The organism is Virgibacillus sp. M23 (assembly GCF_034190895.1).
In the GTDB taxonomy this organism is placed as follows: domain Bacteria; phylum Bacillota; class Bacilli; order Bacillales; family Amphibacillaceae; genus Virgibacillus; species Virgibacillus salarius.
In genome coordinates this window covers 1-52,285 of the sequence record NZ_JAWDHA010000026.1, presented here as the reverse complement: position 1 = coordinate 52,285, position 52,285 = coordinate 1, and the positions used below count along the sequence as shown (strand labels likewise).

Annotated in this window: 56 protein-coding genes, 1 tRNA gene, 5 pseudogenes and 1 riboswitch; of the genes and pseudogenes, 22 read left to right on the top strand and 40 right to left on the bottom strand. The window is 37.5% G+C overall.

All coding sequences use genetic code 11. The annotated features are described in order from the left end of the window. Window positions 1-512: 512 nt before the first annotated feature. The 3 genes from RVS70_RS11830 to RVS70_RS11820 form a co-directional block, all read right to left on the bottom strand. Entirely contained in the window at window positions 513-1,274 is a 762-nt protein-coding gene (locus RVS70_RS11830; protein ID WP_026681913.1) for an AAA family ATPase, read from the bottom strand. A 249-nt stretch (window positions 1,275-1,523) separates the two neighbouring features. Next, entirely contained in the window at window positions 1,524-3,062 is a 1,539-nt protein-coding gene (gene dacB, locus RVS70_RS11825) for a D-alanyl-D-alanine carboxypeptidase/D-alanyl-D-alanine-endopeptidase (RefSeq protein ID WP_321133412.1), read from the bottom strand. A 667-nt stretch (window positions 3,063-3,729) separates the two neighbouring features. Continuing rightward, complete coding sequence (locus RVS70_RS11820; protein WP_121604176.1) at window positions 3,730-4,158, bottom strand: CHRD domain-containing protein; 429 nt, start codon at window positions 4,156-4,158, stop codon at window positions 3,730-3,732. 551 nt (window positions 4,159-4,709) lie between these two features. Here RVS70_RS11820 and RVS70_RS11815 point away from each other — a divergent pair. The 4 genes from RVS70_RS11815 (at window position 4,710) to RVS70_RS11800 (ending at window position 6,690) form a co-directional block, all read left to right on the top strand. Then, window positions 4,710-4,808, top strand: coding sequence for a YjcZ family sporulation protein (locus tag RVS70_RS11815; RefSeq protein ID WP_166530617.1), 99 nt, complete (start codon window positions 4,710-4,712; stop codon window positions 4,806-4,808). Window positions 4,809-5,084: 276 nt separating this feature from the next. Next, complete coding sequence (locus RVS70_RS11810; RefSeq protein WP_080668705.1) at window positions 5,085-5,237, top strand: YjcZ family sporulation protein; 153 nt, start codon at window positions 5,085-5,087, stop codon at window positions 5,235-5,237. Between the two features lie 158 nt (window positions 5,238-5,395). Then, complete coding sequence (locus RVS70_RS11805) at window positions 5,396-5,872, top strand: hypothetical protein (protein WP_371413987.1); 477 nt, start codon at window positions 5,396-5,398, stop codon at window positions 5,870-5,872. Between the two features lie 416 nt (window positions 5,873-6,288). Continuing rightward, window positions 6,289-6,690, top strand: a complete 402-nt coding sequence (locus RVS70_RS11800; RefSeq protein ID WP_321133409.1) for a hypothetical protein — start codon at window positions 6,289-6,291, stop codon at window positions 6,688-6,690. 142 nt (window positions 6,691-6,832) lie between these two features. On the opposite strand, the gene RVS70_RS11795 is transcribed toward RVS70_RS11800, so the two are convergent. After that, complete coding sequence (locus RVS70_RS11795; RefSeq protein WP_034679890.1) at window positions 6,833-7,039, bottom strand: DUF2642 domain-containing protein; 207 nt, start codon at window positions 7,037-7,039, stop codon at window positions 6,833-6,835. Window positions 7,040-7,799: 760 nt separating this feature from the next. On the opposite strand from RVS70_RS11795, the gene RVS70_RS11790 reads away from it, so the two are divergent. Further along, entirely contained in the window at window positions 7,800-8,171 is a 372-nt protein-coding gene (locus tag RVS70_RS11790) for a VOC family protein (RefSeq protein ID WP_121604178.1), read from the top strand. Window positions 8,172-8,321: 150 nt separating this feature from the next. On the opposite strand, the gene RVS70_RS11785 is transcribed toward RVS70_RS11790, so the two are convergent. Continuing rightward, the gene (locus tag RVS70_RS11785) at window positions 8,322-8,810 is read right to left on the bottom strand and encodes a GyrI-like domain-containing protein (protein WP_121604179.1); all 489 of its coding nucleotides are present in this window, start codon (window positions 8,808-8,810) and stop codon (window positions 8,322-8,324) included. A gap of 225 nt (window positions 8,811-9,035) precedes the next feature. Between RVS70_RS11785 and RVS70_RS11780 the strand changes: the two genes are divergently transcribed. The 4 genes from RVS70_RS11780 (at window position 9,036) to RVS70_RS11760 (ending at window position 11,886) form a co-directional block, all read left to right on the top strand. Continuing rightward, window positions 9,036-9,416, top strand: coding sequence for a nucleoside 2-deoxyribosyltransferase (locus RVS70_RS11780; RefSeq protein WP_281949818.1), 381 nt, complete (start codon window positions 9,036-9,038; stop codon window positions 9,414-9,416). Window positions 9,417-9,420: 4 nt separating this feature from the next. Then, on the top strand, window positions 9,421-9,882 hold the full coding sequence (locus RVS70_RS11775) for a DinB family protein (RefSeq protein WP_281949817.1): 462 nt from the start codon (window positions 9,421-9,423) through the stop codon (window positions 9,880-9,882). A 584-nt stretch (window positions 9,883-10,466) separates the two neighbouring features. Beyond that, entirely contained in the window at window positions 10,467-11,267 is an 801-nt protein-coding gene (locus RVS70_RS11765) for a GNAT family N-acetyltransferase (protein WP_321133403.1), read from the top strand. 79 nt (window positions 11,268-11,346) lie between these two features. Next, window positions 11,347-11,886, top strand: a complete 540-nt coding sequence (locus RVS70_RS11760) for a hypothetical protein (protein ID WP_281949815.1) — start codon at window positions 11,347-11,349, stop codon at window positions 11,884-11,886. Window positions 11,887-12,017: 131 nt separating this feature from the next. On the opposite strand, the gene RVS70_RS11755 is transcribed toward RVS70_RS11760, so the two are convergent. Next, window positions 12,018-13,613 (bottom strand): M4 family metallopeptidase, encoded by a 1,596-nt coding sequence (locus tag RVS70_RS11755; protein WP_321133400.1) that lies wholly within the window; start codon window positions 13,611-13,613, stop codon window positions 12,018-12,020. A gap of 614 nt (window positions 13,614-14,227) precedes the next feature. Between RVS70_RS11755 and RVS70_RS11750 the strand changes: the two are divergent. Continuing rightward, window positions 14,228-14,770: pseudogene (locus tag RVS70_RS11750) on the top strand (GNAT family N-acetyltransferase). 38 nt (window positions 14,771-14,808) lie between these two features. On the opposite strand, the gene RVS70_RS11745 reads toward RVS70_RS11750, so the two are convergent. After that, window positions 14,809-15,153, bottom strand: a complete 345-nt coding sequence (locus RVS70_RS11745; RefSeq protein WP_205389343.1) for a DUF3889 domain-containing protein — start codon at window positions 15,151-15,153, stop codon at window positions 14,809-14,811. Window positions 15,154-15,306: 153 nt separating this feature from the next. On the opposite strand from RVS70_RS11745, the gene RVS70_RS11740 reads away from it, so the two are divergent. After that, the gene (locus RVS70_RS11740; RefSeq protein ID WP_026683043.1) at window positions 15,307-15,876 is read left to right on the top strand and encodes a histidine phosphatase family protein; all 570 of its coding nucleotides are present in this window, start codon (window positions 15,307-15,309) and stop codon (window positions 15,874-15,876) included. 147 nt (window positions 15,877-16,023) lie between these two features. Here RVS70_RS11740 and RVS70_RS11735 read toward each other — a convergent pair whose 3' ends face one another. From RVS70_RS11735 to RVS70_RS23390, 4 genes are all read right to left on the bottom strand, one after another. Further along, window positions 16,024-16,398, bottom strand: a complete 375-nt coding sequence (locus RVS70_RS11735) for a DUF3139 domain-containing protein (RefSeq protein WP_228089175.1) — start codon at window positions 16,396-16,398, stop codon at window positions 16,024-16,026. 276 nt (window positions 16,399-16,674) lie between these two features. Continuing rightward, window positions 16,675-16,824, bottom strand: coding sequence for a transposase (locus tag RVS70_RS11730; protein ID WP_228089176.1), 150 nt, complete (start codon window positions 16,822-16,824; stop codon window positions 16,675-16,677). Window positions 16,825-16,832: 8 nt separating this feature from the next. Next, window positions 16,833-16,979 (bottom strand): hypothetical protein, encoded by a 147-nt coding sequence (locus RVS70_RS11725; protein WP_228089177.1) that lies wholly within the window; start codon window positions 16,977-16,979, stop codon window positions 16,833-16,835. Window positions 16,980-17,129: 150 nt separating this feature from the next. Next, on the bottom strand, window positions 17,130-17,315 hold the full coding sequence (locus RVS70_RS23390) for a transposase family protein (RefSeq protein ID WP_414617177.1): 186 nt from the start codon (window positions 17,313-17,315) through the stop codon (window positions 17,130-17,132). A gap of 860 nt (window positions 17,316-18,175) precedes the next feature. On the opposite strand from RVS70_RS23390, the gene RVS70_RS11720 reads away from it, so the two are divergent. Beyond that, window positions 18,176-18,328, top strand: coding sequence for a hypothetical protein (locus RVS70_RS11720; RefSeq protein WP_228089254.1), 153 nt, complete (start codon window positions 18,176-18,178; stop codon window positions 18,326-18,328). 93 nt (window positions 18,329-18,421) lie between these two features. Here the strand turns inward: RVS70_RS11720 and RVS70_RS11715 are convergent. From RVS70_RS11715 to RVS70_RS11705, 3 genes and pseudogenes are all read right to left on the bottom strand, one after another. Beyond that, window positions 18,422-19,686 (bottom strand): annotated as a pseudogene (locus RVS70_RS11715) (IS1182 family transposase); the annotation flags it as partial. 133 nt (window positions 19,687-19,819) lie between these two features. Next, on the bottom strand, window positions 19,820-20,290 hold the full coding sequence (gene tnpA / locus RVS70_RS11710) for an IS200/IS605 family transposase (protein ID WP_321133392.1): 471 nt from the start codon (window positions 20,288-20,290) through the stop codon (window positions 19,820-19,822). Window positions 20,291-20,682: 392 nt separating this feature from the next. Continuing rightward, a complete protein-coding gene (locus tag RVS70_RS11705; RefSeq protein ID WP_255637860.1) occupies window positions 20,683-20,817 on the bottom strand; it encodes a hypothetical protein in 135 nt (44 codons plus the stop codon). Between the two features lie 182 nt (window positions 20,818-20,999). On the opposite strand from RVS70_RS11705, the gene RVS70_RS11700 reads away from it, so the two are divergent. Continuing rightward, window positions 21,000-21,740: a hypothetical protein gene (locus RVS70_RS11700; RefSeq protein WP_321133390.1), complete on the top strand. Its 741-nt coding sequence runs from the start codon at window positions 21,000-21,002 to the stop codon at window positions 21,738-21,740. Window positions 21,741-21,830: 90 nt separating this feature from the next. On the opposite strand, the pseudogene RVS70_RS11695 reads toward RVS70_RS11700, so the two are convergent. From RVS70_RS11695 to RVS70_RS11685, 3 genes and pseudogenes are all read right to left on the bottom strand, one after another. Continuing rightward, window positions 21,831-23,033, bottom strand: a pseudogene (locus RVS70_RS11695) (ISL3 family transposase). An 87-nt stretch (window positions 23,034-23,120) separates the two neighbouring features. Beyond that, a pseudogene (locus tag RVS70_RS11690) lies at window positions 23,121-24,790 on the bottom strand (IS1182 family transposase). Window positions 24,791-24,987: 197 nt separating this feature from the next. Continuing rightward, window positions 24,988-25,731: a hypothetical protein gene (locus RVS70_RS11685; RefSeq protein ID WP_228089042.1), complete on the bottom strand. Its 744-nt coding sequence runs from the start codon at window positions 25,729-25,731 to the stop codon at window positions 24,988-24,990. A 150-nt stretch (window positions 25,732-25,881) separates the two neighbouring features. Here RVS70_RS11685 and RVS70_RS11680 point away from each other — a divergent pair, with 150 nt between their 5' ends. Continuing rightward, the gene (locus tag RVS70_RS11680) at window positions 25,882-26,388 is read left to right on the top strand and encodes an RNA polymerase sigma factor (protein ID WP_228089041.1); all 507 of its coding nucleotides are present in this window, start codon (window positions 25,882-25,884) and stop codon (window positions 26,386-26,388) included. Window positions 26,389-26,503: 115 nt separating this feature from the next. Here the strand turns inward: RVS70_RS11680 and RVS70_RS11675 are convergent. Further along, window positions 26,504-27,573 (bottom strand): annotated as a pseudogene (locus tag RVS70_RS11675) (IS110 family transposase); the annotation flags it as partial. 345 nt (window positions 27,574-27,918) lie between these two features. Between RVS70_RS11675 and RVS70_RS11670 the strand changes: the two are divergent. The 6 genes from RVS70_RS11670 (at window position 27,919) to RVS70_RS11645 (ending at window position 30,566) form a co-directional block, all read left to right on the top strand. Continuing rightward, the gene (locus tag RVS70_RS11670; protein ID WP_228089040.1) at window positions 27,919-28,896 is read left to right on the top strand and encodes an anti-sigma factor C-terminal domain-containing protein; all 978 of its coding nucleotides are present in this window, start codon (window positions 27,919-27,921) and stop codon (window positions 28,894-28,896) included. Further along, complete coding sequence (locus tag RVS70_RS11665) at window positions 28,897-29,172, top strand: hypothetical protein (RefSeq protein WP_228089039.1); 276 nt, start codon at window positions 28,897-28,899, stop codon at window positions 29,170-29,172. A gap of 143 nt (window positions 29,173-29,315) precedes the next feature. Further along, window positions 29,316-29,388, top strand: a tRNA-Cys gene (locus RVS70_RS11660). 139 nt (window positions 29,389-29,527) lie between these two features. Then, entirely contained in the window at window positions 29,528-30,106 is a 579-nt protein-coding gene (locus RVS70_RS11655; RefSeq protein WP_321133386.1) for a sigma-70 family RNA polymerase sigma factor, read from the top strand. Between the two features lie 53 nt (window positions 30,107-30,159). Next, a complete protein-coding gene (locus RVS70_RS11650; protein WP_228089037.1) occupies window positions 30,160-30,381 on the top strand; it encodes a helix-turn-helix domain-containing protein in 222 nt (73 codons plus the stop codon). Between the two features lie 26 nt (window positions 30,382-30,407). Further along, window positions 30,408-30,566: a YvrJ family protein gene (locus RVS70_RS11645; protein ID WP_228089036.1), complete on the top strand. Its 159-nt coding sequence runs from the start codon at window positions 30,408-30,410 to the stop codon at window positions 30,564-30,566. Window positions 30,567-30,833: 267 nt separating this feature from the next. On the opposite strand, the gene RVS70_RS11640 is transcribed toward RVS70_RS11645, so the two are convergent. The 5 genes from RVS70_RS11640 to RVS70_RS11620 form a co-directional block, all read right to left on the bottom strand. Next, complete coding sequence (locus RVS70_RS11640) at window positions 30,834-31,043, bottom strand: LysM peptidoglycan-binding domain-containing protein (RefSeq protein ID WP_414617175.1); 210 nt, start codon at window positions 31,041-31,043, stop codon at window positions 30,834-30,836. Window positions 31,044-31,202: 159 nt separating this feature from the next. After that, window positions 31,203-31,769, bottom strand: a complete 567-nt coding sequence (locus tag RVS70_RS11635; protein WP_228089035.1) for a glycoside hydrolase domain-containing protein — start codon at window positions 31,767-31,769, stop codon at window positions 31,203-31,205. 71 nt (window positions 31,770-31,840) lie between these two features. Continuing rightward, entirely contained in the window at window positions 31,841-32,080 is a 240-nt protein-coding gene (locus RVS70_RS11630) for a glutaredoxin family protein (protein ID WP_228089034.1), read from the bottom strand. A gap of 105 nt (window positions 32,081-32,185) precedes the next feature. Continuing rightward, the gene (locus tag RVS70_RS11625) at window positions 32,186-32,386 is read right to left on the bottom strand and encodes a hypothetical protein (RefSeq protein WP_228089033.1); all 201 of its coding nucleotides are present in this window, start codon (window positions 32,384-32,386) and stop codon (window positions 32,186-32,188) included. Window positions 32,387-32,758: 372 nt separating this feature from the next. Further along, window positions 32,759-33,313 (bottom strand): hypothetical protein, encoded by a 555-nt coding sequence (locus RVS70_RS11620; RefSeq protein ID WP_051388470.1) that lies wholly within the window; start codon window positions 33,311-33,313, stop codon window positions 32,759-32,761. 155 nt (window positions 33,314-33,468) lie between these two features. Between RVS70_RS11620 and RVS70_RS11615 the strand changes: the two genes are divergently transcribed. After that, window positions 33,469-33,834, top strand: coding sequence for a YybH family protein (locus RVS70_RS11615; protein ID WP_026683042.1), 366 nt, complete (start codon window positions 33,469-33,471; stop codon window positions 33,832-33,834). A gap of 431 nt (window positions 33,835-34,265) precedes the next feature. Here RVS70_RS11615 and RVS70_RS11610 read toward each other — a convergent pair whose 3' ends face one another. Continuing rightward, window positions 34,266-35,027: an SDR family oxidoreductase gene (locus tag RVS70_RS11610; RefSeq protein ID WP_321133385.1), complete on the bottom strand. Its 762-nt coding sequence runs from the start codon at window positions 35,025-35,027 to the stop codon at window positions 34,266-34,268. A 135-nt stretch (window positions 35,028-35,162) separates the two neighbouring features. Here RVS70_RS11610 and RVS70_RS11605 point away from each other — a divergent pair, with 135 nt between their 5' ends. Continuing rightward, window positions 35,163-35,729, top strand: a complete 567-nt coding sequence (locus RVS70_RS11605) for a TetR-like C-terminal domain-containing protein (protein ID WP_321133384.1) — start codon at window positions 35,163-35,165, stop codon at window positions 35,727-35,729. Window positions 35,730-36,062: 333 nt separating this feature from the next. On the opposite strand, the gene cysC is transcribed toward RVS70_RS11605, so the two are convergent. The 16 genes from cysC to RVS70_RS11525 all read right to left on the bottom strand — a co-directional run bounded on the left by cysC (window position 36,063) and on the right by RVS70_RS11525 (window position 51,855). Beyond that, a complete protein-coding gene (cysC, locus tag RVS70_RS11600) occupies window positions 36,063-36,665 on the bottom strand; it encodes an adenylyl-sulfate kinase (protein ID WP_026683040.1) in 603 nt (200 codons plus the stop codon). Window positions 36,666-36,676: 11 nt separating this feature from the next. Further along, a complete protein-coding gene (locus RVS70_RS11595) occupies window positions 36,677-38,455 on the bottom strand; it encodes an SLC13 family permease (protein ID WP_321133383.1) in 1,779 nt (592 codons plus the stop codon). Window positions 38,456-38,473: 18 nt separating this feature from the next. After that, window positions 38,474-39,643, bottom strand: a complete 1,170-nt coding sequence (gene sat, locus RVS70_RS11590; RefSeq protein ID WP_414617176.1) for a sulfate adenylyltransferase — start codon at window positions 39,641-39,643, stop codon at window positions 38,474-38,476. Window positions 39,644-39,683: 40 nt separating this feature from the next. Continuing rightward, the gene (locus tag RVS70_RS11585) at window positions 39,684-40,499 is read right to left on the bottom strand and encodes a uroporphyrinogen-III synthase (RefSeq protein ID WP_321133381.1); all 816 of its coding nucleotides are present in this window, start codon (window positions 40,497-40,499) and stop codon (window positions 39,684-39,686) included. Continuing rightward, window positions 40,483-41,124 (bottom strand): NAD(P)-binding protein, encoded by a 642-nt coding sequence (locus RVS70_RS11580; RefSeq protein WP_321133380.1) that lies wholly within the window; start codon window positions 41,122-41,124, stop codon window positions 40,483-40,485. The genes RVS70_RS11585 and RVS70_RS11580 overlap by 17 nt, the downstream gene beginning before the upstream one ends. A gap of 30 nt (window positions 41,125-41,154) precedes the next feature. Next, complete coding sequence (locus RVS70_RS11575; RefSeq protein WP_026683035.1) at window positions 41,155-41,886, bottom strand: sirohydrochlorin chelatase; 732 nt, start codon at window positions 41,884-41,886, stop codon at window positions 41,155-41,157. 17 nt (window positions 41,887-41,903) lie between these two features. Further along, window positions 41,904-42,683, bottom strand: a complete 780-nt coding sequence (gene cobA, locus RVS70_RS11570; RefSeq protein ID WP_026683034.1) for a uroporphyrinogen-III C-methyltransferase — start codon at window positions 42,681-42,683, stop codon at window positions 41,904-41,906. A gap of 42 nt (window positions 42,684-42,725) precedes the next feature. Next, on the bottom strand, window positions 42,726-44,441 hold the full coding sequence (gene cysI / locus RVS70_RS11565; RefSeq protein ID WP_026683033.1) for an assimilatory sulfite reductase (NADPH) hemoprotein subunit: 1,716 nt from the start codon (window positions 44,439-44,441) through the stop codon (window positions 42,726-42,728). 90 nt (window positions 44,442-44,531) lie between these two features. Beyond that, window positions 44,532-46,364 carry an assimilatory sulfite reductase (NADPH) flavoprotein subunit gene (locus RVS70_RS11560; protein WP_321133377.1) on the bottom strand — a complete coding sequence of 611 codons (1,833 nt, stop codon included), beginning with the start codon at window positions 46,362-46,364 and terminating at the stop codon, window positions 44,532-44,534. Between the two features lie 112 nt (window positions 46,365-46,476). Further along, window positions 46,477-47,202, bottom strand: a complete 726-nt coding sequence (locus tag RVS70_RS11555; protein ID WP_034679895.1) for a phosphoadenylyl-sulfate reductase — start codon at window positions 47,200-47,202, stop codon at window positions 46,477-46,479. Window positions 47,203-47,369: 167 nt separating this feature from the next. After that, a riboswitch (SAM riboswitch) is annotated at window positions 47,370-47,472 on the bottom strand. 205 nt (window positions 47,473-47,677) lie between these two features. Beyond that, complete coding sequence (locus tag RVS70_RS11550; protein WP_026683030.1) at window positions 47,678-47,992, bottom strand: DMT family transporter; 315 nt, start codon at window positions 47,990-47,992, stop codon at window positions 47,678-47,680. Further along, a complete protein-coding gene (locus RVS70_RS11545) occupies window positions 47,992-48,342 on the bottom strand; it encodes a DMT family transporter (protein WP_026683029.1) in 351 nt (116 codons plus the stop codon). The genes RVS70_RS11550 and RVS70_RS11545 overlap by 1 nt, the downstream gene beginning before the upstream one ends. Window positions 48,343-48,463: 121 nt before the next feature. Beyond that, window positions 48,464-48,679 (bottom strand): hypothetical protein, encoded by a 216-nt coding sequence (locus tag RVS70_RS11540; RefSeq protein WP_121603973.1) that lies wholly within the window; start codon window positions 48,677-48,679, stop codon window positions 48,464-48,466. A 314-nt stretch (window positions 48,680-48,993) separates the two neighbouring features. Then, complete coding sequence (locus RVS70_RS11535) at window positions 48,994-49,566, bottom strand: TetR family transcriptional regulator (RefSeq protein ID WP_205389350.1); 573 nt, start codon at window positions 49,564-49,566, stop codon at window positions 48,994-48,996. A gap of 128 nt (window positions 49,567-49,694) precedes the next feature. Further along, window positions 49,695-51,104: an MBL fold metallo-hydrolase gene (locus RVS70_RS11530; RefSeq protein WP_205389351.1), complete on the bottom strand. Its 1,410-nt coding sequence runs from the start codon at window positions 51,102-51,104 to the stop codon at window positions 49,695-49,697. 88 nt (window positions 51,105-51,192) lie between these two features. After that, a complete protein-coding gene (locus RVS70_RS11525) occupies window positions 51,193-51,855 on the bottom strand; it encodes a peroxiredoxin (RefSeq protein WP_121604192.1) in 663 nt (220 codons plus the stop codon). Between the last annotated feature and the right edge of the window lie 430 nt (window positions 51,856-52,285).

Here is a 52,285-nt window from a genome sequence, read left to right as displayed (position 1 = left end):
TTAGTTGAGGCCGTGCCCGCGGAAAGCGAAGTAATTAGTCGGAGCATTGCCAATATACATCTAACATTTCAAAATAACTACTTGGCTTAACGCAGTCATTGCACTGATTTTATACTTTCTTAACTTTGAACAAAAGGGAGCAATACGCTCTCCCTTTTTGGTTATTAAATAAAACAAATGAATTGCTTTATTTAAATAAAACATTTGTAGATACAAATGAAAAAATCGCTAATATCACCAGAATCACAACTAACGTATAAATTGTTTTTTTAACTCTTGACATATCCACTTACCTTTCCCTTGTTGGTTACACTTACACACGACATTTTCCATCCTTATACATCCAAGCCCCTTTAAAAACAAATGAGATAGCCATATTTGCCTGAGAATACGCACTTGTTTTTGAATGACCTTCTATTTTTCCAAGAAAACTAAAGGGCTTATACCGTTATCGATAGTCTCCTCTTTCCTTCCAATGGATATATGACGTTTACCAGACAAATCAAACAGCTCTACTCGTAAAACAAATGATGGAGCATTCGATCCTTATTCTCAAAAAACTGCCGCATCATAGCATAATGACTTGTCTCTTCTAACGTCGTTTCCCGTATACCCGAATCCGATAATTCAAATAATAGAGACTGTGGATACGCCATAAGAATTGGTGAGTGGGTGGATATAATAAATTGTGAGCCATTTTCTACTAATTCATGAATGCGCGTAAGCATGGACATTTGTCGTAACGGTGATAAAGCCGCTTCTGGTTCATCTAATATATAAAGACCATTCCCTTGAAAACGATGAATAAAAGTTGCGAAAAAGGCCTCTCCATGAGATTGCTCATGTAAAGATTTACCTCCAAAGGAGTCAATAATACGTGGCCCAGCCATTGGCTGACTATCCATCACTTCAATATTCGTTGCTACATTGTAAAACGACTCTGCACGAAAGAAAAAATGATCGATCGGGCGCTGGACACCTTTACTAATCCGAATATAGTTATCTAAAGGTGAATGCGAATCATAGCTGGAAAAGTTAAAATTCCGCGTACCTCCCTCTGGATTAAAGCCTAATTCTACAGCAATTGCCTCTAACAGTGTTGATTTACCCATGCCATTTTCACCGATGATATACGTAACATTTGGATGAAAATCTAACACTCCCAAATGACGAATAACGGGTAGATCGAATGGAAATGTATCAAAGGAAGGCACTTGCTCCTGTTTTAACTGTAAGCTTTTTAAAAAAGTATTTTCAGATGTTAATCTAGGCATAGGGAATCACCTCTGCATAACGAGCCCTTTTTCTTTTCATTTTAGCATCCCAAGCTACATTTAGCGATAGCCATCTTCAACGTAAAAAGAGCTGCCCAAAAAGCAGCTCTCCTCCGACATAACTGAATATACAATTCAACATTCTTCTAAGTAAACCTCTTTCACACACAAATTCTTCTCCCGAAGAGGTTTCCAAATAGGTTAGTTACTGTATTTACATAATGCCTCAGCCATCCTCCATGGCATTCATTATTCTTCCGTAAATTCATGTGCTGCTAACGTGGTAGCCAGTTGATCTTCCACTTCTCTAATCGTTGCACTAGAACCCACGTAATTATTTACCATGATGGAGAAAATAAGTGGCTCCCCATCCTTCGTTGTAACATAGCCAGAAAGGGTGGATACCCCCGTTAACGATCCTGTTTTTGCTGTCACATTTCCTTTTGCCGGCTCTGATGTCATTCGATACCGAAGTGTACCTCCAACTAACCTTTCTGCTTCACCTGCAACCGGTAATGACTCCTTATAAGCAGCGAACCAGTCCTCATCCTGTACGTTGTAAAGCAATTCAGCAAGATCATTTGCTGGAATCATATTCTTATGCGACATTCCAGAACCATCCCGAAGTAGTATCGTGTCTTCATCTACACCAAAATCGGTAATAACGTCTCCGATCACCTGCAGCCCCTCATCCCAGCTGCCTTCATCGTTTATTACTTTTCCCATTTCCTTTGTCAGCACTTCACCATGCCCGTTATTGCTTAGTTTCATAAACGGAATGAGTAAATCCTTTAATGGCATTGACTGTTTAGATGTTAGGAGCTGGGCATCTGCCGGTGTTGCTGCAAACGTATCCTTGGAGTTGCCAATAAAAGAGATCCCCTGTGCTTTTAATGATTTTTTAAATACATCGAGCGCATATCCAGTTGGCTCCCATACCGATACCCACGACCTAGACGCTGCACCTTCTACTGGCATCGTCCCCTCAACAACTACCGTATTCGATCCATGCTCTCGCTCAATCGAAATATCCCTCGGCTCTCCGGCATCCACCATTTTCGTGTTATTTTTAATCGTTATATAATCTGTCTCTGGCGTAACACGTATTTCCGCTTTTCCTTTGGCAGTATCTTTCGCAGTTGCTTCTACAATTACCGTACCAGCATCGTAGTCTTCATTTGGTGACAGGGTTAATGCCGAGACCTGTGCACCTGTATAAAATGGCTCATCAGACCAATTCAGATCCTGCGAAAGACGAACGTCATCATACCATGTATCATCACCTACAAGATCTCCCTTAATTTTCCGAATTCCTTGCTTCTTTAAATCCTTAGCAAATTGAACAAAATCCGTTTGGAGGAGGGTGGGATCACCCTTTCCTTTTAAGTATAGATTTCCATGTAGTACCTTCCCTCTTCGCTTACCATCCGTTAATATCTCTGTCGCAAATTGGTAGTCCTTCCCAAGTGTTTCTAAAGCTGCTGCTGCCGTTAGTAATTTCATGTTAGAAGCCGGATGTAGTCGAATGTCACCGTTCTGTTGATAAAGTAGTTCACCAGTATCTGCACGCTTAATGCTAACACCCGTAACCGTCCCTTCCAGATGCTCATTCGCTAGTATAGCGGAAAGCTTTTCATCCAACGGAGCATCTTCATCCATTTCTGCCGCTGTTATATCTTCGGATGCTTTTACAAATAAGGGCTCCTCCTGTTTCAAAAATGGGATTATCGTAATAAATAAGAACAAGAGGAGCAAAAATCCTTTCTTCATGTGATTCTTCCAATCCATGAGCTTGTCCACATCCCCTCATTTTATTTGAATATTTTAATTATACAGTAAAATAGTGCATTTATTAGAAATTTTATAAAAAAAGCTTCCATAGACCTAGATAAATAGGACCTTATTTATCCCTTCTACAGTCGCTAAGAGCTCCGCATACGCTTTTTCCATCAACGATACGAACCCGATCGATTCAACAATGATACCTTTGAAAGAATGCAAAGGTAAGTTTCACTGTATCACACTAATCGGGCTTTACGAGCAATTGACCGCTCATTTATCTTTCATGATTCCATCGAGAAGCTTAAAATGTGGACCTTTCTTCCCGATAATTCGGCTTAAAAAACGTGTCTTAGAAAGAAAAGGAATGTCATGTAATTTATGTTTCATTACCATATCATCTGAGACAGGTTTCATAAGATAAAAGGTTATAACATGACAAACAAAGGAAAAGCCCATTGGTTTCTACTAGATTTTTATATACAGAAGATTGTCGTTTTATAACCTATTACCCTATCATATACATAAGCTTATGGAACGACGGACCACAATACTTTAATTGGAATTTATTTTATTTTATAGGTTAGCATCGTTACAATACATAAACAATTAAATTTCTTACATAATCGGTTATAACTATCCTAGTGCGAATATCATTAGCGATTAATCGCGGAAACTAAAGTGGTACAATTTGACCTCTAATCTCCCCTGCAGGATTTTGTTCAGTATGAGCATTTACATACGTTAGTTCTCGTTCCATAGAATTTATTAAATCCTCTACAGTCCTTATTCCTACCTCATTTGGTACAATGTCATCATCAGTAATAATGCCAGTAACAACCCCTCTTTGCGTCGTAATGCCATTTTGTTCCTCAAGCGTTTCTAGGTTAGCCCCAAATAGGAAAACTACTACTGGTCCATTTTCTCCACGTTCACCAAAGTGAATATGAGCCTGAATGAAATTTCGAATGTTCCGAACATCTAGCGAAAACTTTACTTTAGTTCTTCTTTTATTTACTACAAATTTTGCACTACCAAAAGCGTTAGTCTTTACCGGGGGGACTTCGTTATCTCCCTTCAATCTAGCTTTAAACGTTTTTAGCATGTTTTCACCTTCCTTCCATATAATTGCTATAGTTTATGTATGGATATATGGTCTGTATAGTTTTAAAACCTAATTGTTGGATGTATAGTAACGAGCCAGGTCACGCGGACATTAACTGTCAATGAAGGAACCAAAAGGCTAGCTTCTCAATTTTAATACTTGGGAATTAGAAATTCTGTAAAATCCGCATTTTCCTAATACATCATGTTGTCAAAGGAAATGTTAAAATTAGTTGCTTACATAATTTTATTTTGTTTAAAAGCCCGTAGGTTTAGCTTCCCTACAATAGGTGTCACTGAATATGGGTTTTCATCATGTTTACTTATTAACATATTTTCCATCAATGCGCCCATTGTAGGGTCCATAAGCCATAACATCATTTTTCAATCATGAATATCCCTCCTCTTGATATACGTTTAAAATGCCTCACGTAGTGAGGTTATGCAGTTCTAGACGGAAAAATCTTATCATTATCAGCGTATAACCAATCATAATAAAGCCTTCATTCATAGGTTATAAGAGAAGTCTATTTATTAGGGTCCAATCTAAAAATGTCACAGTATGGTGGTGGATTTGCGCTAGTTGTTGTGTTGTTTGTCGTTCTAATTATTGTTGGTGCTGGATCATTCGGCTATGGTAGTTACGGCTAATAAACGTAAATAAGAATTAAGACGAAATAAAGTAACCCAATTTAACGAATAATGATAGCCATGTTTGTCACTCCTACTATGTAGAGAGTGTTGATATAAATTTAATTTTGTTTATCCCCCACGGATGGTTAGTACCACAAGTATGACCTAAAGACTTTTGAACCAATCGGACATTTACTGGCAGTCGATCCACCACTTACCAATTTTGATTTCATTCTATTGCTTGAGGTGGGGGTCTTACTGTCAGTTATATGCAGGATAAAAGGAGGGATATGAATGTCATTCGGATATGGCGGTCAAGGCTATGGTGGCGGTTACGGCTGCGGCTATGGTGGTGGCTACGGATACGGTGGTGGATTTGCACTTATTGTTGTATTATTCATTCTATTAATCATTGTAGGAGCTGCAGCATTTGGACACAGTTATTAGAAAGTTTTAACGTAATAAATCGACAATTGAAGAAATGATGATGCTGACTTACATTTTATTTTTGTCAGCATCTTTTTTATGAAAACTTTCCAATCAATTACACCTACTTGGATATGTGATCATACCCTAAAAGATAATTCTTTTATCAAATAAGGGAGATGGTTTTTTTGTATCCATTTTATAATTACAGAGTAAGCAATTGGGAAGCTGTTTTATCTTTGTTGTACCATAGTTTGTATGCTGAAGAAATGGTATGTGCTATGAGTAGCGAGTTATTCCATATACCGGAAACAAAGGATTTAAAAGGGAACAACGAAATGCATAGTCACCTAGTCCCTGCATCCTATCATCGTATAACCGCAGTGGGATCATCTCAAAGACTTACGAATGGTGAGCAACGGCAATCTATTATTGACACATTAATAGCTTGTATAATTAATGCGGAGACGCAAGATAAAAAAGTACGTGAGGGCTTAGATACGATGGCTGAAAATGCGCCAACTGAATATAAATCCTTTATGGAAACAATTATCATATGGCAAGAGCAGGCAGAAGCGTATTTAAATGAAACAAAAGAAGCTTTACAATCAATGGGAATTTCTGTTCCATCAGAAAGCGAACAGTATAGTTCATGAGGTTGGTCTTAGTGACTAACCTTTTTGTTTATATATAAAAATAATTGCGGAGATACAAGGGGTAGTATTTATTTAAAACAAAAGGAGCCTATACTTTTCCTTCTATACTCTAAATATAGAAGGAACAAAAGCGGAAGCTCCCGAATGGAAACGTAGCGACTGGAGTGAGTCAACGGAGATAAAAGAATGAAAGGTGATTTTAATCCGTTTTGGAGTATTACGTTGATTAATTTGCATTTTATAATTTTGAAATTCCCTTTATTTTAGCTGCATCATTTAATGTGGAGAATTGGGCATGTACCACTATTAAATTGCCAACAATAAGATGATATTTTAAATTTATTAGTTATATTTTGTAACATTTGCCTATGGGATGAATATTTTAGGAGTGAGGTAATATAGGAAGGAATGATACAATGCACTATCAACATGAAATGGATCACCCATATCAACACTATGAATCACCATATGAACCAGGCTATGATTCTCCATACATGGATCATAATACACACAAAAAACAAATGTATGAATTATGTAATAAATTTCATTTATATTTTGTGCAAATTCAAGCAATAGATGGGCAAATGTATGATGGCATTATTGAAGATGTAGATGACGACAATGTAACATTGCTCATGCCATATGGTGATATGGACAGAGAAGAAGGAACGGAACGCCAATACGGCTTTGGGTATGGTGGATATGGCGGATATGGCGGATATGGTGGATTCGGTTTTCCTAGAAGGTTTCGTCGTTTTAGACGGTTCCGATTTCCATTTTTCCGACTACGTCGTTTATTTTTCCCATACTATTATTAATATTTCCCTCCGAATTGTTAATCCTTTCGAAAAAGATGCCTCTTTCATAAGTTGATAAGAGGCATCTTTTGATGATTAAAATCCTTCGATGTGTACTAGTAATCATTATTCATACTCGACTTTTTAGAAGGGTTCTTTTATTTTAAATAAAGAATAATGATGTCAACAATACAAGGGAAACAATAGCAAAGAAGGGAAAAAAGAACCCTGATACACCTGAATCAAGATAAATTCCTTTAGGAGTAACATCCTTTAGAACACCACGATAACATTTCCCATAGTGATCTACGACCTTAACTGGCTTTCCATAGTATTTACAGGCTTTTTGATAAAAGTAATCAGCTTTCATCGAATTCCTCCTTTCTTACCAATACAGTATTATCATATTCTAAAAGATTCTAACTGTATGGATAAGTGAAGGAGGGGTTAAGTACAAATAAGTATCCGCTCATCAAACGGGCTGTTTAAGTTTCGCCATATGAAGGACACTTTACCAACGAGAAGCTGGGACAAAACACAACTTCTTTACTCAAAATACGAATAATCATGTTATCAATAGGAGTATCATCGCCGCACCGTGAAACTATACGCGCTTTTCGCGGGCACGGCATCAGCTAACTTAGTAAAGAAAAACACGTTACCAAGTGGATCTTTGGACTCGTGCTGTTCCCTCCGGAGTCTCGCTTATTTCAGGTGCTAAATGAATGATTCTAATTAGAAAACGAATTGTTTCTTCATTCTTTTGTCTCAGCCTCTAATTTTATAATTTCCTCACTAGCGATCATTACATTTTGAAACTAAAGCCAAGCAACATACATTTCCTCAAGATTGCGAATATTGGTAATTCCAACTATAAAAATTCATGAAAAAACCTTATAATTAGGGTATGGTAGTCCTGTCCAAATCCCTAACTATAAGGAGTTCACATAAACAATCCTACCATTAGATTCAAAAATTATACAAAAAATGATTGAACACGCACAACTCGATACAGACTTGGCTGGGAATACATTGAGTTTTGTAGTCCTCATTCAAAAAAATACCTAATGTGTAAGAATTAGCTCCCAGCTTGCGTTACTTAAAGTGAAATCAAAAAAGGAGGAATAGAGATGATAAAAATTGGCGCTGTATTTATCCCTGTAACCAATATGGAAAAATCTGCTCAATGGTATCAGGAGAAGCTTGGGTTAAATCCTATTGGCGCTTGGCCAGATGGTAATGGAGCAGATTTTTATTTTACAGAGGAAAAGCAATATGTAACACTTATAAAGGTGAAAAAAATGCCACCAACCACTTTCCCTGACATTACGGATTTTCAGAATTCCTACTTCAATTTTACAACTGCTGATGTGCATGCATTACATACTGAATTAAAGCAAAAAGGTGTGCATGTTTCCGAGGTAGAGGATCATGGAGCAATTACTGGCTTTGACTTTTATGATCTAGATGGCAACACGTTTAGTGTCATTATAGATAGCTAGTATGAAAAGGGACAAACCAAACGAAATATAGATAAGGAAACTCTGAACTCCATTCGATATACGAAGTTATGTTCGAATAATAGTTCAGAGTTTTATCGTTTATTCTTTGGAAATGATATTTGTTTGTCTTAATTGAGCCCTTCTGTAAATCTAGCTTTTCTTTACGGGTATTAATATCGTAAATTCTGGCTCCTCTTCGATTTTATCCATCTTGTATAGCTCAACATGGGTTAAATGACCGACAGGGTTCTCCTCATACCCTTGGCTTTGAATCCATTCATAGATATTTTGGTAGGAGCGATCTATTGCCTGTCCTTTTTCATGATCACACGTTGCATATGTTAGCTCAGGTAGGGTTACAATCTCCATACCCGATGGAATCTTTTCCACGTCAGTCACTTCCACGACAGCATAATGGATGAAACCATTCGAAGCTGGATTTGCATGATAAGATAATCCAAAGAAACGATCTGGCTCCAATGCATCGACTATTTCATGTACTCGCCTTCGCAATTCTCTTTGCAGATTTCGAATTTCTCCAGCGGCCGCTCCAACAAATGTACCTTCCCATTTTAGACCAATTGCTGTAAACCCAGCTTTTGTCAATAGCTTCGCCTCATTAGCCTGCTTATCCCTCAAAATTATCAACCCTTTCCTAATTTTCTAACTAATTATATACTAATAGTGTGACAGGTCTAGTCTATATTTCCAACTATTTTCGGGAGAAGGGGGGCTACATTCTAACAAGCATGCTTACAGCTTAGTGATGTTTAAATACACTTCCTTCGATCAACCCTTGATGGGGCTAGCAGTCTTACTTTATTTCACGAACAAATGCTTAAGCTGGAAAGGAAAATCGCATCTATGAAATTCTACATAGCTTCTAGTTTTAAAAACAAAGAGCACGTACGTTACTTAGCAGAAGGGCTCGTCCATAACGGGCATCTACAAACATACGACTGGACACAGAATACCCGAGCAACCACAGAAAAGGAGCTACAATTCATTGGCAGCAAAGAGAAGCAAGCAGTTGTAGACTGTGATGTATTTATTATGCTAGTACCTGCAGGAAAAGGGAGTCATATAGAATTAGGCATTGCGGCGGCTTTGGAAAAAACAATCTATATCTTTTCAGAAACAACCATACTCCCAGAAAAAGCAAGTACCTTCTACTATTTACCTTTTATCCATAGAAGACAGGGACTACTGAAAGATTTTCGGAACGAGCTAATAAAAAGGAGCTGATCGTTTGCTAACATTCTTCCGCTATAATTGGCAGGTTCGCGATGAATGGTTTGATTGGTGTACGCAAATTTCTCACGATGAACTGGTAAAGCAACGAATTGGTGGTGTAAGAAGTATTTTGGGTACGCTCTTTCACATCATAGATGTGGAGCAAGCGTGGATAAACGGATTAGCTGGTAAAGAAGAATACCATTATGACAAAGAAGAATTTACCACCTTAGAGGATATAGTAACATTTTCCCAAACTTGTAGGAGACAAATTTTACCTTATATCGAATCGTATCATGCTGGTAAAGATTATAAGCCTTGTTTTGGAATGTTTACCCACGGGGAAATCATGCGTCATGTCATTGCTCACGAAATCCACCACGTGGGACAATTATCTATCTGGTCGCGCGAGCTAAATAGGGAACCCATCACTGCCAATTTAATACGAAGAGGACTTTATAACACAGATAAGCAGTAATACTATTGTTTATCGTAATTGTAGAAGGCGCCATTTATAAAGACAACAAATAGTTAAAGTGAAAAAGAAGATCATGCCGCTAATACATTATCACTAATTGGCGGAAAAGTAGAGCAAGAAGGCAATACGGATACCATACTTGAAACGACATTACGTAGAGAAATTACCGAGGAGGTAGGAATTTCTGTTAAGCACCCTATATAAATAACAAGCGCCTCCTTTGTAACCGATACAGGTATCCATGTTGTAAATATAGTATATCTATGTGAACATCAATCTGGTGAAGCAATTGCGAAAGATCCTAACGAGATAGCTGCTGTTTATTGGATGACAACCGAGAAGATCATCCACGAGTCCACGATCCCAGGTTATGTGAAAGCTTATATTAAGCAAGCAGATCGCTTAAAGCAAAAGGTGATAACCAAAACAGAAAAGACATTCGAAACGTAACTACTTTTGTAATCGATTATCTCACGTATAAGATTTGAAGCAGCTGTAAGGGGATTGCTACACAACTTTCCCTTAAGCTTTCATTATTTATAAGAGAATAGTCATATACGAGCTATAGAAGGGATTGTGTGTACGTGATACTAACAAACGAAATGGCTTTGCGGATCGAACAAGCTGAGATTGATACACTCCAATCTAGATTAACTGCTATTTCCCACATCCAAGGAAATCCAATGGATGCTGACGTAAAAACATTTGGAAATGCTACTGCATTTACTGCTACCAAAATTCCTGGCCCTTCCTTTAATACAGTGAAAGGACTGACTGATAATGATAGCGACCATTTAGAGAAGATAATTGACTTTTACCAGCAAAAGAACATTCCGTTACAATTCGAACTAACTCCAGCCCATGTGTCAAATGTTGTATTTGATGCACTTGCTTCCAGAGGCTTTTACCAAAAAGGATTTCATACCGTTCTTTATGGAGAAACGGCGAAGCTTAAACGCAGACAGTTTCCTGATATTACTATCAAACCAATACATATAGACAATTTTAATACATTTGCACATATTTATACAAAAGGATTCGCAATGCCTGATTTTTTAAACCCCTTTATTGCAGAAAATAACGCTGTTTTGCACAAGGTGCCTGGCTGGACGTTTCTACTTGCTAATAGCAGCAATACACCGGCAGGAGTTGGTGTACTATTTACAAAGAATACGATTGCGAACTTAGCTGCCGCAGCAACGCTTCCTACCGACCAAAATAAAGGTGTGCATCAAGCCTTACTTCAACGACGTATCCAGCTTGCAAGAGAGGCAAACTGTAAAATCATCGTTGGTCAAGCCACATTTGGTAGTGTGAGCCAGCAGAACATGCAAAAAGTAGGAATGACCATCGCATACACCAAGTCAATTTGGCGGAAGAAATAATCTCCTTATAGAAATAGGGATCATTTAACAGAATCCAGCATACTTTCAGTTAATAAGATTGTTGAGAGGTGTGATATCGTTGCATAAAACGGTTGTATTGGTTTATCTAATGCTTTTCTTAATAGTGTTTGCCGCGTGTGAAACGGACAGTAAAGTGAAAGAAGACAGCGTAAAAGCTATAAAAGGGAATGATGAAAATTCAACAACTGCATTAAATGAAGCATATAATGATTGGGAGCTTACTCCAATCTTTGAGTATCATACGAAAAGTAAGGATGGTGAAGATTTAACTTATGAAGTTATCGGAAAAAAGGATGCATTTGGTATAACTGGTCCTTTCCCAATCGTATCTAGTAAATCACAAAAATATTTTTGGTTTTATTGGGGGCAAGAAAATATTAAAAATCAACCAGTAGAAATAATGGCATTAAAAAAAGGAGCAAAAGATTTAATTAAGGTGTTTTCTGGAGAATTCTACAGCGGAGCACAAATTAATAAAAACGAAGTTAATATGCCATCAAATTTATTATTCCCATCTCCCGGAGTTTGGAATGTACTCATTTTTATAGATGATGAGCTTACTGGGAACATTGTCGTAGAAGTAGTATCAACTGATTAATTACGATGAACTGTAACATATTTATTTAAATACATATTTAAGACAGCTTACTATCCCCACGGAAAGAATCGATCTATTACATAACCTAGCTACCTTCCAACAACAGATAGCTAGGTATTGATTTTTTTCAACTAATAGACTCCAACAGCATTATAGGCTTGTTCGACAGCTGCCACCGCCTCTGATTCGTCTCCATATAGATCCGTCGCCGCTTGTATAGCAGCTTGACGCATCATGCTAAAATCGGAATTACTTGTTAAATAAAGGGATAGGGCGCGATAATAAATTTGTTCTGTTACATCACGGCCAACTCCATTCACTTCAACATCGTAATGCTCTCCTCCCTCTGAAACTAAATAAGCTGCTTTATTATTAATACTGCTGTTTATATGAACGCCACCATTATCTAATGGTCCTGTATATCTTCTATCCCAATGATCTGGATAGGGCTCCTGTGTGCGTCTTTCAATCAATGCCGTCGGATCTTCCATTGATCGCAAGGCCATCGTTCCATCTGCCATAATTGCATCACCGATTAGCCAATCATCCCGATCAACCATTGCCCCAAATATATCTGCAAACGATTCATTCAAGGCGCCAGACTGATTACGATAAATTAATCCGGCTGTATGCTGAACAACACCATGGCTCATTTCATGAGCAGCAACATCAAGTCCTCCTGCTAACGGATGAAAACGAATGCCATCTCCATCCCCATAGGACATCTGCCTCCCATTCCACGATGCATTATTCCAGTTATGTCCGACATGAACCGCTGATATTAAAATTTGACCATTGTCATCTACAGAATTACGATTAAAGGTATCCAAATAATAATCATATGTTTTTTGTGCATTTGCATGAGCATCGACGGCTGATCCATCCCGGAACATCTTATTTAGACTTGTTATGTCTACATTTGTACCTGTTGTATGATCATACGTTACTACCCCATCACCACGAGTAACATCAAATAGCCTGTACATCCCATTAAATGCCTGAGCCTCAAACATCTGTTTATCACCAAACACGCCTCTTCCAAAAGCAGTAACATGATGAGCAGCATTATATGAATCGATAATGCTACCATTTGACGCGTCAACAAAATAATGCCAAAACCCTACGGAAGGCTGTGTAGTAGAAGCCGTAACAAGATACGTGTCATAAAATTTTTCCTTATATTCATATAAATATCGTTTTGCATCTACTTCACCATCATAATCCTTTACTTCCCCAATTTTCTTTTCAATATGTGCTTTAGCAATTTCTTTTGCTTTCGCTGCTGATACCGTCGTTTTTTCTGTCACATTTTTCGTTTCTATTTCAGGAATAACCTTACCGAAATACGCAGTAACGTCTTTATTTTCATCTAATGTAATTGTCTGATCCGCGCCAAATATAGGTATGCCTTTATACAACTGCTCTAGCTTAAAGTGGGTGGTGCCTGTTTCCCGATCTATTTGTTCATTTGTTATGTTAAAATTAATATGCGAACGATCTGTTAATCGAAAGTGTTCTTGATTGGATTCCAAATATGAAAGGACAACCTCTTTTTTAGATAGACCACTTGGTGCCTGCCATTTTTCAATAATATACGAGGGGGTATCGTAGGAGTTATCTATGTTTATTTTTGTTTCTTGCGCATGAATCATAGTGCTATGGGTAATCATTCCAAATGACAATGGAACCGCCAGTGTCAAAGCCATCCATTTTTTCTTTAATTTCATACCTACCATCCTTTCCATCTTTCATAAATTAGCCGCTGCCCGGAGCAAGCGGAGCGGTTCATCCTTCACTCCCTTTCTGCTATTAATTATGAAGTCTACACCCTCTTAACTCTAGTAAATTTTAAAAATGAATTGCTAGAATCTTAAGTGTAGAAACTATTATAGATTAATAGACTCGATAAATTTGTCGAAACCCGTAGCTATGTTTATGAATAATAAAAAATGATTAATATGTACTGATTTCTGTTTACTTATACATAGGAGTTAGGAATGAAATCCATTAGAAAAGAAGCTGATTTCGTTACTTTTTTCGAGGCTAAATAACTACCCTTATCGGTCAACGAAAAGAAACCTCTGTTAAAAACGATTCAAACCTCCTAATAAAGCTACGGTTATTATAAATAATAGCTAAAATGTTATAACTTATTCACTATAAATCCGAGAAAAATTAGCGATTATACTCCATCATTCGTCTTGACCCTTCATTTGTTTGCACCTTTTTCCTCAGTTTATTTGGAAAGCAAAACAGAAATAGTTTTTATTTTTTCAGCAATAAAATAGAAGGAAATTCTGCAAAATAACTCGAAATAGATAGATGGAAGGAAGTGAAAGCGATGTTAAAAGGAAAACATTTCTATCTAAGGCCGTTTACCGAAGACGATGTGACCGAATGCCTGAATCTCGAAAAACGGAACCGCTCCTTTTTTGCAGCCTATTCCATAGAAAGAGAAGAGGATTTTTATACAGAAGAGGCTCAGCTTAAAAGAATTCGGCAAGCGATAAGTAGACAAGCGAAAGAAGAGGAGTACCATTTTGGGATGTTTCTAAACGAAGAGGACAAGCTAATTGGTACGATTAATTTGTTTCAAGTAAAGCGGGGACCAGTACAGTGTGCACTTATCGGCTACGTTCTTGATAAATCTCATAATGGCAAAGGATACATGACCGAGGCGGCTAAGCTTGTAGTAGATTTCTGATTTAACGAGCTGAAGCTCCATCGGATTGAAGCAGGAGTTATGCCACATAATATCGGATCGATTCGTGTATTAGAGAAGGCAGGATTTCATAAAGAAGGTATTGCCAAAAAGAATGTGAAAATAAACGGAAAGTGGGAAGACCATCAAGTATTAGCTATCATCAATCCAGAAGATATGTAGGAACAAAAGCGCAGATCGATTATCGTCATGCGCTTTTGTCAATTCGACGTTTCCTCAAAGGAAATTCCTTCTACTTTTTCTGACGATACATGATGCTTTATATGAATTCGCACACCAAATTCCTTATCTCCTTCTCGTAGCCACAGCTTAAATTTTTCTATTTTTGAGTCATCCTGTTCTTCATTGCCACTGTATAAATAATCAACAATCTCGGCATCTGGATATTTAGCCATCGTTGCTTTGACAGCCATTTTACCCCACTTTGCATAGGCAGGAACTTCTTCAACAACAGCTGCAGCAGCTTGTTCTGTAGGAATTAGAGAAGTCGCCCCTGTAATAAGCATCAACCCACTCAAGCTAACTGCCATAAAAAATGTATGCATCGGTCCATCCTCCTTTATACATTTAGAATGTGAAGAATTTGTGAATTTATACGTATCTTGATTTGTGAACTTCGAACACGTTTACTGTGAACTTCAACGAATTTTATTTAGTATAATAAATGAATAGGTGATGAAGGGGAGGGAGCAATGAACATGACAACTATTTGTTTAATTAGACACGGGGAAACCGATTGGAATGCCGCGGGAAAGCTCCAAGGCAAAACGGATATTCCATTAAATGATACTGGTAGAAAGCAAGCTATGAAATGTGCTACATATTTAAATAGCGAAGATTATGATGAACTGATATGTAGTCCATTACGAAGGGCGAAGGAAACTGCAGAAATTATAAATAAGCAACTACAATTACCATTTAAAATAATGGAAGCGTTCAAGGAACGATCTTTTGGAAAAGCAGAAGGAATGACCATCGCAGAAAGGAATGAAGCTTATCCTGATCGCAACTTCCCTAATCAGGAAGAGCGGGAGGATTTTCAAGCACGAGTAATGGGTGGTATTGCAAAAGTGAAGGAGCAATACCCTAACAAACGGATTTTATTAGTTGCACATGGCGCTGTAATTAATGCGATACTCTCCGAGCTATCTGACGGGGAAATTGGTTCTGGTAAAACAAAGCTTATGAATGGATGTATTAGTAATATTCATGTTCAGCAAGATGATTGGAAGGTTCGTGACTATAATCAAACAGAACATCTCTCCTAAGAAAAAAGCGCAAGCGCTCGATTAGAAACGTAGCGACTGGAGTGAGTCAATAGAGATAAAGGCTTCAAGTTGAAGCTTGCGAGCCAATGATGACTTATCGTAGGGGGTGCCCGCCATGGCGGCACCCCCTATATTTGTGTATGTTAATCAATTATCAATGTATCTTCCTTCATTTTTGTTTGTTATTTCAACGTTTGTATTGTTGTTATATCCAAATACATATACATTGTCTGAATTTCCATTGACATAGATTTCATAATAATTTTCAGGCTCATCTTCAAATGTGACTTTTCCATAATATGTTCCTTGTTTCCAGTCGTATAAAATTTCTTTTTCTTGAATGTGACTTTCATAATTATTTTCATTAATATATGAATCTATTGTTTCAGATACTTCTTTTTTCTTAATAAAGAGGTTCATGAAAATCACTCCTACTATAAGTAGTAACAAAACCATAACAACTATAATAATATATTTAGTTATTTTGTTTTTTTTAGTTTTCTTACTTTTCTCTATTGACATAATATACCTATCCTTATATTTAATATGATTTACAAAAAATGGAGGTGTTTATTTTGTTAAAAAAATTGGGGGTATTGCTTGGTTTTGTTTTGTTTGCATCTTTTTTTGTTTATTCTAACACATCTTTTGCAAAAGATGTGAATGATGAAGGTACTGATTTGTCTAAAGAGAATTTTGATGAATTAATTAAGGTTTTGTGCTTCTTATTAAATATGTGCTTCATTCACTTACACTTTTTACGGTTCTAGTCGCTAAATTGCTTTTGTTCTTTTCTCCTTAACGTTCAAGTGCCCAATAAATATGCCGGCAAAAATGAAAACGGTCAGCTACTACAATTGGTTTTCCTAATGCTTGGTCCACGGCTGCTTTAAATGAAGGGCTCGTATCCATAACCACCACTTCTACTCTTTGCCCATGCTCTTTCAAGTAAGTCTCTACTGTTTCTTTTTCCTATCCGGCAATATCTCCAGGGGTTTCCGATCCACCGGATCGGCAATAATGGTTTGGTATTTTTCTCCGTCTGAATCTCCCTTATATTCATCAATAGCGATTACAGAAGGTAACTCTTTTGTTTCCTTCAAAAACTAGATCCCACTTCATTAACCTACGCATTACAGTAATTGCGGAAATGTTAAATGGATAGGCAATAGCTTTAAAGTTTTTTCCACATGAATTAGCTCCAATGCAATAGCTTGTTTTAGTTCTTTAGACTACCGCTGATAGTGGTCTACTTATGAGTTATTCTCATAGTAACGTTTTTCATAATCCGATTGTTCACATTTATAGCGACGCTTACGGTAAAAAATAAGTGTTTCTCTTACAAACAGTTTTGAATGCCGGATCTTTTGAGTACGGTAATCATGCACCTTTTTTGTAAGCACATTACATACCGGACAACGATGGGGCTTAGCATCCAGTTCCGCATGGAGCTGAAAAACTCCACCATTTTCAACTGTTTTTTTAATACGAAAGGCTTTTCAACCGGGTGAAGACATGTTAAAGTTCACTTACACGCAACTCCTTTTGTGTTTGTTTTGTGGGTAAAACAAGTCTAACAAAATTCGGAGTTTGCGTGTTTTTATTCAGCTGAATTTTCTCAGTATCCCAACATATATTTTAGAGCCAAAAAAATAACCACCCAGCCGGTCAGCTCCTTTGAACAAAACCGACTTCTTTGACCAGCTGTTGGAGAACTTTTGGAGACAAGGATCGTTGTAGTTCCTGTGAAAAGAGAGTCAGTTCATCTGAAATTTCACGACTCATAAAAAAACACCATCCTTTTCCATATATTACTGAAAGGATAGCGCGTTTTCCGTTTTGGGGGTAGTCATTTGAATTAACTTGATGGGCATGTGGTAGGACCCCAAAAACAACATTTTAATCTGCTTGTAACAACACTATAAATCACCATTGTTTTAAATATTTAAAAACTAAGAATTGTATAATTAAAAAGAATCAGTACCCATTCTTTTAGGCAAGGCAAACTAATCTGTTTTTACACTAACGGTCATATGGTAAAATAACCATAAATAGAGTTGTACTCGCTAGGGTGGAGTTGTTTGGCGACTTTTTCGACTCGCCGTTTAACAGCGTGATTACTGATTCCTAAGCGCTTGGCGATATTTGTCGTCAGACTTTTCTAGTAAATCTGGAAAATGTGAAAGAACCGAAACTTCATAAACTGCCCTGTTCACAAATAATAACTAATAAATTTTTATTTTTTCATGAAAGATACTCTTTTATATATATAAGTCATTATATAAAGGAGGAAAATACAATGAAAACAGAAAAAAAAGAAACTTTGCAACACATTGATCCTCGAGTGGAATTAGTGTGTTATAAACATGAAAACTGCTGTTTTGAGAAAGGTTGCCCGGGTGAACATAAAATCATTAATAATAAACTTATCTTTAATGGTCGATGTTGCTAAATTATTAAAAACACTTCTTAATCTGAGAAGTGTTTTTTGCGGCGTTAAGACAGAAAGGCAATGCTCTTCTCCTGACATATAAGAGCATTTTAGCTAGGGATTTAAACAAAGGGGCTGGGACATAACTAGCCTGGAGAAGTAAAAAAAGAGATTCCAGTTATCAAAAATAGATAGCTGGAATCTTTTTCATTCTCATAAATACATGAATTTTGTGTTATGGCGGTGTACTTTCTTAAGTTCACCGCCATAAAGGCAAATCCTAATTCATTTTCCACTTTCGAATTGCCTCTCACCGACATTCGAGTGAAACGCAAATTGGCCTTCAAAAATCCGAAGACAGGTTCTACATCTATTTTTCGTTTACCATAGATTTTTCCTGTTTCTTCTTTTGAAAGCTGCTCTCTTATATATGCTTTTTGCTGTTCCCATTGCGCATTGTAATAAATCTTTCGATTCCCTTTTGCTTTGGTACATTGGTCGCGTAATGGGCATCTAGAACAATGTTCACATTCATAAACATGAAAGGTTCGTTTGAACCTGGCCTTATCCTTTCTGTTTGATAGGTAATGAAAGGATACTTTCTTTCCATTTGGACAAGTAAAAAAGTCTCCGTCTGAATCGTAGTCCCAGTTGGATACATGGAAAGGATTTGTTTTATATTTCTTTTTCTTTTCCATCCGATAGGAATTATAAGTAATCAGTGGCGTTCTTTTTCTATGAAGTACATTACTGTAATTTTGTTCACTACCGTAACCTGCGTCGGCGACAATATGCTCGGGCAATTGAAAGTACCTATCTTCAATACTATCGAGAAAAGGAATAAACGTGCGAGTATCCGTAGGATTTGGAAATACATCGTAGGCTAATGTGTATTGACCTTCGGTCGCAATTTGTACATTATAACCTGCTTTAAGTTGACCATTTTTCATATAGTCATCTTTCATTCGCATAAAAGTGGCATCATGATCTGTCTTAGAATAACTATTGCGATCGCCTAAGATTGCCATATCTTTTTGATATTTGTGTTTACGAGCTTCAAAATCTTGGAATTGTTTACGGTATTGCTTGGGTTCTTTTCGTTCGGAACGAAGTTGTTTGCGTTCTTTTGCTTCTTTGCTTTCTTCGATTGCTTTATCATATTTTTCTACTTTTTCATCTAGCTTATTAACCACTTCACTGAGTTCTTCCTTTGAAAGTTCATCGGAACTTTCCCTTTCTATTTCAGGGATAATTTCTTTTTCCAGTAATTCCTCATACATTTGATTCGACTTCTCTATTAAATCGGTGCTGTATTTTTCAATGGATTTTTTCCATACAAAGGTAAACTTATTGGTATTTGCCTCTATTTTCGTACCATCAAATCAAAACCACCAGTGTGAACTGGTGGTTTGCTCTGCGGCTGAAAGCCTTTGTTACCGGCCTCGGCCTTAAAGGCCCACCGAACGGGTCTCCCATTTGCACCACATTCACTCACTGATTCTAAAGAATCTTCTATTTCTTCTTATTTTTTTGGCCTGTAAACGGGTCGTACTCTTCGAATAATGTTAATTGATCACCCATGAAGTCTTCTCTAAGCTGATTTCTAATGTATTCTTGTATTTGCCTTCTATTTCTACCCACTGTATCAGCATAGAAACCTCGGCACCAAAACTTTCTATTGCCATATTTGTATTTTAAATTGGCATGACCATCAAAAATCATCAAACTACTTTTACCTTTTAAATATCCCATAAATTGAGACACACTTATCTTTGGTGGAATACTTACCAACATGTGTATGTGATCTGGACAGTCGTTAGCTTCATGAATGGTTACACCTTTCCTTTCACATAAATCTCGAATAATTTGACCTATACTCTTTTTATACTTTCCATAAATAATTTGCCTTCTGTATTTTGGAGCGAAAACTATATGATACTTACAATTCCACATTGTGTGTGCTAAACTATTCTTGTCCTTCATTGGACACGCCTCCTTCTTAGGTGAGATTTAGTGGTCGGGAAACCAACTTTATCTTACCATGAAGAGAGGCTTTTTTTGACCCCACGCTTAAAGCTTTCCGGAACCCCTGGCACAGCCAGGGGTTTTCAAAAACATTAAAAAAAGTGATACGCCCTAAATTGGCGTACCACTTAGTTACTGGGTTTTTTCCCAGCCCCATTATCGTACATTAAGGAATTAATATGAGCAAAAAAGTAACAAATTAACAGATATTATGGTTAGGGAGAAATCGTTAAGATTTTAACAAGTAATGTTTGATTTAAGCATCCTTACGATTATGTCCGTTAACACACTATTTTAAGCTCCATTTCTAACATTTTCTAACATCCTAGATTTTTAAGTATAGTATTCAATTATTTAAAATAATTGAATACTATACTACCTATTATTACTAACAAAGCAACTATAATCATAAAACCAGGACTACCAAACAATGCTCTGTCAAATACATCTTGATTGTTATCTTTATCGTTTCTATTTCTTCCCATAAAAAAACACTCCTTCTAATTAATCTTTTCTAATCATTCAATCTTAATATATTTCTTCCAAAATGTTAAATATATTTGTCAATTATAATTATAAATTTTATTTTAATTTATCTAAATTTATTACATTATTATTACTTTTTTGTTACTATTAAGTTAATTAAAAATTAGGAGGTTAATAGAATATGAAGAAAAGTTTGTTAAGTTTGGTTATTATAACCAGTTTGTTTTTTGTTTTTGGTTTTAGTCACTCGTCTAGTGCTGAAAAAGCCACCGGCAAGGAATATGAAGAAAAAAGCATTGAAGAGTCTTATCGTGACGCTGTAAAAGGTATAAGTGATATTGATACTAGCAAGTTTGATATATCTTCAGAAGTCTCAACTATTAGCGCAAATTCAACAAATTCATTGTCTGCCAACCCTTTAGATGTTGAAAAATATAGCACTGCACAAATCTTATCTGAAACTGTAAACACTCAGGGTGATAAAGAACAGTTAATAGCTGTAACCGTTTTTAACGATATAGGAGTAGAAGATGAAAGTGGAGAATCAGAAATCGGCATATTTGGTGATAAAGGAAATTCCACAGGAGATCTCTTTGCAAGAGCATATAGTAGAATTTATTACATTAGTTCAAGCAGTCGTGGTGTTAGTTACGCTAAACTAACAAGAGTCACTGGAGGATGGGAAGTTATGAATCCCTTAACAACTTTAGGGAACAAAACTGTTAGATACGGATCTTCAGGTTGGCCGAATGGTACACAAGCTGGTACTAAGTACCCATCTCTAAATAGTTATTCATATACTATGCCTTCGTCTTGGGGGAAAACTGCATTGACGGGCAGTTATGCTATAGGTACTACGTCAACAGTGACAGTTTATAGATCAGGTGCGTCTTACACTATAAAATTAAATAATAATTTATAAAAGATAGATGGGGCTGGGACATAACTAGCCTGGAGAAGTAAAAAAGGGTTCTAAGTCAAATGTTGGGGTGAGCTAACGCTCACTCCTTCTTTATGCGACTCGTCCATTTATATTTTTATATTGATGATGTAATAATACTCTCATTCGAAACCGATTAAAACGCCGATAACCAAAAGCGTTTCTTTTTATTACTTTCGTTTGGTTGTTAATCCCCTCCACATAGCCATTATGTAAGTTAAATGCAAAGCTATTCATAATCTCTTTTTGCCAGTTTTGGAAGGTTTCCATAGCCTTCTTAAATTCTTCAATTCCAGATGCTTTTACTAAGTTGTAAAACTCACCTTTGACTGCCGTTAAGTTAGAAGGCCCTAGGGCCTTTGCTTCTTCAAACCAAAGCCGATATGCTTCTTTTAATTGGTATGCTATTTGCAATGTATCCGACATTTTTAAGTAACGTTCCAGATACCAGCGTTGCTTCTCAGTTAAGGTTTCGTGCTTCTTATTAAATACGTGCTTCATTCGCTTACACTTTTTACGGTCGTAGTCGCTAAATTGCTTTTATTCTTTTCTCCTTACACGTTCAAGAGCCCAATAAATATGCCGGCAAAAATGAAAACGGTCAGCTACTACAATTGGTCTCCCTAATGCTTGGTCCACGGCTGCTTTAAATGAAGGGCTCATATCCATAACCACCATTTCTACTCTTTGCCCATGTTCTTTCAAGTAAGTCTCTACCGTTTCCTTTTTCCTATCCGGCAATATCTCCAGGGGTTTCCGATCCACCGGATCGGCAATAATGGTTTGGTATTTTTCTCCGTCTGAATCTCCCTTATATTCATCAATGGCGATTACAGAAGGCAACTCTTCTGTTTCCTTCAAAAAACTAGATCCCACTTCATCAAACCTACGCATTACAGTAGTTGAGGAAATGTTAAATCGAGAGGCAACAGATTTAAAGTTTTTTCCATGAATTAGCTCCAATGCAATAGCTTGCTTTAGTTCTTTAGACTGCCGTTGATAGCGTTCTACTAATGAGTTATTCTCATAAAACCGTTTTTCACAATTCGGTTGTTCACATTTATAGTGACGCTAACGGTAAAAAATAAGTGTTTCTCTTACAAACAGTTTTGAATGCTGGATCTTTTGCGTACGGTAATCATGCACCTTTTTTGTAAGCACATTACATACTGGACAACGATGGGGTTTAACATCTAGTTCCACATGGAGCTGAAAAACTCCACCATTTTCAACTGTTTTTTTAATACGAAAGGCTTCTAAACCTGGTAAAGACATGTTAAAATTCACTTACACGCAACTCCTTTTGTTTTTGTTTTGTGGGTAAAACAAGTCTAACAAAATTTGGAGTTTGCGTGTTTTTATTTAGCTGATTTTTCTCAGTACCCCAACATATATTTTAGAGCCTAAAAAAGAGATTCCAGTTATCAAAAATAGATAGCTGGAATCTTTTTCATTATCATAAATACATGAATTTTGTGTTATGGCGGTGTACTTTCTTAAGTTCACCGCCATAAAGGCAAATCCTAATTCATTTTCCACTTTCGAATTGCCTCTCACCGACATTCGAGTGAAACGCAAATTGGCCTTCAAAAATCCGAAAACAGGTTCTACATCTCTTTTTCGTTTACCATAGATTTTTCCTGTTTCTTCTTTTGAAAGCTGCTCTCTTATATATGCTTTTTGCTGTTTCATTGAGCATTGTAATAAATCTTTCGATTCCCTTTTGCTTTGGTACATTGGTCGCGTAATGGGCATCTAGAACAATGTTCACATTCATAAACATGAAAGGTTCGTTTGAACCCGGCCTTATCCTTTCTGTTTGATAGGTAATGAAAGGATACTTTCTTTCCATTTGGACAAGTAAAAAAGTCTCCGTCTGAATCGTAGTCCCAGTTGGTTACATGGAAAGGATTTGTTTTATATTTCTTTTTCTTTTCCATCCGATAGTAATTATAAGTAATCAGTGGCGTTCTTTTTCTATGAAGTACATTACTGTAATTTTGTTCACTACCGTAACCTGCGTCGGCGACAATATGCTCGGGCAATTGAAAGTACCTATCTTCAATACTATCGAGAAAAGGAATAAACGTGCGAGTATCCGTAGGATTTGGAAATACATCGTAGGCTAATGTGTATTGACCTTCGGTCGCAATTTGTACATTATAACCTGCTTTAAGTTGACCATTTTTCATATAGTCATCTTTCATTCGCATAAAAGTGGCATCATGATCTGTCTTAGAATAACTATTGCGATCGCCTAAGATTGCCATATCTTTTTGATATTTGTGTTTACGAGCTTCAAAATCTTGGAATTGTTTACGGTATTGCTTGGGTTCTTTTCGTTCGGAACGAAGTTGTTTGCGTTCTTTTGCTTCTTTGCTTTCTTCGATTGCTTTATCATATTTTTCTACTTTTTCATCTAGCTTTTTAACCACTTCACTGAGTTCTTCCTTTGAAAGTTCATCGGAACTTTCCCTTTCTATTTCAGGGATAATTTCTTTTTCCAGTAATTCTTCATACATTTGATTCGACTTCTCTATTGAATCGGTGCTGTATTTTTCAATGGATTTTTTCCATACAAAGGTAAACTTATTGGCATTTGCCTCTATTTTCGTACCATCAATAAAAATAGCCTCTTCTTCAATCGCCTTCTCTTCAACAAGTTGACAACGAAATAAGACAAAACACTGACGTAATAATTCTTTTACTTCGGAATGAACACGAAAACGATTAATGGTACGATAACTTGGTTCATAGCCTTGTGCTAACCACATCATACGTACACTGTCTTTGATTAATCCCTCTATTTTTCTGCCAGAAAAAACAGACTGTGTATAGGCACATAAGATAATCTTCATCATCATGCGTGGATGGTATGCAGGACAACCTGTTTCACGCAAAAATCCCACAAATGATTCCTCTGGGATATGTTCTACAATATGGTTAACCGCATAGGCGATATCATTTTCTTGTAATTTCATTTCAAAATCTAAAGGCAAAACGACTTGATTCATGGTATAATGTTTAAACATAAAGGATACCTCTTTTCTAAGTTTTTGTGTAGTTACTTTAACTTTATCAGAAGGTATCCTTTTTGCGTATATAAATATTGAAAAAAGTAAAAAAAGTGATACGCCCTAAATTGGCGTACCACTTTTTTAAATTACTGGGTTTTGTCCCAGACCCTTTATACATATAGTTAGTTATTTTTATGAAACCTAAGCAAAAATCATGTAATAATGAGGTTACATTTGCCATAAAAGTAAGAATAAATAGCACTCTTCGCTACATTGTTACCCTTTTGTCTCAGAACACAGTCAATCAGAGGTCTGTCACATTTTGAACAACGGTTTGTTTTAAAAGCCCCATAACAATTATCATGAGTTCGGCAGCATCTGTCTACCCCATTAATTGGTTTACCACCACCGGTTTGATAGCCACAACCTTTACCGCACCATTTGTATCCTCCCGGCAAACAAAAATCGAATAAACCTTTAGGTTGAATTTTTTCTGCTGCTGTTCCAGGTACATATGATGTTTGATCTGGCAATAACTTATCTTCCGCAATAGCATCCTGGACTTCTTTTTCTAGCTGATTGGTATACGGTGTTTCCTCAGTGATTACAACATCGTTATCAACAAATCCATATTCTTTAAATAATACTTCTCCATTTTCTTTTGCTACTTTGTCACCCAATACAACTTCAACTTTCTCCCCTTCATAGATGCCTTCTGTAACTACAATATTAAATTTATTTTCAATAAATAATTTTGTAGTATTAGCAATGAAGATTTCATTTCCAGTGCCAACAAAATCATAAGAGTAAGATTGAATTTTGAGATCATCATATGTCACGTTTAAGTCCTTAGAAAACTCATCAAAAAGGGATTTTACCTTCTCTTTATTTAACGTTTTTTCCTTGACTTGACTTAATTCCATACCACTTAGGTACTTACCATTTAAAAAATTCATATATACATCCTCCTTAATAATATTTCAGGATCAATCCTGTTATTATTTAAAGAGGTTTATCTTATAAAATATCAAAATTAAAATTATTTTTATAAAAGATTTTGAAACGGTTTTTTCTTATTATTCGTTTATAAGGAAAGAGGAGGGAATATGAATTCAATTGAAGAATTATTCAAGCTGTATGCAAACGATGTTTATAGGTTCCTTTTAACAATGACAAGGGATGAACACATGGCAGAGGACCTTCTTCAAGATACGTTTTACAAAGCCTTCATTAATATGGATGCTTACAAAGAAGGTAATACAAAGGCTTGGCTATTTACCATTGCTAAAAATAAGTTTATTGATGATTTCAGAAAGAATAAACGAATAATAGTAACACCCGAAGTTTTCAAAGAGGATAACTCCGTGTCCTTGGTGTTAGAAGATATTATTGTAACTAATGATATTGTTGACGATATTACGGAAATTATAAATAACCTTCCCCTAAATCAGAGAAAAGCAATCATTTTAAAAGATTTTAGAGATTTAACCTATGAGGAAGGGGCGCAGATTATGGGAATCAAAACTGCAACCTTTAAGACCCTTGTTCATCGTGGGAGAAAAACCATTAGATTGAAGTATAAGACCTGCGGTGATATGTCAAAAGAAAAATAATTAATTATTTGATTATCAAGGTACAATTTATCTAAAAAAAGCAACACTAAACTAATCCAGTAAATTCATGTAAAATACTAGGAGTTTGAAAAGGAATTTAGAAGCTATTTATGCTTCATGTATAAACGCTCCTTTCGGGCGTATAAATTTGGTTTTTACGTAGTAGCGCATCCACCAAACGCACAAATTTTCTTGCGGTTAAGACGAGGGTTCTTTTGTGTTGATGCTTCGGGACTTCTTGATACTTTTTCGTGTAATACTCTTGTATTCAGGAATCTGCCTTCTTACCGAGTTGGGGGCTTCAACTAGATAATATCAGAGATACTGATTTCCATTACTCGATAATGATGTATCATCTGCTGTGAAACGACCTGATTGGTGCTTACGCCAATAAAGGCCTGCATATGGCAATCTTCGTTTCGTCTCCGAAACGTTCAATTTGTCCAATTTCAGCAATAATGCCGGCGGCAAATACTGAACCAATGCCAGGCACAGTTTGTAGTGTTTGCGGTACGCCTTTCATGATTCGCTCAATTGATTTATCAAGTTCTTTGATCTGTTTTTCAAATGTACGAATCAACGTAATAGAAGTGCCAAGTATCGTATCAATGGAATCTTCAACTACTTTGTCAAACGGTAGGAAGAACGAACAGCCTGTTTAATAGATTTCGCAACATATTCTGGATCAGGGAATCTATTTTTGCCTTTAGTCCGTAGATAATTAGCTAAGTCCTCTAAGGACATGTTGGATAACTCGTCCAAACTATAGTTTTCAAGGAAAAGATCCATCATCGCTTTTCCAAATATCGAAGACTCTACTTCTTCACGGACAATATTATAACGGGAACGTGTCAATTGTTGAAGAGCAACGTATTGTTCACCTTTCACAACCGACATCGGCAAACGATCAAAACGTAAATAATCGTCAATGACAAATGCATCAATTTCGTCTGTCTTATTCATATCGCTATAGCTTTTCTTGAAATTGGCTATCTGTTTAGGATTCATGACCAGCACTTGTCCGCCAAGTGCACGAATGGATTCGTCATTGTGTAAAAACATAGATGGATGAAAGCTATAAACACTAGTCGATTCAAGACCGATACGTAATTCACTAACAGATTTACCTTGAACAACGTTCAAGATTTGATCTCTTAACAGGGTGGCACCAGGTAAATCATTGGAACAAAATCTTGGACGCTCTGGTATATCCCTAGTGTGAACGCCGATCAGCTTCCTTGTGTATGAGTACTATCCTTGCATCGATAGCAACCCTAAAGCTACTAACATTTAGGTTCGAACCTCAAGGTGTACAGCCTGCGTGTATGAAGGTCGAAGCGAACACTGGGAAACAGTCTTACAATGCGGTTAAGCCCGCAGGAGTGAAAAGAATTGTCTCAAATGATCCTAAGACCATTATCTAGGGACATCACGTAACGTCTAAGATATTTGATTTATTAAAGGTTAGCTAGTAAGGAAATAATGGGCGTAAAATAAACGCCTAAACATAATATACGAGGAGGGAGCTTCATGAACCGATTTAAAGATAAAGAGTTAACAGAAAAAAAACAGATGGATATTATTAAGGCATCTAAATTAAAAGCAAGGTGGAATACCATTCTAACGATTTTAACAATTATTTTAATTATTGTTCCGGCTACCTTTTTCTTGAGTGTTGCTTATTATAGTGTCAGCAGTAAGGCAAATAATGAAATTATTGCTGCGGAAACAATTTATTCATTAACAAGGCCGAATCTTCAAATTGGAGATATGGAAATGGAATCAGAAATCACACCATTTTTTGGATTACATCTATCTGCTCCATTATACAAACAAGTTGGGGGAGTAATATTCAATGCAGGCGATTATCATACAGAAATAACGCCCGGTAACAATCAAGATGTCACCGAGAAACTATTAATTAACGATATACCAATGTCTGCAATGGATCAGGAATACGTCTTTCAATATCCTAGTAATAATCCTTTACGGAATCATTTAACTCTAGGGTGGGAACAGCTGGAGAATGTATCAGAAGGAACTGTAAGTGAAGCGTACTTATCTTTAGATAAGGCTTATGCGTCGGAAGAAATTAAAGACTTGATAGCTGAATATGATATTGATTTAGTTTGGAATGCGGTAGACACTGGTGTAGAAAAAGAGATGGTAGATGAGGAGGGACGATTTGTTTCACCGATTGGCTATCCTGAAAATAATGAAGCACCGGCTAATTCTAATTTTGAATCTGAAGATAATCAAGAGCTTTTTATGGAACAGCTTCAATTTTTAGATCAACATGAAGCAATGGTAAATAGTATCCGACCAGATATATCTATGGCGGCACAGGAACGATTAAAATATTTAAAAGAAAATGATATAAGGATCTATGGGATTGTTGTAACAGGACCATCAAAGGAAATCTTAAAGATGGAACGACAAGAAGCATTTAAAGGTATCTATATCGGAGAAACAGAGAATTGGAATTGGAATAAGCGGGAGGGATATTAAATGATAACCAAAAATCGATTTTTCTATACAACGGGATATATATCAGTAGCAATGGGATTATTTAGTCTTTTGGTTATAAATATAAGTATATTGTACAATAACTTTTTCTTCTTATATTTTATACCGCAAGGGATAGGAATTCTAACGGGAATTGTAGGGAGTTTTGACAAGCAAAGCAAAGTCTACGGCCTATGGGGAATTGCTTTGAACGCCTCTACGTTATTGTATATATTAGTTGTTATGATTCTAGGAACAACAATTAACCCTCAGCCTTAATACCCTAGCTTGCTAAATATTTCAAGAGAGAAACGTACTTCTTAATGGAGTGCGTTTTTTTCTTGAAACATGATAAAAAATATTTTTCATTTTGATAATTTAAAAGCTGGCTCCTCTTTAGACAATAACAAGTAAATATTCATGGTGGTATAGCCAAGATGGAAAGGCGAAGGTCTGCAAAACCTTTATACATCGGTTCGATTCCGATTACCACCTTAAAACTATTAGCTCTTATTCAAAAAATGAATAAGAGTTTTTATATAGATAAAAAAACTTGCAAATGATAAAATAAGAACATACGTTCTTTTTTATAAATGATATACTTTTTTCTCTTTATTTAATAGGGGGTAATTATATGGACAAAACAGAATTGATAAAAAGATGCAAATCTAAAATGAATCAACCTATTGTTAATAATTTTTTGAAAGATAAAAAGAATTATGCTATTTTTCAGAAAGCACTAAATAATTCCCAAGATAAGGACAATGTAAAGAAACTAGATGATGCATTCCGAAATTATTATAAATCAGTAAAAGTTTTAAGCTATATATCGAAATTAATTTATTTTTATTCTATTGACTATGACAAAAAAATAAGTAGCTACAAAAATAAAGAAGTTTATGCTCCCGATACAGAATCAAATTCCAATGATCAGCAAGATGGTCAACAGCTATTGGAGGTTTATTTTTCCTCTCAAAAAGATTTAACATTTGCTGATTTTCAGCAACACCAAACTTTTTTGGACCAAATAGAGGATGAAGGCCTTTATCAAAGTCTTAAATCACTAAAAGAAATTCAGTTAAGGATTTTAGAACTAATTTATGTGCATGGACTAAATAATAAAGAGGTTGCATCTGCGTTAGATAAATCTGAACAAACAATTTCATATAACCATAAAACAGCGCTGAAAAAATTAAAAAGTCATATAAGTTAGATGATTTATTTTCACTAATTTTATAAGTACAGTGAAAGGAATGATACTTCATTATGGATAACCAGAGCTTATTGTCAGCTTTAGAGGAAGGAAACTTATTAAGAATTATTTCATTTTTTGAGCCATCAATTAGAAAAAACTTACGAAATACTCCCTATCAAGAAAGGTCGGATTTGGAACAAGAAATAACCATAAAGATTTTAGAAAAAATAGAAAAGCTACAATTGCTAGAGGTTCCTACATTTTTTGAGTTTATTGATTGTGGCGATGGATAAATATTTTTAGAGAGGAAGGTTTGCTGATGGAAAACGACTATGCTGCATTAATTAATATATTGGGTAATTTTGGTTTTCCTGTCATGATAACAATTTATTTATTTGTGCGATTTGAAAAGAAAATAGAAAACTTAGCTTCGGTTATTTCAGAACTGAAAAATGCAGTCAAAGAGCTAAAAAAGTGAGGGATAAGTAATGGATAATTCTAAATTATTTGAGTGCTATTGTAAATCTAGGGAGGTACAAGCCTCATTTACAAAATGTTTAGTCGAAAACGAACTTACACCTGAAGAGGAAAAAATGTTAGTTAATGCAATTACTGATCAACTAAAAATTTCTAATAATATAAAGCATTATATTTGTAACATTAAGTGAACATTACTTGTAAGGCGATACTCTAGAAATAAGCGAGCTTCTTAATATTAAGAAGCCCGCTTATTTCTGATGGGATATTATTTAACTAAAATATTTTCGGTAATTTTTATCTTTTGGCCAGCAAATATTTTATGCGGACTTTTAATGTTATTTAAATGTTGCAGCTGTTTTATTGTTGTACCATATTTAGCAGCAATCCCGCTAAGTGTGTCGCCATCTTTAATGGTGTAGGTATTTATATTATTGGTCGCTTGGGAAGGATCTTTGAGTATAAGATTTTGTCCCACTTGTATAATGTCTGGATTACGGATATCATTAAGATTTTGCAAGGATTTTATAGTAGTACCGGCTCTGTTTGCGATGCCAGATAAAGTGTCTCCCGGTGCAACTCTATATATGTTTCCAGATATTTTAGATGATTTATTACTTAGGCTCCCTTTCCCCCACTAACCAATACCGGGCTTATATGCCTCATTTTTATCAACTTTGATACCCTCGACTGTTACATTGTTTTGATATTGTCTTAAATGAACATGACTAGATATTATTCCATTTGACCAGGCATCCGTCTGCCAGTAGTAATCTATGAATCCTTTTAATGCTTCCATTACCGCATAGGATCCATAAGCTCCTACTTTAAAGTCTTTGTTGGTTGACTTTACACCTTCAAAGTAGGATTTGACATTATTTAGTTGTGATCTTCCATCCGCTGCATAATCGACAGCAAAATAAATAACACTACCTTTTGGCTGCCCTACATTGTTTGCCCATGTTGTTGCTTGCCTACCGTCTTTCTTCCCCTGATCTTTACTAAAATAAGAAGAATTATTCGCAGAAGTTTGATAGATAGAGCATAAATCTAATCCTGCTTTCTGAATGATCATTACTTCTGCTTTATCAAAAGACTTCCAGCTGTTACCTAGATAACGTAATGCAAAGTTAAACCCAGCGTTTTTTAACTTTACTGCACTGGCACTTGTTAGCTTTGTAGCACAATCAAAACCTTGTATCAAAAAACGTCCCCCCTATTTTTGTACTAAAAATAAAAAGAGCAGCTGTAGCTACTCTATATGTAAGTGTTCAATCAACTAACCATTATTTTTTTGATTTTTTCAGGATTGAACCCTTCAACTGTATGGGTTGATTTATTATCATTAATAATTACAAACGGAATTCCCTGAACCTCAAGCGTATCGAATTCTTTATTATTTTCCTCATTGTCTATATCTTTAAATTCGTACCCATAGTTATTCTCTTTTAGCCATTTTTTTAACTTAACACAATAAGAACACCATTCAGTTCCATACACAATTATATTTTTCAAATGCATTCTCTCCTTTCAATAACCATTTATTTATATAAAAGAGATAAAAAAAGAGGGAAAATCAAAAAATCGCATACTTTTTCTAAAAAAGTCAAATCTTTTCTGTTAATCGCCTCTTTTCATCTTAAATAATTTAGCAAAGAAACCTTTGCTTTCAACGGAAGCGTTATTTTCAATGCGTGCTTGCTGCATGTTTTTAATTTGATTTAAAAGGTGCTCGTCTCTTTTTTTAATTGAATTATCTATATACTGTTGTTGTTCATCCAGTTTCGTCAATAACGCTTTATTAAATTTCTGCTGCAGCAAACTTCCCTCCATACTTTTTAATTTTTGCAATATTTAGTTTTTTAATTCAGGATTAATGCACTCCATTTTTATTGGATCTTCGCCAGTCGCAAAATAAAATTCAACACCCGCTTATTTATCCACGTGGGTAAATTTTATAATTTTCTGTGATTTCTTAGACTATGACAAAGGAGCAATCACCTGGTTACTGACATAGCGCCTACTCGAATCACTTGGCATGAGCTAAAGGCAACACAGTGAAGTGTAAGCATTTTGATGTTGACTTATCGCAAGGATCCGTAGTCGCGGAAGATGGATGTCGCTAAACGGGCAACTCTGTTATGCGCAAATCAAAAAAGGGGACATAGACATCTGTCATCCTTTTTTTGATGATCATTCCTTTACTTCAATAATAAAGCTAGCCTCGGCTTCCTGTATACGTACTTCTACATTTCCTGATTCCGTAAATGTATAGGGGGAAAGCTCATATATACTTTGCACATCATGCGCTTCTGCCAAACCATTGATTACTTGGTCATTTAATTCGGTTATATTTGCCTCCCACGTTTCCGTTGCACCTGATGGATAGGTAAGCTCTACTACCGTGTTGCCCTCTAAATTCCAATCTTCCCATGTGACAAGATGAAGATTGGCTTCTTTATCTTTAGTTACAAGTCCATCACCATAATATCCGACATCACCAATTTCACCAAAAACTGTATGTTCATTCCCATTCACCTGTATATCTAAATAGGGTGGTTGATAGGTCACTTCATAATAAATTCCATAAGCGAGCGATACAACGCCTGCAACGGAAAGCCCAATCATTAACTTTTCAAATGTCCCTTTTTTAAAACCACTCATAAACTCCGAAAACGCTGCAAATTTAGCTATTGAAAATAAAACAATAACAACAGCAATTATACCAATTCCTAAGATAATATACATTTTCTCCCTCCCCATCCCTAATCTAATTTTATAAATTTCTGAATTAAAATGTCAACAGCATAAATAAACGAACGTATATTCTTGTTTTTGTGCGTAAACAAAGCTATACTTTTAACAGGTACAATTAAAACGAAACATAAGAGGAGTGACTAATCATGAACTATAAAAATGCACTTACACAGTATATAGATGCAACGAACTCACATGATTTCCAACAGGTTGAAAAGATGTTACATAAGGATGCACATTATTGGTTTACCGATAAAACCTGTGCTTCCATCCCTGAAATAAAAATGTATTTCGAGCACGCGTGGAGGACAATTGAGGATGAAATTTACCAAGCAAAAAACATTCAGTGGATCGCTGTCGATGAACATACAGCAACCTGTATCTACAACTACCATTATAAAGGGTACTATGAAGGGCGGCTTGTTTCAGGAAGCGGACGTGCAACGAATGTTTTTGTACAAACGGAGGATGGGAAGTGGAGGCTTATTCACGAGCATTTAAGTAGTTTGTGAGTTCATCACATAACGTTTAGCAAGAAAAATTCTACATAATAGTTAAACAATTAAGGACACAACCTTTGTATACGAGCAAGTTATCTTCATTTTTTATATAATGGAAAAGGGAAGGATAGGATCTAACTAAAACAGTCCATTCTAAAGATGCACAATAGCAAATATTCGTAGATTGTTGAAAAAAGAAGATCGCTTTTCCTGCGTGCGATGTACTGCTGTCGAAGCCTTCCTTATCCTGCGAGAGTACAAGATAAAAGGCTTCGAGCAGACACCGTAGTACGACATTTCACCAGCAAGAGGAGGGGCACCAGCCGAACGCGGAAGCACGTATATTTCTGGAGCGAATTAGTTGAACGAACGATCATTTTTAGTTGTTTCATTTTTTTCTTCGATTAGAACGCTTTTGCCCCCGCATATCTAGTACTTTTTCATTAGAATGCTGCTGTCCAGCCTGCATCTGCAGTAATGACCGTACCATTTATAAAGCTTGAATCTTCAGATGCTAAGAATAGAGCTACATTGGCAATTTCTTCAGGTTGTCCAGCACGTGGCATAACTGCCTGACCAGCTTTTGTACGACTTGCTCCAAGCTCGTTTACGTTTTTCATGGATACACCGATATTGGTTGCAACACCACCTGGAGCAATTGCATTACATCGAATACCTTTATCTGCATACATATAGCCAGTGTTCTTCGTAAAACCAATTACAGCGTGTTTGGAAGCAGTATATGTTGCACCAGCATGCGCCCCATTTAAACCGCCAGTTGACGCAGTATTAACAATAACGCCTTTTCCTTTTTCTAGAAAGATCGGTAGGGCTTTTCTTGTAGCACGCATTACCGCAGTTGTATTAATGGCAAAGATTCGCTCCCAATTCTCATCTTCGATTTCGCCTGCGGGCTCAAAGCCATCCATAATTCCTGCATTATTGACTAGAATATCTAGCGTCCCAAATTCTTGAACAGTTATATCAATTAATTGGTCGATTTCTTCACGTTCTGCTACGTTTGTCTTCATTGCTCTTGCTGTACCACCAGCTGATTCGATGGCAGAAGCTACCGCATCTGCACCTTCTAAATTAATATCCGAAACGATTACTTTAGCACCCTCTTTGGCATAGAGCTCAGCAATAGCTTTTCCCATACCTGAAGCAGCACCAGTAACAATTGCTACTTTGCCTGATAATTTCATTCATAATCTCTCCTTTATCTACATATAAAAAGGTCTTCCAACTAATGACAATATCATGTGACTGTATACTAGAAGCATAATGTACTATACTTAAGGTAGCAATATTCAGCATTAAAATCTGCGTTGCTTACACTTATGAAAGAAAAGGAATTACGACAAATCACCATCACGGATATTGTCAAAACAGCGGATTTAAATCGGGGAACATTTTATAAGCACTACCAAATACAAGAGGATCTACTCCATGAGCTAGTCGACGATGTCATATCTGATTTAACTAAATCTTACCGCGATCCATATGCTAATAAGGAAATATTTAGTCTCCATGACCTGACCCCTGCTAGTATTAAAATATTTGAACATGTGGCACGTTTTGCTGATTTCTATCAAACCATTATTTATCACGAACATGTATTACCAGGTTTTCAAAATAAATTATGTGATATTTTGAAAAAATTGCCAATGAACGACCTTGCACAGCTGCAAAAAGAGGACAGGGGAGACAATTCAATTGAAAAAGACTTACAGATAAGTTATCAAGCTTATGCGTTATTTGGAATGATTATGGAATGGGTAAAAGGTGGATTCAAATATTCCACTGACTACATGGCTGACCAATTAATTAAAATGCTGTCAAACAGACCTATTTCTATGCAATATCTTACACCTAAAGTAATGGAAGCATCGGAAACAACTTCATAAGTTAAAAAGAACGTCTCATAAGGTAGCTTATCGATACTAACTGGAATACACTCCTCTTCCTTGGCAATGATTCAGCTTGCGCATGAGAGAAAATTCACTGCCAGATTCGTGAAGTCGCCTCGTTACGGGGCGCTGGAGCTGGGCGTCTCAACACGCCATTTTTATCCACATGGGCTAATATAATACTTTCTTAGCTTTTTAACCTTATGAGACAGTTCTAACATTACGCTAGAATTGATGCTGTATCGCCATAAATATGCATTCCTTTGAATTGCTACGATTCATACAGATAATTTCTTCTAAGGTTTTCCCTTCGAACAGCATCATTTATCCTTACGTTAAATAATCATTTTCTAACAAGTAATTAATAACCTGCTGCGTCGCTTCTTCAATCGATTGTTTCTCTGTATCAATTGTTAGTTCAGGAGCAATTGGTTCCTCATAAGGTGCATCGACACCAGTAAAACCCGCTATTGTACCAGCACGTGCTTTTTTATATAATCCCTTGGGATCACGTTCTTCACACGCTTCTAAACTACATTTTACATATACCTCAATAAATTCTTTATCTGGCAGCAGCGCTCTTACAAGATTGCGGTCTTCTCGATATGGAGAGATAAAGGCAGTCAATGTAAGAACACCCGCATCGATAAATAGCTTCGATACTTCGCCAATTCGTCGGATATTTTCCGCTCGATCCTCCGGTGTAAACCCAAGATTCTTGTTCAATCCATGCCTAATATTATCACCATCTAGCCGATACGTGTAAATACCTAGTTGATAGAGCTTCCTTTCCAGCTCCACGGTAATCGTTGATTTCCCGGAGCCAGATAGCCCCGTAAACCAAAGTACTGCACTTTTATGTTTGTTTCGTTTCTGCCTAGCTTCTTTTGATACAATCGAGTCATGCCAAGCAATATGCTTCGACTTAGTCACATTTTTCCCTCCTAAAACCACCAGAAGTATACAATCATAACCGTAATAAGCATTACCAAGATACTTAAGGGTGTCCCTATTTTTACATAGTCTTTGACTGTATAGCCACCAGGACCATAGACAATTAAATTCGTTTGATACCCAATCGGCGTAATAAAGCTAGAAGACGCCGCGATCGTCATTGTAATTGCAAAGCCCATTGGCTCTAAATCTAGGTTAGCTGCCATTTCGAAGACAATCGGGATCATCAAAATAGCCGCTGCGCTGTTTGTAATGATTTCCGTGAATAGATTTGTTGCTATATAGATAAGCAATAGTAAGCTAAATAAGCCAAGTGGCTCTCCTACACTCAATATTTTATCAGCAATCCAAGGTGCTAAGCCTGATTTCATCATCGCCATGCCAATACCAAATGAACAGGCAATTAGCAATAGCACATCAAAATGAATATATTTCTTTACCTCTTCCATTGTGATCACCTTCATTGCTAACATGATTACAACTACGATAGCCATCGCCTTAAACATGCTCAATATACCGATTGTAACCAATAGAATCATCGCTAAAAAGAGAATGATTGTTATCCAGCCTTTAAAAGGATTTCGCTGAAATGTATTCGGTCGATCTAATGGGGTTACTACATAAAAGTCTTCCGATTGCTGATACTTTTCCATAAAATCGGCTCCTGCTAGTAATAGTAAGCTATCACCTGGCTTTAACAAAATATCACCAATTTTGGATTTTATTCGTTCGCTATCTCGGTGAACTGCAATAACTCCAGCATCGTATAAGGATCGAAACTTAGATTGCTTCACCGATTTGGAAAGCAAGGAGGACTGATGCGATACAACAGCTTCTACAATTGTTGAGCTGCCATTCTTTAAATCATCAAAATCAACTTGCTTTCCCATTCTTAACGATAACCCTTTCGTTGTTTGCACCTCAGCTAATGCCGTGATTATACCGGTAAAAATGAGACGATCACCAGCTTGAATAATGGTTGTAGCGCGGACAGGTGATACGCGCTCCTTACCACGGATAATTTCGATTAAATAAAGTCCCTTTAACTCTCTTAATCCAGCTTCTTTCACACTACGATTTACCGCTGAAAACGAATCCTCAACAACCATTTCAGCAATATATTCTCGGGAATCCTCTTTTACCTGCTGTTGAAAACCTTTATTTTCCGGTAACAGGCGTCTGCCTATGACAATCAAATAAAGGAGACCAACAATGGTAATCGGAACGCCAATAATTGCTAACTGAAAGACTGAAAATCCATCATAGCCGTAATCAATTAGCATACCATGTACGACAAGGTTGGTGGACGTCCCCATTAACGTAATGGTTCCACCTAAAATGGTCGCATAGGAAAGGGGGATTAAGAATTTTGATGGTGCAATTTGATGCTCCTCACACCAATTTTTAATTAATGGCGTAAACGTAACAACAATTGGTGTATTATTTAAAAATGCAGAAAGTGTAGACGTTGGTATCAGTACTCGGACCATTGAGCCGATTAAACTATTACTTTTATTTAGCCAGTTCTTCATAATGTCTTCGATAATACCGCTTTTTTGAATGGCACCAGCTATAATAAATAACAGAGCAATGGTTAGCATTCCTTCATTAGAAAAACCAATAAGCGCGTCCTCTGGTGTTACAATACCTATTAATAAAAAGATGGTTAATGCGGTAAACACAATGATGACTGGATGCGCAATATCCATGATAAGTCCACCGATCATGAAACAAATTACGATAGAAACAATGATCATCTCGCTCGACATGAGGAACCTTCCCTTTACTTAACGTTGTCTGAAGCCTTCCCTTAACACTTTTGCTACTTCTGGGCGTGAAAATTCTTTTGGCAAATCTTCTCCATTACGTAGCTTCTCACGTACTTTCGTGCCACTTAAATGAACGTGGTAGGATTTATCATGTGGACATGTTTTTTCTGTTCCCATGTTTTCACATGCTGTGCAATAAAATGCATGTTCAAATGCAAATATTTGAATTCCTAGCTCTGCCTCGTATTGGGAAATTAACTCCTGCGCTTCGTAAGTACCATAATAATCACCAACACCTGCATGGTCCCGCCCAACAATAAAATGCGTACAGCCATAGTTTTTTCGAACAATAGCATGTAAGATAGCCTCTCTTGGACCAGCATAGCGCATCGCTGCAGGATAGATTACTAGTCTCGTTCGGTCTTTCGGATAATATTTATCTAAGATGACTTCATAGCTTTTCATTCGTATATCAGCTGAGATATCATCTGATTTTGTTTCTCCTACTAAAGGATTAAGCAATAGCCCATCAACAGATTCTAATGCACATTTCTGAATATACTCGTGTGCGCGGTGCACTGGGTTCCTTGTTTGAAATCCTACAATTGTTTTCCATCCTAATGCTGCGAATAATTTCCTTGTTTCTCTTGGATCTAGCTGATAATTAGCGAATTGATTATTTGCTTTCTTTTGAAGTAGATGAATAGGACCAGCTAGATATATATCACCTTTTTCATACACTTTTTTAACACCTGGATGTGATGGGTCAGTTGTGCCATACACAAGCTTTGCTTCTTTTTCCTTTTCATAGTGATACTTCTCGGTAAGATATAAGACACCATATACCTCATCATCCTCGCCAATCAGTGCGATTTGTTCACCAATTTCCAATGCCTCTGCTTGTGCTTTTTCTACATCTAGTGTGATGGGGATACTCCAAATCGTGCCATCCTCCAACCGCATTTCTTCTACAACTCTTGTATAATTTGTCTTCCCCATAAATCCAGTAAGAGGGCTAAAGCCTCCATTCGCAATCAACTCCAAATCGGAGAGATGCCACGTATTTACTGTTACTGTTTTTACGTTCGCTATTTTTTGCAAATAGGCATCCCGTTCTTCCTTAGCGACTTGCCTTTGGATTAATTTACCTCCATGAGGTATACTTCCTATCTGTTCCGTTGTTGATATCACTTAAGCTCCCTCCTATTCGCTTTCATGGCATAACGCTTCATTGAACAACCTGTTGTTCGTAATAATGATTCATTTCTACGACCATTCTTCCCATCTTCGGTTTCGTCGGATAAAAAACATCCTGAATCTGATTCTTTCTTAATTCCTGTGCAGTTACTTTTCCAACTGCAGCAGCTAGGACATGTTTATTAAATGCGGCTATTACCTGTTTTCTATGCTCATGTGAAAGGGAGTGGAAAAGATTCTGAACCTGTGTTTTGCTTGTAAAAATAACAGCATCTAAGAATTGATGAATAATTCCATCCCTTAATTCCCGTAATACCTCAGCATCTGGTTGCTTATAATAATATGGTTTCGCCAAATAGACAGCATATCCTAAGTGCTCTAATGCTGCTTGTAACTGTAAATCATCTTGATTATATGCCTGTAAATAAACACGCTGCCCCTGCCGATTAGATTGATTAGCAAGCGTCTGTATAAGATCCCCCATGGTGCCATCTTTCGATACAAATGTCGGAGAAATAGCGTGTTCTTTTAACCAATGACATGTCTTACTGCCTCGAATTGCTAATGTTGTTTGTCCTAGCTTCTGAATAAAATCGGAAAAGCAATGGAGCTTTCGTGCAACTCTTTCTAAGCTCGCTGCCCCAATTCCTGTAGTTAAGATGATGAAATCAAATGATCCTGACAATAATGTTGAAATATTCCCTTCACCTGTTTGATCATCAAATACTTGTTCTCCTTGAATAGAGAATACGGAGGGTATGCCTCCATTTTTTTTAACTAATGTAGCTATCTCTTCCACTTTACGTGTAGCAGCAATACCTACCTGCTTATTATTTAATCCCTTCACTTGCATCGATCCTTCCCGTTATTGCTCTTAACGACTGTAATGCCTGAAGTTGTTTATCTTTACACAGAAATTCCTTAGATACGAGCGATTGTAATAGTTTTTTCTGCTGCTGCTTATCCACGGTGGATTGTTTCAATAGCTGTCTGCTTTGATATAGAAAATCTACATAGCCTTCATAGTCCTTGTTATAGATGCGTTCAAGTTCTTTCTTAATCTTGGATGATAGTGCTGGACTTGCTTCATTGGTTGAAATACTAATGGACAATCTTCCTTGCTTCAGATATGCAGGAAAATGAACATGACTCGCTTTTGCATCTGAAGCATTATTTACAAGGCACTCGGCTGGTGCTGACATAGATACGAATTGATTCACCAATTGATCGTCTGTAGCGGCAACAACAAGTACAGCCTGCTGGATATCCGTTGCCTCGAATGTCTTTTGTTTCCATGTAAGAAAGCCCGCTTCCCAAGCCGTTCGAATTGCCTTATTAATCATAGGACTAATTACTGTAATGTAAGCACCACTGTCTATGATTGTGTTTATACGTCGTTCTGCTATCGTGCCACCACCAACAATAACTACTTGCTTTTCATTTAATTCAAGCATTAATGGAATTCGCCCCATTGCATTCAACATCCTTTTTATAAAATTGCTTTACACGATTGCCTCTATAACGCGATCCTTTAATGCTTCCTGCATTGCCGGATGCTTTCCTAAATGATGACAAAGGATGATTTCCCTCTTGCTTCCCCCAATTTCTGTAATCCTTTGCTGAATATGTCGCATCAAAAATCCGGTAAACCAAATATAAGGGACGATAACAATTTGCGAGTTTTCCTCCGTAACAGCTGCCCGCAACTTTCCCTCAAAAGCAGGGGTACATGCAGCTAGATAGCATGCTTCCACATGAGCTACCCCCGTTATTTTTTTTAGTCGATTTGCGATGGTTTCGATATCGATTACTGTTTGTGGATTACTACTGCCTCTGCCTACTAACAGCACCTTCATATCTGACTTCATAGTTACCACTGCTTGATTCATTCGCTCAGCCAATATCTGCGTTAATCGATCCTGTACACCAAGTGGTTGACCATAGGTAAATGAAATAGCTGGATATAATGCCTTTTGCTGCTCAATAACCTGCGGAATATCGTGATAATAATGACCTGCTTGTAATAATAGCACCGGTACAATTGCGATGCGGGTTGCCCCTTGAGTTACCAAATTAGCAATTCCCTGCTTCATATCAGGAGTGGCCAATTCGAGAAAGCAGATTTCCTGCAAGGGAATATCCACCTGTTCTTTCACCGTTTCAAGAAACGATATGGCTTCTGCCGTAGCATCAGCGTATCTACTGCCATGACTTACATAAAGAACAGCTTGCATGTAGCTTCCTCCCTTTGTTACCCAATGACAGCAATTGGCGATTCGGATGCTTCATAAGCCAGCCCTTCAAACCACTTTATTTGTTCACGTAGCCGAACGACCTCACCAATAATAATCATCGAGGGGTTTTTTAGATGTTTAGCTTTCGTTGCTATCGTGTGCAACGTACCTGTTATCGTTTGTTGCGCTTGTGTTGTCCCATAATGTATAACGGCAATCGGCGTCGTTGCATCCCTGCCATATTTAATTAGATAATGGCATATGTCTGGAAGGTTTTTTACACCCATATAAATACATAAGGTTTCAGCGCCCTTAGCAAGGTGCTCCCAATATGCTTCACCTGTATCTCCCTTTCGAGTTACTCCCGACACAAAAGCAACAGATGAGCTAATCTGTCGATGGGTTAACGGGATTCCGGCATAGGCTGGCGCAGCTGATCCAGAAGTAATTCCTGGTACAATTTCAAATGGAATCTGGTGTTTTCCTAGAGTGAGCGCTTCCTCACCCCCTCTTCCAAAGATAAAAGGGTCACCGCCTTTTAATCGCGTAACAACCTTCCCTTGCCTTGCATATTGCCAAAGTAATTGATTTATTTGCTCCTGCTTTAATGCGTGGTGATCTGGACGCTTCCCACAATAAATCAGTTCTGCTTGTTTAGGTGCATAGTCCTCTAATAATTGTTCATTCACTAAACGATCATATAAAATAACATCCGACTGACCGATGATCTTTGCACCTTTTACCGTAATCAAATCGGGGTCACCTGGACCTGCTCCAACCAAATATACCTTTCCCATTTCCTACCCCCGCCTCTTCTATTAATCTGGTTTAAACCTGCACTACCTATGAAAATCAAGTCCGGAATGTACAGCTTCCACATAATTCGCTCGAATAACGTAGTCTCCAAAATGCTCCCCATCGAGCCGTTCCCTTGCATACTGATTGAGAATAGGACGAAGTGTATCTAAAATCTCCTGCTCGCCTATATTTTCTCGATAGAGCTTACTTAATCGTTCCCCGGTAAAACTTCCACCAAGGTACATATTGTACTTACCTGGCGCCTTACCAATGAACGCAATTTCTGCTAGAGCTGGTCGCGAGCATCCATTGGGACAGCCTGACATGCGTATAACCATTTCTTCTTCACGTAGTCCTGCTTCATCAAGAATCCCTTCTATCTTTTCAATTAATGAAGGAAGGTACCTTTCTGATTCCGCCATTGCCAAAGCGCAAGTTGGTAACGCAACACAAGCCATCGAATTACGGCGTAACCCGCTAAATTGCCCACCATCTGTTAGTTTGTACGTTTTGATAAGTTGATCGATCTGTTCTTTCTTTTGTTTCGTAACATTTGCAATGACTAGATTTTGATTAGGTGTTAAACGAAAATCACCCGTATGCACCTTTGCGATTTCCCTCAGTCCTGTCCTTAATGGATAATCCTCTGTATCCTTTACACGGCCATTTTGAATAAATAATGTGAAGTGCCATTTGCCGTTTCCCTCCACCCAGCCATAGCTATCCCCATTATTTTCAAACTGATAATTTCTCGTTTCCTCCAATTCCCAGCCTAATCGTTCATGTAACGTTTGCTTTAGCCAATCAATACCTCTTGCATCGATCGTGTATTTAAATCTTGCATTCTTACGGTTGGATCGATTTCCATAGTCACGTTGAATTGTAACAATTTCCTCTGCTACAGCAATTACTTGATCTGGTGTACAGAAGCCAATCACCCGCCCTAATTGCGGATACGTATCGGTATTTCCGTGCGTCATTCCCATACCGCCACCAACAGAAACATTAAACCCCACCAGTTTACCTGCCTCTTGAATAGCAATAAAGCCAAGGTCTTGAGAGAATACATCAATATCATTTGATGGTGGTACAGCAATGCCAATCTTGAATTTTCTTGGCAAATACGTTGTTCCATAGATTGGTTCTATTTCCGTTTCATCTCGCGAATCAACTACTTTTTCTTTATCTAGCCAAATCTCATGATATGCTCCGGTTCTTGGTGAGAGGTGGTCACTAATTTTTTGTGCCCACGTTTGAACCTCTGCATGGACCGCCGATTGATATGAATTGGTATTGCACATTACATTTCGATTTACATCACCACATGCTGCTAAAGTATCCATAAGTGTATGGTTAATCTCTTTTATCGTATTTTTCAAATTCCATTTCAAGATGCCATGTAATTGAAATGCTTGCCTTGTGGTTAGACGAATCGTTCCATTTGCATAATTGTCAGCAAGTTCATCCATCACCAGCCATTGCTTAGGGCTGGCAATTCCTCCTGGAACACGCACTCGCAGCATAAATTGATAGGCAGGCTCTAATTTTTGACGTCTCCGTTCATCCCGTAGATCACGATCATCCTGTTGATAACTCCCGTGAAACTTCAGCACTTTATTATCATCATCCGAAATAGCTCCTGTTATTGGGTCTGCAAGTCCTTCCGTTATTGTACCTCGTAGAAATTTACTTTCTTTTTTAATTCGCTCCATATCATCCAATGTGGTCTCATGTAGTGAGTCCTTTCCCTTTGCCATTCGTTAAACTCCCTCCATTCCTTAATCTTCACGTGTAATAGCACCAAGCATGGATCCTAAATAACCTGCCTATTTAACCAACAAGAGCCATTAATACACATCTCGCTGGTAGCGTTTCTCCTGACGCATTTGCTGCAAATACGATTCAGCCTCCTCCGCAGTCATGTCTCCCTCCTGCCTTAAAATCGTAAGTATTGTTTGCTGGACGTCTTTTGCCATATGCTTTTCGTCTCCACACACGTAAACAGCAGCGCCTGCTTTTAACCATTCATAAAAATCCTTACTTTTTTCAAGCATCTTGTGTTGTACATATACTTTTTGATCGGTATCCCGTGAGAATGCCACATCCATTCTCGATAGCACACCAGATTTTAACCACTTTTGCCAATCCACTTGATAAAGGAAATCACAGGAGAAATGCTGTTCTCCAAAGAAGAGCCATGTTTGTTGCTCCGCTTCGGTTTCCTCTAGTTCCTCCAGATAAGAGCGAAATGGTGCAACCCCGGTACCAGGACCAATCATAATCACCCTCGTTTCCGGGTCATCAGGAAATTGAAAATTAGCGTTTTGATGGATATACACTGGCAATTTCTCACCGACTTCCACTCGTGTGGCTACTTGACTGGAGCAGACGCCCGCACGTTCACGCCCATGAGCAAAATAATTTACCGTACCAACAGTTAGATGAACTTCATCAGGGTTGGCTTCATAGCTGCTGGCAATGGAATAAAGACGAGCAGGTAGCTTCCGTAATATGCTGACAAAATCCTCAGCCAGCAGCTTCTTAGGCGGAAAATCGGTTACTAAATCTAAAACATCCCTTCCCTCAAGATACGACTTTAGTTTTTCCTTATTGCTTGCTGTTAATAGATCGGTTAATGCTTCATTAGCAAATAATGTCGCTGCCTTTTCTACTAGTGGCTTCGTTAAAACCGTAATCTCAAAATGGGAAAGTAAAGCTTCTCGTAATGACCTAATTTCCCCCTGTTTATTCACAGATACAGTTTGTTCTGCATCCCAATTCATCGCCTTCATAAGTTCATCGACTAATACGGGGTCATTTTTCGGAAATATCCCTAAGCTATCTCCTGGTTTGAAGGTAAAGCCAGACCCATCAATGGACAATTCTAGATGGCGGGTTTGCTTATTGGAACCGCGACCACTTAAATTAATATTCTGAACAACCTCGGCCATAAATGGATTTGTTCTTGAAAAACCAGATTGTTCGGAAACGAACGTGCCTGCCGTTTGTTGACCTGCTAGAACGGTATTGTCAACAACTTCAGATGACTGCTTTAAAACCCCGAGTACTCCCGTCATCCACTCAGACGCTTGCTCATCAAAATCCAAATCACAATCTACTCGGTCATATAGCCTCTCTCCACCTAATTCTTCTAGGCGTTTATCAAAGTCTTTTCCTGTTTGACAGAAAAATTCATACGACTCATCACCGAGCGCTAGCACTGCGAAACGCAAATGATCCAATTTAGGTGCTTTTCTGCTGTGAAGAAATTCATAGAAAGAGATCGCATTATCCGGTGGATCACCTTCTCCATGGGTTGCCGTTATAATTAATACATCCTCTGTCTTCTTTAATTTCTTTGGCTTAAAGTCATCAAGCGCGGAGCAAGTTACCAAAAAATTCGCTGCGTCTAGCTTTTCAGCCATCGATTCTGCTAATGAGCGGGCAGTCCCTGTCTCCGATCCATATAATATGGTTACTTCTCTCGGATCTGTGCCAGCATTCGTTGCTTGACTGATGGCTTGGGGGTCTGGATTACCAGATTGGACTTCTTTTGATATAAAAGCTGAAAGGTAACCACTTAGCCACACCTTTTGATGATCCGTTAAAGTAGGTAACAGGAGATTTAATTGTTCTATTTGTTCGTGATTAAAAGGGCTATTTGTTACATTCAACGACAACACGTTCCACCTCACTATTAAGTTCTTTTTTATACCTATACAATCAAATGCTTAGTATACCAATTAATTTACTAGGAATTAAACGAAATAAAAAAGATGAATACTCAGATCATCACGATTCGCTTTTATTAACCGTGGTATGCAAGCCACATTCCGTTTTCGTTTGCCCCGTCCATCTACCTGCACGTAAATCATCAGAGTCGGCTACTTGGGAGGTACAAGGAATACACCCAATACTTGGATAATTTCTATCATGCAGTTCATTATAGGGCAATTGTTGTTTTTGAATATAATTCCATACATCGTCCCAAGTCCAATAAATTAACGGACATATTTTAATGCTTTTAAATCGTTCATCCCTATTCACAAAGTCTGTTTTACTACGACTTGGTGACTGCTCTCTACGAAGTCCAGATATCCAAGCAGGTACCTTATCTAGTTCTTCTTCAAGAGGCTTGATCTTACGAATGAAACAACATTGATCTGGCTGTCGCTTCCACAAGGCTGAGCCATGCTTTGCTGCCTGTTCTTCCACTGTCAAATCAGGCTGCTTTAAGCGAATCCGCAAATCAGGGTACCTTTTTTTCACTTCATCGATGAGATCATACGTTTCTTGAAAATGTAACCCTGTGTCTAGAAAGACAATCTCTGCATCAGATTTCTCCTTTGCTATTAAATCAATTAGCACCATACCTTCTGCGCCAAAGCTACATGCATAAACGATGGAATCCCCATATTGCTCATATGCCCAACTTAAAATGGTAGAGGCTCCTTTCGTTTCATCCTCAGGAAGAAAATCTTTAAAAGGATCAACAGTAAAATCTTGATATGACAGCATATGACTTGTCACGCATTATCCCTCCTACGTTATTCTTAAAAATAAAGGCGTAAGGTCTAGGCAAACAAATGTACTGGAAATAGGCAGTGAGGTAAACATAAACATGCTATGAAAAACTCTTCCTATCCATGTGATAAGAAGAGTAATTTGTACGGTATCTTGCACTCTTCTTATCTATCAGACCATTGTCTGTAGGAATTGGCACAGTGTTAGAATAACCTGCTGCCGAAGCTTCAAAGGGCCTTTTCCCTCCACCTCTCTTGATAAGAATTAAAATCTATGACTGTATTGTTTGATATATTAAATGGTTTTCCAGAAAAAGTCAATGCCTTTTTCCAAAACATGAGAATAGTTTGATATTCATGTTATATACAAAAAACAAGCCAGATGTGACAATAAATTTTTTTAGATCATGAAAAGAATCACCTAAATGTGAACGTACTATTCTCCCAAAAGCATGTGTATTCTAATATGCTTATGATAATGCTTTTAACCCGGTAACTCCAATAATAATCGCAATCAAACTAGCAATTCGATACTTATTCGTAGATTCACCAAAGAAAATCATGTTCATCAATACCGCACCGGCCGTTCCAATGCCAATAAACACAGAATATGCCACACTTACAAGTAAATACGAGAAGGATGCATATAAAAAGATGAATGAACCACCTAATCCACCAATATAAAGCAGTCCATTTCGTATAGTCTTCTGTTGACTATAGAGACGTAAACCTAAGACACCTAACATTTCAAATACAGATGCACTCGCAATAAATAACCAACCCATTAGGATTGAACCCCCTTTGTCGCTTCAGACTGTTCCGGTTGATCAGAAAGTTTTAAGCCAATAACCCCTAGAACTAGAATCAACATAAAGAACATTTTTCCTACATTTAAACTTCCACCAAACAAGTAAATATCCATGATGGCTGTACCTACTGTTCCCGCAGCAGCAAATATCGCATATACGGTACCTGTTGGTAGATTTTCACAAGCTTTAGACAGGAAATGGAGATCTAAAAGGATAGCTCCTATGATTAGGACCCAATGCCACCAAGCGTTAGCGGTATTAAATCCATAGATCCAGATCAATTCAAAAACACTCGTTAATACAACATATATCCATGATTTATTCATTTCTGTATTTCATCCTTTACCACATGACTGACTTTCAGTCATTATATTTTTAGAAAAACTGAGCAAAATTCGCTCAGTCCTTATCACTACATGCTCAGATTTACGCTTCCTCTAGTAGCTATTATGGAATAATAGCTACTGCTTGCTTGACCACCACTCCGGCTGCCCACTTCCCTTTCCGTGGGGTTTGTCCTTCAGCTAACTTTTTTAGCAAAACCCGCTCAAAAAAGTGGATCTTCAGGTCAAACATTTCCCACAGGAGTTGAAGTGGCCGCCCTTCGCTATTATCAGGCTCTACAACGCTAGCATGAAGTAACACAGCTGCTTTTATACTCACGGATAGCGATTTTTACTTTACCCATTGTAAAAAAAGTCAACCTATTACTTATGACAAGAATTGTTGCACCTTCTCATAGCGGAGACTAATTACGTAGACTCCTGTGGGATTAGCGCGAGCCGAAAATCCACTTTGCAACGTGTTCTTCTTTGCAAAGTTAGTTGAGGCCGTGCCCACGGAAAGCGAAGTAATTAGTCGGAGCATTGCCAATATACATCAAAATTTCAAAATAACTACTTGGCTTAACGCAGTCATTGCACTGATTTTATACTTTCTTAACTTTTAATAAAAAACTTGGATTACACCAAGTCCAATTACTTACATAATGCATGTAATGCAAATTCTAAGACTTCTCGTTGTTTTTGTTTAGCAGACTCCTCGTCTTGTTGGTCATACAGATAGGATTGTTCAGCGGCCGATTCAATTAGGCCAATTAGTAATTTAGCTGTTCCGTTAATATCAATCGAATCTCGTAATTTACTGGCAGCCTTTGGTTGCTCAAGAAATTCTTGCATCCAGGCATAATAAGGCTCATAGATTTTTTCCCACTCACTCAAATAGTCACTTGAGGCTAATCCAGCAAAAATCAGCGCAAATATTTCCCGATATTCCTTTGTCAGGTCAAATATAATGGAGACGACTTGACCTAATTGATCCGTAAATGCCGTTTCTCGATTTACTTTTCGCCCCATTTCTTCTACGATTCGTTCTACCATCACTTCAGCAATTGAAGGCATAACTGCAAGTTTCGAGGGAAAATATAAATAAAAGGTTCCTTGTGCGATGCCTGCGCCTTTTACAATGTCGGAAACCTTTGTTTTTTCTATCCCTTTTTCACGAAACACATGAATAGCAGACTTCGTAATTTTTTCCTTTTTATTATCCATATCACCGCCCCTTTCATAGTATTCATTTCTCTTGACTGACTTTCAGTCATTTTATAGGATAAATCCCTTCCTGTCAAGCATCTCTCTTGTTTCTTCAAAGACTTGACGGAAGGAATCGTTTTACTATCCTATTTCGTCCAACCTAAATCCTCATTTTTCCATTGTTGCATTCCGCCTCGTATATTAATTACTTCAAAGCCTTCATTTAATAATATACTTGCGGCTATCGCAGAACGCTTTCCAGAGGCACAGTGAACAGCTATCGGCTTACTTGTGGACAGCTCTTTGAGTCGCTCCTTTACATGTGGCAGCGAAGCATGTATTGCTTCTGGAATGCGTGCTTCCTCCCATTCATCTTGATAACGCACATCCAAAATTTGCACTTCATTCTTTTGAAACCTTCGTTCAATCTCTGTTGGTGATTGATTTTGGTACGAACGTAGACTGGATGCCGTTTGAATTAACGATGTAGAGAAAAACCCCCTAAGCTTATCCATACCAATGCTTATAACGATTTCTCTTAATTCATCAAAGCGATATGGCTCAGCTATGAAATAGATGTTGGACTCATAATCAACGAGCTTACCTATCCAATCAGCAAATAACCCGGGATATGGAAGGTTTATTGTTCCTGGAAGACTAGCATTAGCATAATCGATAGCATTTCGAGTATCAATGACTATATTTTTCTTGTCTTTTGCTAATTCTGCGATACGGTCTCCCTGTAATTGAAATTCTACACCGGCAGGCACATTGGCTAACGGTGTCATTCCCCTTTTGTTTATTGCTTTCATCTTGGCAAAATAAGCGGGTGGTTCTGGTTGGCCATGAAGCAAAAAGTCCACAAAGGGCCGCTCCTCTGTAAACTGAAATGCCGGATTATACATTCGCTCGTATCCTACTGTACTAGTAGGTATGGAGCCAAGACCTTTACCACATGCACTTCCAGCTCCATGACCTGGCCAAATCTGTATATAATCAGCATATTGTTTGAACCTTTGTAGCGACTTAAACAGCTGCCGAGCTCCTTTATCAGCAGAGTCTTTCACACCTAACGCCTTTTCAAGAAGATCTGGGCGACCTACATTTCCTACAAAAACAAAGTCACCCGTAAATATCCCCATTGGCAAATTGGCTGTCGCCTTATCTGTTAGCTCATATGCCATGTGTTCTGGTGTATGACCAGGAGTATGTATTGCTTTGAGTTGGACATTACCGATCGTTATAATGTCTTGGTCTCGTAATCCTTGAACGGTTAAACAATCATCCCAATCATACCCTCCATTGTTCGGTCCTTCCGTCGAATAAAAAATCGTCGCTCCCGTACGCCGAGATAGCTCTGTGACACCAGATACAAAATCAGCATGAATATGTGTCTCCACCGCTGCGGAAATATGAAACCCCTGCTCATTAGCAAGATTGATATATGCATCGATATTCCTTGCTGGATCAATAATGGCAGCTGCTCCAGTTGACTGGCAGGCTACCATATAGGAAGCTTGCGCTAAGGAAGAATTATAAAAGTATTTTAAATACATCTATCTAATAACCTCCTTCTATTCCATACATTTCTAACAAACGAACTATTAGGAGATTCCCCGACTAAGGAGAGCCGGGGAACTTTTTCTACTTCATTTCTTTCTGACAATAATACCAATCAACGCAATCATAGTCCTGATCATTCATTCGTTCATTTGCTTCCTGCTTTGTTTGTGGTGGTTTGACAAGGGCCTTGTCACCTGATTGCCAATTAGCTGGAGTCGATACACCATATTCATCCGTTGTTCGCAATGCTTCTACAAGGCGAACAATCTCATTCATATTCCGTCCAGTTGTAAGTGGATAATAAATGAGTGCGCGAATCGTCTGCTTCTCATCTATGACAAAAACAGCTCGTGAAGTTTCTGTGCCCGTAGATTCTGGCATAATCATACCGTACTTCGTCGCTACTTTTTGATCTAGATCAGCAATGATAGGAAATTCTATGGTCGTCTGAAAGTTCGCTTCTATATTCCGCAGCCAGGCAATATGCGAACTAACACTATCAACACTTAAACCAATCAATTCCGTATCCAGTGCACGTAATTGTTGATATACCTCCTGAAAGGCAACAAATTCAGACGTACAAACTGGTGTGAAATCAGATGGATGGGAAAACAATACAACCCATTTCCCTTGATAGTCACGAAGGGAGATATCTCCCTGTGTCGTTTTAGCCTGAAAATCAGGTGCCTGCTCCCCAATTCGCGGTAATCCATTTACTTCCACGTGGTGTTCCTGTTGTTCCATGTTTGAATCCCCTTTCTTTTTACTTCTAGTTCTGCTAGTCTTTACCTTTATATTACGTGGACTAAACATGCATGTTAAAAAAATCTGAATTGTCATGGAATGTTAACAATTTAGCGTGCTTGTAAATAATTGTTTAGTGAGAGAAAAAGCAACGAAACTACGATCGAATAGTTAGCGGGAATTCGCTAGGCGGTTCGATCGTTCGTCCGGGATAACAGACAACTAACCCTTGAGTACTTGACAGACGCCGATGTGTGATACGTACCATTCTATGGCTAGAAACCCGGGCACTGCCAAGATTAAAAAAACTGAGCAAAATTCGCTCAGTCCTTATCACTAAATGCTCAGATTTACGCTTCCTCTAGTAGCTATTATGGAATAATAGCTACTGCTTGACCACCACTCCGGCTGCCCACTTCCCTTTCCGTGG

What these genes read in the sequence shown, in the direction of transcription:
- RVS70_RS11830 (WP_026681913.1), bottom strand. Translation starts at nt 1,274, where the DNA reads ATGCCTAGATTAACATCTGAAAATACTTTTTTAAAAAGCTTACAGTTA.
- dacB (WP_321133412.1), bottom strand. Translation starts at nt 3,062, where the DNA reads ATGGATTGGAAGAATCACATGAAGAAAGGATTTTTGCTCCTCTTGTTC.
- RVS70_RS11820 (WP_121604176.1), bottom strand. Translation starts at nt 4,158, where the DNA reads ATGCTAAAAACGTTTAAAGCTAGATTGAAGGGAGATAACGAAGTCCCC.
- RVS70_RS11815 (WP_166530617.1), top strand. Translation starts at nt 4,710, where the DNA reads ATGTCACAGTATGGTGGTGGATTTGCGCTAGTTGTTGTGTTGTTTGTC.
- RVS70_RS11810 (WP_080668705.1), top strand. Translation starts at nt 5,085, where the DNA reads ATGTCATTCGGATATGGCGGTCAAGGCTATGGTGGCGGTTACGGCTGC.
- RVS70_RS11805 (WP_371413987.1), top strand. Translation starts at nt 5,396, where the DNA reads ATGGTTTTTTTGTATCCATTTTATAATTACAGAGTAAGCAATTGGGAA.
- RVS70_RS11800 (WP_321133409.1), top strand. Translation starts at nt 6,289, where the DNA reads ATGCACTATCAACATGAAATGGATCACCCATATCAACACTATGAATCA.
- RVS70_RS11795 (WP_034679890.1), bottom strand. Translation starts at nt 7,039, where the DNA reads ATGAAAGCTGATTACTTTTATCAAAAAGCCTGTAAATACTATGGAAAG.
- RVS70_RS11790 (WP_121604178.1), top strand. Translation starts at nt 7,800, where the DNA reads ATGATAAAAATTGGCGCTGTATTTATCCCTGTAACCAATATGGAAAAA.
- RVS70_RS11780 (WP_281949818.1), top strand. Translation starts at nt 9,036, where the DNA reads ATGAAATTCTACATAGCTTCTAGTTTTAAAAACAAAGAGCACGTACGT.
- RVS70_RS11755 (WP_321133400.1), bottom strand. Translation starts at nt 13,613, where the DNA reads ATGAAATTAAAGAAAAAATGGATGGCTTTGACACTGGCGGTTCCATTG.
- RVS70_RS11745 (WP_205389343.1), bottom strand. Translation starts at nt 15,153, where the DNA reads ATGCATACATTTTTTATGGCAGTTAGCTTGAGTGGGTTGATGCTTATT.
- RVS70_RS11740 (WP_026683043.1), top strand. Translation starts at nt 15,307, where the DNA reads ATGACAACTATTTGTTTAATTAGACACGGGGAAACCGATTGGAATGCC.
- RVS70_RS11735 (WP_228089175.1), bottom strand. Translation starts at nt 16,398, where the DNA reads ATGTCAATAGAGAAAAGTAAGAAAACTAAAAAAAACAAAATAACTAAA.
- RVS70_RS11720 (WP_228089254.1), top strand. Translation starts at nt 18,176, where the DNA reads ATGAAAACAGAAAAAAAAGAAACTTTGCAACACATTGATCCTCGAGTG.
- tnpA (WP_321133392.1), bottom strand. Translation starts at nt 20,290, where the DNA reads ATGAAGGACAAGAATAGTTTAGCACACACAATGTGGAATTGTAAGTAT.
- RVS70_RS11705 (WP_255637860.1), bottom strand. Translation starts at nt 20,817, where the DNA reads ATGGGAAGAAATAGAAACGATAAAGATAACAATCAAGATGTATTTGAC.
- RVS70_RS11700 (WP_321133390.1), top strand. Translation starts at nt 21,000, where the DNA reads ATGAAGAAAAGTTTGTTAAGTTTGGTTATTATAACCAGTTTGTTTTTT.
- RVS70_RS11685 (WP_228089042.1), bottom strand. Translation starts at nt 25,731, where the DNA reads ATGAATTTTTTAAATGGTAAGTACCTAAGTGGTATGGAATTAAGTCAA.
- RVS70_RS11680 (WP_228089041.1), top strand. Translation starts at nt 25,882, where the DNA reads ATGAATTCAATTGAAGAATTATTCAAGCTGTATGCAAACGATGTTTAT.
- RVS70_RS11670 (WP_228089040.1), top strand. Translation starts at nt 27,919, where the DNA reads ATGAACCGATTTAAAGATAAAGAGTTAACAGAAAAAAAACAGATGGAT.
- RVS70_RS11665 (WP_228089039.1), top strand. Translation starts at nt 28,897, where the DNA reads ATGATAACCAAAAATCGATTTTTCTATACAACGGGATATATATCAGTA.
- RVS70_RS11655 (WP_321133386.1), top strand. Translation starts at nt 29,528, where the DNA reads ATGGACAAAACAGAATTGATAAAAAGATGCAAATCTAAAATGAATCAA.
- RVS70_RS11650 (WP_228089037.1), top strand. Translation starts at nt 30,160, where the DNA reads ATGGATAACCAGAGCTTATTGTCAGCTTTAGAGGAAGGAAACTTATTA.
- RVS70_RS11645 (WP_228089036.1), top strand. Translation starts at nt 30,408, where the DNA reads ATGGAAAACGACTATGCTGCATTAATTAATATATTGGGTAATTTTGGT.
- RVS70_RS11620 (WP_051388470.1), bottom strand. Translation starts at nt 33,313, where the DNA reads ATGTATATTATCTTAGGAATTGGTATAATTGCTGTTGTTATTGTTTTA.
- RVS70_RS11615 (WP_026683042.1), top strand. Translation starts at nt 33,469, where the DNA reads ATGAACTATAAAAATGCACTTACACAGTATATAGATGCAACGAACTCA.
- RVS70_RS11610 (WP_321133385.1), bottom strand. Translation starts at nt 35,027, where the DNA reads ATGAAATTATCAGGCAAAGTAGCAATTGTTACTGGTGCTGCTTCAGGT.
- RVS70_RS11605 (WP_321133384.1), top strand. Translation starts at nt 35,163, where the DNA reads ATGAAAGAAAAGGAATTACGACAAATCACCATCACGGATATTGTCAAA.
- RVS70_RS11595 (WP_321133383.1), bottom strand. Translation starts at nt 38,455, where the DNA reads ATGTCGAGCGAGATGATCATTGTTTCTATCGTAATTTGTTTCATGATC.
- RVS70_RS11580 (WP_321133380.1), bottom strand. Translation starts at nt 41,124, where the DNA reads ATGGGGCGAATTCCATTAATGCTTGAATTAAATGAAAAGCAAGTAGTT.
- RVS70_RS11575 (WP_026683035.1), bottom strand. Translation starts at nt 41,886, where the DNA reads ATGCAAGCTGTTCTTTATGTAAGTCATGGCAGTAGATACGCTGATGCT.
- cobA (WP_026683034.1), bottom strand. Translation starts at nt 42,683, where the DNA reads ATGGGAAAGGTATATTTGGTTGGAGCAGGTCCAGGTGACCCCGATTTG.
- cysI (WP_026683033.1), bottom strand. Translation starts at nt 44,441, where the DNA reads ATGGCAAAGGGAAAGGACTCACTACATGAGACCACATTGGATGATATG.
- RVS70_RS11555 (WP_034679895.1), bottom strand. Translation starts at nt 47,202, where the DNA reads ATGCTGTCATATCAAGATTTTACTGTTGATCCTTTTAAAGATTTTCTT.
- RVS70_RS11550 (WP_026683030.1), bottom strand. Translation starts at nt 47,992, where the DNA reads ATGGGTTGGTTATTTATTGCGAGTGCATCTGTATTTGAAATGTTAGGT.
- RVS70_RS11545 (WP_026683029.1), bottom strand. Translation starts at nt 48,342, where the DNA reads ATGAATAAATCATGGATATATGTTGTATTAACGAGTGTTTTTGAATTG.
- RVS70_RS11535 (WP_205389350.1), bottom strand. Translation starts at nt 49,566, where the DNA reads ATGGATAATAAAAAGGAAAAAATTACGAAGTCTGCTATTCATGTGTTT.
- RVS70_RS11530 (WP_205389351.1), bottom strand. Translation starts at nt 51,104, where the DNA reads ATGTATTTAAAATACTTTTATAATTCTTCCTTAGCGCAAGCTTCCTAT.
- RVS70_RS11525 (WP_121604192.1), bottom strand. Translation starts at nt 51,855, where the DNA reads ATGGAACAACAGGAACACCACGTGGAAGTAAATGGATTACCGCGAATT.